Genomic DNA, 56,170 nt, shown 5'->3' on the forward strand with positions numbered 1-56,170 from the left:
ATCTCGGTGATCTCGGCGTCGGTCAGCATCCAGATGCCGCTGCCCTGGCTGATCCGGTGGATCGGCACATCGAGCCGCGAGGACTCCTTGAGGACCACGGCGAGCGCTTCGGGGCCCTCGACGGAGGGCACCTCGGTGCGCCAGCGGCCGCCCCCCGGGAAGGTGTGCGGCGAGGCGTCGGCGGGGGAGAGGGCGGGCGCGCCCAGGCCGAGCGCGGCGAGTGCCTGCTCACCGGGTCGACGGGGCGCCGTAGGGGAAGCGTCGGTCACAGCTGTCCTTCGCGTTCGAGATGTCGGACGTGGTTCGTTTCGGTGGGTGTACGCCGGTACGGAGCGTCAGGAACTCCGTACCGGCGTACCGCTCAGGGGCGGAGAAGGACTTTTCCGACCTCCGGGTCGCCGGAGCCCACCAGCTCGATGGCCCGGGGGAACTCGACGAGCGGCAGTTCGTGCGTGACCAGCGGCAGCGGGTCGAGGAGCCCTGCCCCGAACACCCGGACCGTGTGCGCCCAGGCGTCCGGCGGCGCCCCGAACACGGTGTGCACCTCCAGCTGCCGTACGACGAGATCGGTGGGGTCGAGCCCTTCGGCGCCCGGCGCCGGGATGCCCGTCAGGACCAGGCGTCCGCCGCGCCTGAGCAGGGAGGCGGCGGTGCGCGCGGCGGACGCGGACCCGGCGGTCTCGATCACGACGTCGAAGTCGGCGGGCAGCTCCTGGTCCTTCGTACGGAAGCCGGTGGCGCCGAAGTCCCGGGAGAGCTTCTCGCGGTCCGGGCGGGTGCCCACCACCAGCAGTTCGGCGGGGGAGCCCGCCCTGAGGAACTGCACCGCGAACATCCCGAGCGTGCCCGTGCCGACCACCGCGACCCGCTCGCCGGGCCGGGCGTTCGCCTTGAGGGCGGCCGCCGCGACGCAGGCCGCGGGCTCCAGGAGCGCGGCGGCGGTCAGGTCGGCGTCGTCCGGCAGGACGTGCAGCAGCCGCGCCGGCAGGGTCAGGGTGGCGGCCATCGCGCCCGGCTGGGTGAAGCCCGTCTCCTCGTACCCGGCGGTGCACAGCGTGGTCTCGCCCGCGTGGCAGCGGTCGCAGACCTGGCAGTTGCGGAAGCCCTCGCCGACCACCTTGCGGCCGACCAGGGTCCCCGGCACCCCGGCACCCACCGCCTCGACCGTGCCGGACCACTCGTGGCCGGGGGTGAGCGGGTAACGGACGTACCCCTCGGGCCGGTTGCCCTGGTAGACCTCGCGGTCGCTGCCGCAGATGCCGGACGCGTGGACACGGACCAGGGCCTCGCCGGCGGCCGGGGCCGTCGGCTCGTGCGCGACGATCCGGTACTCGCCCGGCGCCTCGATGACGACCGCGCCGCTCACTTGCTCCCCTTCGGCTTGCGCTGCTCCCAGCCGTCCGCCCACAGGTCGAACCGGGCCTGCTGCTGGGGGAACTCGGCAGCCGCGTCGGTGTCCAGCTCGACGCCGAGGCCGGGCGCGTCGGAGAGGTGGAAGTAGCCGTCGACGACCTGCGGCGCGCCCTTCACCACCTTCTTGATCTCCGCGTCCGCGAAGTCGTTGAAGTGCTCCAGGATCTTGAAGTTCGGGGAGGTGAAGCCGACCTGGAGACTCGCGGCCGTCAGTACCGGGCCGCCGACGTTGTGCGGCGCCACGAGGACGTAGTGGGCCTCGGCGGTCGCGGCCAGCTTGCGGGTCTCCCAGATGCCGCCGATGTGGCCGACGTCGGGCTGGATGATGTCCACCGACTGGCTCTCGAACAGCTCGCGGAACTCGATCCGGTCGTGGATGCGCTCGCCGGTGGCCACCGGGATGTCGACCTTCGCGGCCACCTTCTCCAGCGCCTTCAGGTTCTCCGGCGGCACCGGCTCCTCCAGCCAGGCCGGCTTGAAGGGCGCGAGTTCGCGGGCGAGGCGGACGGCGGTGGCGGGGGAGAAGCGGCCGTGCATCTCCAGCATCAGCTCGGCGTCCGGGCCGATGGCGTCGCGCACGGCCTCGATGAGGGAGACCGAGTAGAGGGTCGCGTCGTGGTCGAGCTCGAAGTGGCCGGTTCCGAAGGGGTCGATCTTCAGTGCCTTGTAGCCGCGCGCGATCACTTCCTGTGCGGCCTTGTGGTACGCCTCCGGGGTGCGCTCGGTGGTGTACCAGCCGTTGGCGTACGCCTTGACCTTGTCGGTGACCTTGCCGCCGAGCAGCTGCCACACCGGCACCCCGAGGGCCTTGCCCTTGATGTCCCAGCAGGCCATCTCGATCACGGCGATGCCCGACATCACGATCTCGCCGGCCCGGCCGTAGTCGCCGTACTTCATACGCCGTACGAGGTCCTCGACGGCGAAAGGATCGGAGCCGAGAATGTGATTGGCCTCGGCCTCCCGCAGATAGCCGATCAGTGCGTCGGTGTGGCCCAGCATCCGGGTCTCGCCGACACCCGTGATCCCCTCGTCGGTGTGCACCTGGACATAGGTCAGGTTGCGCCACGGCGTTCCGACCACATGTGTGCTGATTCCGGTGATGCGCACGGCAGTTGCCCCTTGTAGCTTCGTCAGTGCTGCTGCTTCGGTCTTCGTCGGCTCTGTTCGATATTTCGTCACACGTTCGAAATGCTGGCGTGACAGTAAGGATTCGGCCCCATGAGTGTCAATGGGTCGAACGGAACGGTGGACGGGGGATTTTGGTGGTATGCCGCTGTCGTCACGCCTGCGACGGTGCGAACTTCGTGCGTGACACGCCGGAACACGCGGTTCCGCACATAATTTTCACAGCCGTGACTAGGAACGTGACCCGTACGGAACTTAGTCTTCCCGCGTCATGGACTACTGCGACCCGTGCCGAAGGCACCTCAACGGCGCCCTCGCCTGCCCGGGGTGCGGCACCCCGATCGAAGAGCTGCGCGCGTACGCGGACGAGGCCGGCGCACGCCCGGACGCCGAGGACGCGGACGCGTCGTCGGCCGAGGGTGCCGCGGCGGACGGGGCGCGGCCCGGCCGGGCCGAGAGCCGGCGGGGGACCAAGGGGCGCGGTGGGCGCGGCGACCGCGGGGCACCACGGGCCGGCCGGCGTGACCGCAAGGCCGCCGCACACCGCAGGCGCCGTCGCACGGCACTGCTCGTCGGTGCGGGGCTGCTGCTGGCCGCGGGCGGTCTGAGCCTCGCCGAACTCGGCATCGAGGCGCCGGGCTCCACTCCCAAGGCCACCGCGGCCGGCGGTGCGACGGCCGACGGGTCGTCCTCCTCCGCGGCGACCACGGCCGAGCCGATCGGCGACACCGCGGGCGGTGACGGCACCTCGGCCTCCGGCTCACCGGACGCCTCCGCCTCCCCCTCGGCCTCCGAGTCCGGCAAGGACAAGAAGTCCGGCAAGGACAAGAAGAAGGACGAGGACGAGCAGTCGGTGGCCACGTCCGCCGCGCCCGGCACGGCGACGTCGGCGCCCGCCGCCACGCCCCCGCCGCAGACGAGCACGGCCCCGTCCGCGAACCCCACACCGGCGGACCCGACCCCGGCCCCGTCGACCTCCAAGCCGTGCAACCGCTTCCTGTGGTGGTGCACGTAGGCCTGTCGGCCTAGGGCGTGTGTCGCCGGACTCCCGGCTGCCCCGCGACGCCACGAGGGCCTGCGCCCGGCACACCGGGAGCACGCTCCCCCGAGTTCTCGGCTGCGCTCGAACAGGGGGCCCCAGAACAGGGGGACCCCCAGAACAGGGGACCCCCATGACGCCGCGGTGCCCGCCGTTCGGGCGGACGACGGGAGTCCGACGACAGGCCCTGGTCGGCTAGTCCGTGGCGACCACGTCCGCGCACGAGTCCTCGCCGGGCAGCAGTGGGCGCAGTGCCATCCGGTAGGTCGCCGTGCCGTCCGTCCACGCGCTCGACGTCGCCGTACGGGCCGCCTCCCGCACCCGCTTCAGATCCGTGCCGCGCAGCAGCAGGCACCGCCCGGCCGAGGTCGGCTCGCCCGCTGTGGAGAGGCGGCCCAGGGGCCAGGTCGCGGCCCCGGGGGAGCGGCCCTTGCCGCTCTCGTTGAAGACGGCGGCCATGACCGAGTAGCGGTAGGTCCCGGACGGCTCGGCGAGGGAGTCGAGCCGCTTGTCCAGGGCGCACAGCTCGCGTTGCCGTGTGCAGTCGCGCAGGGCGGGCGCGACCGTCGTGGTGAGCTTCCCGTCGAGCGTGTACGACCGGACGGGCCCGTCCGCGGGCGGGGCGGGGCCGAGGGGGCCGGAGTGCGGGAGGCCCGCGTCGTGCGCGGCGCCGACCACCGTACGGACCTCGGCGGCGGAGAGGTGGGCCACCCGCAGGCCGGGCAGACCGGACCGCTTCGTTGCGGGCGAGGTGACCAGGGTGCCGTCCTCGTACAGCGAGAAGCGGGGGATGTTGGCCGCGGGGGAGACCGGGACGAGGCCGCCGCCGTCCCGCACCTGGAGGACGAGCCCACCGCTCCCGGACGGTTTCTCGCCGGGTGCGGACGTGCCGGTCGCGGGGGAGGCCGCGGGGGAGGGTGACGACGTGCCGCAGGCCGCGGTCCCCAGGAGGAACGCGGCGGCCAGGACGGCGCCGGACAGACGCAGAGAATTGCTCACGTTCCTGTGACGCCCGAGGTCCCGGTCGCGTTCCGCCTCTCCGGCATGATCCGCCGGACGGGCCCTAAGCCTCCAGCATGCGCAGCAGCAGCGCCCGCAGGGACAGCCGCTCCTCGTGGGACAGTCCCGCCAGCGGCTCGCGCGCGAAGTCCAGCGAGTCCCGCAGCCCGCGGGCGACCCGGTGGCCCTCCGCCGTGCAGGCGGCCAGCTTGACCCGGCGGTCCGCGGGGTCCGGGCGGCGCTCCACGAGCCCCCGCGCCTCCAGCCGGTCCACGATCCCCGTGACGTTCGACGGCTCGCACTTCAGCTTTTCGGCCAGGCGCCGCATGGGTAGCGGCTCCAGGGAGAGAAGGCTGACGAGCCGTGCCTGCGCGCCCGTCAGCGCGTGCTCCGCCGCCGCCTCCTCGAACTCCTCGTGGTAGCGCGCCACGACCGTGCCGATCAGGTCGACGACCTCCAGGGTCAGAGCATCGGGGCGGGTCTTCTGGGTGGCCATGGACTCCAGGCTACCCGCTTACTTGACATAGTGAAATATTCAGGAGCATGGTTGTTTCAGGTACTGAAGTATTAGATCGCTCGCGGGAACCCGCACCAACCCCCGCGGAACCCCCGCAGGAACCGCAGTAACCGCAGGAAAGGCGCCCCCATGACCGTCACGCCCCAGCTCCCCGCCGTCAGCCGCGAATGGCACCTGGCAAGCCGCCCGGTCGGCTGGCCCAAGCCCGAGGACTTCGCCCTGGTCGAGGCGGAGGTCCAGCAGCCGGGTGAGGGCCAGGTCCTCGTGCGGAACAAGTTCGTCTCCGTCGACCCGTACATGCGCGGCAGGATGTCGGCGGCCAAGTCGTACGTCGCCCCCTTCGAGCTGAACCAGCCGATGCAGGGCGGCGCGGTCGGCGAGGTCGTCGTCTCCAACGCCGAGGGGATCGAGGCCGGTGACCACGTCCTGCACTTCCTGGGCTGGCGCGAGTACGCCGTCGTCGACGCCAAGCAGGCCGTCAAGGTCGACCCGGAGGCCGCGCCGCTGAGCGCGTACCTCGGTGTCCTGGGCATGACCGGCCTCACCGCGTACGCGGGCCTGCTGCGCACCGCCTCCTTCAAGGAGGGCGACTCGGTGTTCGTGTCGGGCGCCGCCGGTGCCGTCGGCAGCCAGGTCGGCCAGATCGCCAAGCTGAAGGGCGCCTCGCGCGTCATCGGCTCGGCGGGCTCGGACGACAAGGTCAAGCTGCTGGTCGAGGAGTACGGCTTCGACGCCGCGTTCAACTACAAGAGCGGCCCGGTGAACGAGCAGCTGCGCGAGGCCGCCCCCGACGGCGTCGACGTGTACTTCGACAACGTGGGCGGCGACCACCTCGAAGCCGCCATCGGCCAGCTCAACCGGGACGGCCGGATCGCCGTCTGCGGCATGATCTCCGTCTACAACGACACCGAGCCGGCGCCCGGCCCGAAGAACCTCGCCCGCCTCATCCAGACCCGCGGCCGCATCCAGGGCTTCCTCGTCGGCGACCACTACGACCTCCAGTCGCAGTTCGTCCAGGAGGTCGGCGGCTGGATCCGCTCCGGCGAGCTGAAGTACCGCGAGACGGTCGTCGAGGGCATCGAGAACAACCTGGAGGCGTTCCTCGGGGTCCTGCGCGGCGACAACACCGGCAAGATGATCGTCAAGCTCTGAGGCCCGAAGGCCGCTCTCGTCGTACGGGCGCACCGGGTGCGCCCGTACTCGAAAGGCGACCCGCGGCACCGTTCACCGTGACGCCGGCCTGACGGAGTCGTTGCGTATGACGAAGGCCGCACCCTTGGACGTGGGGTGCGGCCTTCGTACAAGGTGTCCGCGGTCGCCTGGAAGCCCAGCGCGAACGCCTTGTGGTCGCGGGCCACCACGTCGTACCCGACGGAGTGGATCTGCCCGAACACCCCGAGGGTGTCCGGCTTCAGGTGTGCGGGCCCGACGGGAACGCGTCGAACACCGCCTGCTGCTCGGGCGGCGGGTCCATCTGCTGTACGGAGTGGAAACGCGGCTCGTGCTCCTCGGGCAGCCCCAGGAAGAAGTCGAGCCCGTACGGGGCGCGCACCCGCTCCTCGTACATCTCCTGGAGCGTGCGGCCGGTGACCCGCCGCACGACCTCGCCCGTCAGCGCGCCGATCACCAGGGCGTGATAGCCGAAGGCCGTACCCGGCCGCCAGAACGGCCGCTGGCCCGCCATCCGCTCGGCGTCACCCGGTCGTCGGCCAGTTCCCCGGCCGTGAACCCGGTGTCGGCGCCGACGATCCCGGCGCGGTGCGCGAGCAGCTCCCGCAGGGTCACCGCCCCCTTGCCCTCGGCCGCGAACTCCGGCCAGTAGGAGGCGACTTCGCGGTCCAGCTCCAGCGTGCCGTCCTGCACGAGCAGCGCGACGACGAGATGGGCGCCGGCCTTCTCGGCTCTCTCGACCCTCTCGACCCTCTCGACCCTCTCGGCTCTCCTGGCTCTCCTGGCTCTCCTGGCTCTCCTGGTCCTTTTGCGTCATCCGCGCTCCTCGCCGATCCCCGGCTCAGGACACCGCCGGCAACGCCCGTTCACCTGCGCGAATTCCGGGAGTTGCCGACGGGGACGCGCGGATGGCCGGCCGTCCGCGTGCCCGGATGCCCGGTTGGTGCCTCCCCGGCGGGCCGGACGGGGCATGCTGGACGCGGCATCGTGCGAGGCGAGGAGACCCCATGTCCCCGATTCCGTCGCTCCCCAGCAGGGATGACGTGGTGCGCATGGCGCGCAGCACCACGGACATCACCGGCCAACTCCTGGACACCGCAGGGAACATCACGAAAATCGCCATCAACACGTTCGACCCGCGCGACGGGTCGGGGGCCGAGGCGCTGCGCGTGCTGCGGCAGACCACGGCGGAGCTGGCCGAGGCGAGCGCGTCGCCGCAGGCCCAGGAGGCGTTCTACCGGATCGTCGACACCCTGACCCGGCTCGGCACCAGCGGCGCGCCACTGGCCGTCCACCCGGTGAGCGAACCGGCACAGGCGCTGCTCGCCGCCCTCGGCGACACTCTGCTGCCGGTCCTGGACGCGGTGGAGCCGGCGGTGCGGGAGGCCTCGGCGGCGCTGGGCGAACTGGTCGACGCGACCTCCCCGCTGCTGCCCGCGGCGGCGGGCGCGGCCGCGGGGACACTGCTCGCGCTGACCCCGCTGATCCGGGCCGCCGCCGACGTCCTGCGCGACTCCTCGCCCGAACTCCGCCGTGTCGCGGACGCGCTCACGGCGGCCCTGACCCCGCTGCTCCCGCTCCAGGTGGCCCTGGCGGAGCGCGCGGCCGCCGCCGGAGCGGGCGTGGTCCGCGCGGCACTCCCGCCGCTGGCCGACTTGACGGAAGCGGCGGCGACGACCGCGAAGGCCGCGCGCCCGCTGCTGATCGCGGGCGAGGAACGCCTGGTCGCCGGCCTGGAACAGATCCAGCCACTCCTCGTGGCGACGGCCTCGCGCACGGGGAGGGCCGCGCGAGCGGTGGCGGTACGCGTGTCGGCGGCGGTGTCCCCGGCGGCGGACCAGGGCGTGGTGGTGGCGGTCACGCCGGTTTAGCCGCAGCGCGTGGTGGTGGCGGTTACGCCGGTTCAGCCGCTGCGCATGGTGTCACCGGCTTAGCCAAAGCGGGACGGCTTGGCTAAAGTTCGCCCCATGCGTGATCTTGGGGCGGGATTCGGCTATCTCCTGAAGGGCCAGCGTTGGGTGGCCCGGCACGGCAAGCAGTACGGTTTCGGGCTGCTGCCCGGCCTGATAACCCTGGTGCTCTACGCCGCCGCCCTCGTCGCCCTGGCCTTCTGGGGCGAGGACTTCGTCGCCTGGGCCACGCCCTTCGCCGACGACTGGTCCAGCCCCTGGCAGGGCCTGTTCCGCGGCTTCCTCACCGTCGTCCTGTTCGCCCTCTCCCTCCTCCTGTCCGTCCTCACCTTCACGGCGGTCACGCTCCTCGTCGGCCAGCCCTTCTACGAGAGCCTCTCCGAGAAGGTCGACCAGGACGTGTCCCCGGACGGCACGGCCCCCGAGTCCGGCCTCCCGCTCTGGCGCGAGCTGTGGATCTCGGCACGGGACAGCCTCCGGATCGTCGTACGGGCCGTGCTGTGGGGCATCCTCCTCTTCGCCCTCGGCTTCATCCCGTTCGTCGGCCAGACCGTCGTCCCCGTGATCGGCTTCTTCGTCACCGGCTTCTTCCTGACGGAGGAGCTGACGGCGGTGGCACTCCAGCGCCGCAGCGTCCAGCTCCGCGAGCGCCTCGCCCTGCTCCGCTCCCGCAAGCTCCTGGTCTGGGGCTTCGGCACCCCCCTGGGCCTGGCCTTCCTGGTCCCCTTCGTCGCCGTGTTCCTGATGCCGGGAGCGGTCGCGGCGCCACCCTGATGGCCCGCGAACTCCTCGGCGAGGACACGGAAAGGGAGAACGAAGGGGACACCGAAGAGGAAGCGGAACCGGGCTCAGCCTCGCGCGCGCTCCGTCGCGACTGAGTCCGTTCCGACCGGGTCCGTTCCGACCGGGTCCGTCGCGACCGAGCCGGCCCCGACCGAGTCCGCCGCGACGGTCAGGATCGACCGCACCTGCCCGATGATGTCCAGCCTGTTCCGGATGAACTCCGGGTCCGTGACCGTCCCGGTCGCCGGGTCCGTGTTGCCCGTGCCGAACTCCAGCACCGGGGTGTGGACATGGCCGCCGGGGAGACTGTCGTGCAGGCCGAGCCGGTCGCGCAGGAGCGTCGCGCGGTAGGCGATCTCGTTGGAGAGGTAGTTCCCGCCGCCCCCGGCGCGGGCCGTGGAGCCCGGGGTCGGCCCGTCGGGGCGCACGACCTCCGCCGTGCCACCCGCCGGGATCTCGGTCACGCTCGTGTTGTCGTACACGGGGAAACGGCCGGTGTCCGCGGCCACGATCGCCCGGTACGGCAGCGTCGTCGTCGTCCACTGCGGCTGCGAGGCCGGGTCGGTGACCGGGACGGTCTCGGTCCTGCCGATGGTGTCGTTGTCCGGGAAGCCGCCCCGCCAGGCCCCGTTGGTCCGCTCGACGTCGAAGCGGCCCACCCGGCCCTGGCTCACCGTCGTGAACAGATCGACCCGGGGCAGCTGCGGCCGCAGCGCCCGCTCCACCGTGCCGTCGGCGAAGTCCTGCCAGCGCACCGGGAAGACGGCGGTCTCGATGCGCGCCGGGCCGTCCGCCGTCTCGATCGTCGTGCCGTCGAGGGCGAGCGCGGTGGCGCCTGACGGGTTGGAGATACGGATGTCACGGTCGAGCGTGAACGGGTCGAAGCCGGTGACCAGGATCCGCTTCACACCCCTGCCGTGCGGGTAGCGGACGGCGTTCTGACCGCGTGAGGACACCTCCAGTCCGGAAAGCAGCCGGGCACGCTGGGTGTCCGACAGGGCGAACTCCGGCTCCCAGAGGCGTACCTCACGTGTCATCCCGAGGCGGGCCCAGTACAGCGGCCGGTCGTCGTCCCGGCTCAGGTCGCCGCCCGCCGGCCCCCGCCCCTGCGCCCGGTCGACGGCCCGCTGCCACAGCCGGGACCCCTGCTGTACGACGATCCGCCGGGCCTGCGCGTACGAGTGCGCCGAGCCGAGCGCCCGCGCGAAGCCCGGTGCCACGGAGTCGAAACCGGAACGCCGCAGGATCTCCTGGGGTACGGCCTTGTCGAGGCGCCGCTCCTCGACGGTCGTCGTGGGAGCCGCGTCCGCGGTCGCGGTCCCCGGGGTCACGAGCCCCGTCAGCAGGGCCAGCAGTGCCAGTGGGGGGATGCCGATCCGAACACGTATGGAGGTCAAGGGAGTTCAGGCCTTCCGTCGCCGTGGGGTGCTGCCGGACGGCGGCAGTATCGCGTGACGGAAGTGGCGTGCGCCATTGCCTGTGACGTACTCGGGCCCCTCGCGGGTGACGAGCGGACGAGCGTGTGGCCACATGTGAAGGGTTCGTACGAGATTCAGCCGAGCCGCCCGATCGGAGTCCGCCGGCCCACCGCGACGATTAACGTCTGATCCGGGACAAGTCTCCCCCCAGAGCAGCCCCGGTCCGGAACCTGACATCCGGACCGGGGCTCGTCCCTCTTCACGACCGGACAGGCCCTAGTCGCGCACCCCGAACCCGTACACCGTCTCCGACCGGAACACCTCGCCCGGGCGCAGCTGGGTCGTCGGGAAGTCCGGGTGGTTCGGGGAGTCGGGGAAGTGCTGGGTCTCCAGGGCGATGCCGTCGCCCGGGGCGAAGGGGACGGACGCGTCGAGGTGGTCCGCGGTGTAGAGCTGGAGGCCCGGTTCCGTGGTCGCCACGGTCAGGACCCGGCCCGAGGAGGGATCGTGCAGTTCCGCGACCGGCTCGGGAGCCCGCGTCACCCCCTTGTCCAGGGCGAAGTTGTGGTCGTACCCCGAGCCCGCCTTCCGCGGCCGCCGGAAGTCGAAGCGCGTGCCGGACACGTCGTCGAACGCGCCGCTGGGGATGAGGTTCCCGTCCACCGGCGTCAGCCGGGACGCGGCGATCCGCAGCGCGTGACCGCCCGCGTTCCCCGAACCCGCCAGGTTCCAGTACGAGTGGTTCGTCAGGTTCACCACCGTCGGCGCGTCCGTGACCGCCTCGTACGCGATCCGCAGCGCGGCGTCCGCGCCGAGGGTGTACGTCACGGAGATCTCCAGACGGCCCGGGAAGCCCTCCTCACCGTCCGGGCTCACCCGGGACAGCCGTACGCCGTGCTCGACCGGCTCCGCCTCCCACACGCGCTTGTCGAAGCCGCGCTCGCCACCGTGCAGGGAGTTGGGCCCGTTGTTCCGCGCCAGCCGGTACTCGCGGCCGTCGAGCGAGAAGCGGCCGCCCGCGATCCGGTTCGCGTACCGCCCGACCAGCGCCCCGAAGTACGGCTCCGGATGCGCCAGATAGCCGTCGAGACCGTCGAAGCCCAGCACCACGTCCGCCGTACGGCCGTCCCGGTCCGGAACCTCGGCCGACTGCACGATCCCGCCGTACGACAGGACCCGCACCCGCACGCCGCCCCGCTCCAGCGTCCACCGACGGACCGCCGCGCCGTCGAGAAGTGTGCCGAAAAGTTCACTCATGTTCGAACTTTAGGACACGGTCGCGGCCTAGGACACGGCACGCCTCGCCGTGATGGTGCGGTACGCGATCGCGGCGAGCTGCGCCTGACCGTTCTTGCTCGGGTGGAACCAGTCCCAGTGGCTCAGCTGCGCCGTGCCGAAGCGGTAGTCGAAGACCGCGCCCCCGTCGAAGCGGCAGCGCCGGTCCTTGGCGCACACGTCCTTCAGGACCGCGTTGTACGCCTCCACCCGGGCCTGCACCTTGTCGCGCCGCTTGGTCGCCGTCGCGTCCACCACGTCCGCGTCGCTCAGCATCGACGGGCAGATGCCCAGCTTCCACACCTGCTTGCCGAGCGCACTGGTGCGGCCCTGGGACCACAGCCGCTTCAGATTCGGCACGCTCGACATGTACACCTGCGTCTTGGGCAGCGCCTGACGCACCGTCGCCATCGCGTCCTCGAGGTCGGCGCGGAAGTCCGCCACGGAGGTCATCGCCGAGGCGGACGCCCGGCACGCGTCATTGGCGCCCACCATCACCGTCACCAGCTCCGGCTTCCTGGCCACCGCCCGCTCCATCTGCTCGGGCAGATCCGCCATACGCGCACCGGTCGCCGCGTAGTTCCAGCTGCGCTCGGCCGCCCCGACCGGCCCCAGCAGCCGCACGGCGAGACTGTCGACGTCGGCGTCACTGCCCGTCGCCCACGACACCTCGGGGCAGTCGGACAGCACCGCGCAGGCGTCGAAACCGCGGGTGATGGAGTCCCCGACAGCGGCGAGGGACGCCGGGCTGCGGTCCCAGACGGGCGTGGGCTTCGGGGACGGACGGCCCTTCGTGCCGGTGCTGTGCGCACCGCTCGCGTCACCGCCGACCGCGTCACAGCCGGCCCCGCCCAGCAGAACCGCCGCCACGGTGGCGAGGACAGCCCATGACCGATGGCCTCGGTTCCGCATCCCTGGTCCCCCTCGTTCAGTTGAACATACTCGGTCAGCCGCACGTCCCCATGGGTGAAACCTCGCTGTTTCGCGGCGCTGGGACCGACGGTACGTCACACTCCTTGCGCCGCCACGCGATAGCCTCGCTTCGTGGCAGCTCCGCCACTGCCGTTCCGCTAAGTTACAAGATGTCCTGCTCTGTGGAGGCCCCGGTGACGACACGTGGAGTTCTGTACGTGCACTCCGCGCCGCGTGCGCTGTGCCCGCACGTCGAGTGGGCCGTCGCGAGCGTGCTCGGTACGCGCGTCAGCCTCGACTGGATCCGGCAGCCCGCCGCCCCCGGCACCTGGAGATCCGAGTTCTCCTGGCAGGGTGAGGCCGGCACGGCCTCCAAGCTGGCCTCGGCGCTGCGCGGCTGGCAGCTGCTGCGCTTCGAGGTCACCGCGGAACCCTGCCCGACCGCCGAGGGCGAGCGCTACAGCTGCACCCCCGACCTGGGCATCTTCCACGCGGTCACCGGCATCCACGGCGACATCCTGATCCCCGAGGACCGGCTGCGCGCCGCCCTGGTCCGCTCCCAGCGCGGCGAGACGGACCTGGAGGCCGAACTCTCCAAGCTCCTCGGCAAGCCCTGGGACGACGAACTGGAGCCCTTCCGGTACGCCGGCGAAGGCGCCCCGGTCCGCTGGCTGCACCAGGTCGTCTGACACCTCGGCGACCCCCGCACGCACGAAGGGCCCCCACCAGCCGGTGGGGGCCCTTCACGCTCGTACGGCCGGAACTCAGACCGTCCGGAACGCCAGCACCACGTTGTGCCCGCCGAAGCCGAACGAGTCGTTCAGCGCGGCGATGCGGCCCTCGACGGGGAGCTTGCGCGCCTCGCCGCGGACGATGTCGGCGTTGGCCTCGGCCTCGGGGTCGAGGTTGTCGACGTTGATGGTCGGCGGCGCCACCCGGTGGTACAGGGCGAGCACCGAGGCGACCGACTCGACACCGCCGGCGCCGCCGAGGAGGTGACCGGTCATCGACTTGGTGGCGGAGACCGCGAAGTGGTCGGCGTCGTCGCCGAACACCTTGCGCAGCGCCTTCAGTTCGGCGACGTCACCGGCCGGCGTCGAGGTGGCGTGCGCGTTGACGTGCACGATCTCGGCGGGGTTCAGGTCGGTGCTGTCGAGCAGGTTCTGCAGGGCGTGCGAGATGCCCCGGCCCTCGGGCTCCGGCTGCACGATGTCGTGGCTGTCGGCGGAGATGCCCTGGCCGACCGCCTCCGCGTACACGCGGGCACCGCGCTTCGCGGCGTGCTCGGCCGACTCCAGCACGATGACGCCGGCGCCCTCGCCGAGGACGAAGCCGTCCCGGGCGACGTCGTAGGGACGCGAGGCGCCCTGCGGGTCGTCGTTGTTCTTGGACATCGCCATCATGTTGCCGAACGCGGCGATGGGCAGCGGGTGGATCGCCGCCTCCGTACCACCGGCGACGACGACGTCGGCGCGCCCGGTGCGGATCATCTCGATCGCGTAGCCGATGGCCTCGGCGCCCGACGCGCAGGCGGAGACCGGGGTGTGCACACCGGCGCGGGCGCCCACGGCGAGGCCCACGTTGGCGGACGGGCCGTTCGGCATCAGCATCGGCACGGTGTGCGGGGAGACACGGCGTACGCCCTTCTCCTTCAGCACGTCGTACTGGTCGAGCAGAGTCGTCACACCACCGATGCCGGAGGCGATCACGGTGCCGAGGCGGTCCGGGTCGACGGCCGGGTCGGCGCCCGCCTTGTCGGTGAAACCGGCATCCGCCCAGGCCTCCTTGGCCGCGATCAGCGCGAACTGCGCCGAGCGGTCGAGGCGGCGGGCCTGCGGACGGGGAATGACCTCGCCGGGCTCCACGGCGATCTGTGCTGCGATGCGGACCGCCTGCTCGGCGGCCCACTCCTGCTCCAGGGGACGGACACCGGAACGTCCGGCGACCAGGCCCTCCCAGGTAGAGGCTACGTCGCCACCCAGCGGTGTGGTTGCGCCGATACCGGTGACGACCACGGTGCGATTGGTCGGGCTCACGGGAATTCTTTCTCCAACGGATACGAGGATTCAGCGGCGCCACCGCCGGGTGGCGGGGCAGTCAGCCCAGGTGATCGGAAGATCAGGCCTGGTGCTTGAGGATGTAGTCGGCGGCGTCACCGACGGTCTTGAGGTTCTTGACGTCCTCGTCGGGGATCTTGACGTCGAAGCGCTCTTCGGCGGCGACGACGACCTCGACCATGGACAGCGAGTCGACGTCCAGGTCGTCGGTGAAGGACTTGTCCAGCTGGACGTCCTCGGTGGGGATCCCGGCGATCTCGTTCACGATCTCGGCGAGACCTTCGACGATCTCTTCCTGAGTGGCGGCCATGAGGCGCTCCTTCGGTGTGTTTCCAGAGGGTGTGGCGGTACTCCGGCCGGAAAAGATCCGGACGGTGTGCCTAGGGGAGGGTAACGACCGTGGCGGCGTAGACGAGCCCCGCCCCGAATCCGATGACGAGCGCGGTGTCGCCGCTCTTCGCCTCGCCGGTCGCCAGAAGCCGCTCCATAGCGAGCGGAATCGAGGCGGCCGAGGTGTTACCGGTGGTGCGCACATCACGGGCGACCGTGACGTGCTCCGGCAGTTTGAGAGTCTTCACCATCGAGTCGATGATCCGCTCGTTCGCCTGGTGCGGGATGAAGACGTCCAGGTCGTCCGAGGTGATTCCGGCCGCGTCCAGCGCCTGCTGAGCGACCTTCGCCATCTCGAACACGGCCCAGCGGAACACCGCCTGGCCCTCCTGCGTGATCGCAGGGAACTTGACATTGCCCTCGCTGTCGAGCGGGAGCGGGGAGACGTCGCCGGTGGGGGTGCCCCCGCTCGAGCGAAGCCGAGAGTGGGGGAGGTAACGGTCCCACGGCACGGTCTGCTTGATCGTGCCGGCCTTGTCGCCCTCGGAGCCCCAGACCGTCGGGCCGATGTGCGGCTCCTCGGAGGGGCCCACCACGACCGCGCCCGCGCCGTCGCCGAACAGGAAGGCCGTCGCGCGGTCCTCCAGGTCGGTCAGGTCGGACAGCCGCTCCACGCCGATGACGAGGACGTACTCCGCGGAGCCCTCGACGACCATGCCCTTGGCGAGGGTCAGTCCGTAGCCGAAGCCCGCGCAGCCCGCCGAGATGTCGAAGGCGGCCGCCTTGTTCGTGCCGAGCTTGTCCGCGATCTCGGTGGCGATGGCCGGGGTCTGGCTGAAGTGCGAGACGGTGGAGACGACGACCGCGCCGATCTGCGAGGCGGTGATCCCGGCGTCGGCGATCGCCTTGCCGGACGCCTCGATCGACATCGCGGCGACGGTCTCCTCGTCGGAGGCCCAGTGCCGGGTCTCGATGCCGGAGCGCGAGCGGATCCACTCGTCGGAGGAGTCGATCTTCTCCAGGATCACGTCGTTGGGCACGACCCGGACCGGACGGTAGCCGCCGACGCCCAGAATGCGCGCGTACGGGGCGCCCTTCCTTGCCTTGATCTTCGACATGCTCAGGCTCCTTCTCGGACGCCCGCCGGTACAGCGGCGGACGTCACCGCCTCGGCGATGAGCTCGCGAGCGGCGTCGAGGTCGTCGGGGGTCTTCAGCGCGAGGGTCTTCACGCCCGGCATCGCGCGCTTGGCGAGGCCGGTCAGGGTGCCGCCGGGGCACACCTCGACGAGCGTCGTCACGCCCAGCTTCTTGAAGGTCTCCATGCACAGGTCCCAACGGACCGGGTTGGCGACCTGGCCGACCAGGCGGGACAGGATCTCGGCGCCGGTGGCGACCTCCTGGCCGTCCTTGTTGGAGACGTACGAGACCACCGGGTCGGCGGGCGTGAGGGCTTCGGCGGCCCGCGCCAGCGCGTCGACCGCGGGCGCCATGTGAGGCGTGTGGAACGCGCCCGCGACCTTCAGCGCGATGACCTTGCGGACGCCCTCGGGCTTCTCCGCCTCCAGGGCGGCGAGCTGCTCCAGGGTGCCGGCGGCCACGATCTGGCCCGCGCCGTTCACGTTCGCCGGGGTGAGACCGAGCTTCTCCAGATGCGGAATCGTCGTCTCGGGGTCCCCGCCGAGCAGGGCCGCCATCCCGGTCGGCGTGAGCGAGGCGGCCTCGGCCATCGCGAGACCCCGCGTGCGGACGAGCGTCAGCGCGGCGGTGTCGTCGATGACGCCCGCGAAGGTGGCGGCGGTGATCTCACCGACGCTGTGACCCGCGACGGCACCGGGCGCGACGTCACCGAGCGCCGAGGCCGAGAGGATCCCCGCCGCGACGAGCAGCGGCTGGGCCACGGACGTGTCGCGGATCGCGTCCGCGTCGGCCTGCGTGCCGTAGTGGGCAAGGTCCAGCCCGATGGCGTCCGACCAGGCGGCGACGCGGTCGGCGGCGCCGGGGAGTTCGAGCCAAGGAGTCAGGAAGCCGGGCGTCTGAGCGCCCTGGCCGGGAGCGACGAGTACGAGCACTCTCACACTCTCTCTTGGGGACGGCCACGGCCGCCCGTGAGGACAGGGACGAAGAACGGCAGGGGGTTTTGTGGAGCCCCGACAAAAACCTACGTCTGGGGATCTCCACCGGCCAAGCGCCCCAGGATGAGCGCGATCCGCAACGTGAACGCGGAGCGTACATCCGAGGGCGACCAACCGGTGACGTCAGTCACACGTCGAAGCCGGTAGCGCACGGTGTTGGGGTGAACGAAGAGCATACGGGCCGCGCCCTCGAGGCTGCTCGCCTGCTCGAGGTAGACACTGAGCGTTTCGAGCAGCGCGGAGCCGGCCTCCTCGAGCGGTCTGTAGATCTCCTCCACCAGCTGCTCGCGCGCGCTCGGGTCTCCGGCGATCGCGCGCTCCGGGAGCAGATCGTCCGCCAGTACCGGGCGCGGGGCGTCCTGCCAGGCGAAACACGCCTTCAGCCCGGCTGCGGCGGCCTGCGCGGACCGGGTCGCGGCGAGCAGGTCGGGCACGACGGGCCCCGCCACCACGGCGCCTGCCGCGTACGGGCCGATCAGCGACTTGGCGACGGCGAGCGGATTGTCGCTGCCGCCGGCGATCACGACGAGCCGGTTGCCGAGGACGCCGGTGAGGACCTGGAGCTTGGCGTGCCGGGCGGCCCGCCGGATCGCCTCCACCGTCAGCTCGCTGTCGCCCTCGGGTGCCGTGCCGAGCACCACGCAGACATGGTCGGGAGAGTTCCAGCCGAGCGCGGCGGCCCGGGACACGGCGCCCTCGTCGGCCTCCCCGGACAGGACGGCGTTCACCACCAGCGACTCGAGCCGCGCGTCCCAGGCGCCCCGTGCCTCCGCGGCCTGGGCGTACACCTGGGCGGTGGCGAAGGCGATCTCGCGGGCGTACACGAGCAGCGCCTCACGCAGCACGGACTCGTCGCCGGGCGCCGCGACCTCGTCGATCGCGGACTCCATGACCTCGATCGTCGTACGCACCATCTCCACGGTCTGGCGCAGGGTGATCGCCCTGGTCAGTTCGCGGGGCGCGGTGCCGAAGACGTCGGTCGAGATGGCCTGCGGGGTGTCCGGGTGCCGGAACCACTCGGTGAAGGCGGCGATACCGGCCTGGGCCACCAGGCCGATCCAGGAACGGTTCTCCGGGGGCATCGCCCGGTACCACGGCAGCGTCTCGTCCATGCGCGTGATGGCCTGCGCGGCGAGGCTTCCGGACGATTTCTCCAGCCGCTTCAGGGTCGCGGCATGGGAGTGGGCGTCGCGTGCTGCGGGCTCGGGACTGCTGGATTGGGGTTCGGGCACGTGGACAAGACTGCCTTATCGGGACGTGACCGTGCGGCGGCGGGTCCCTCGGCCGCGGCCCCGCAGGTCTACCGTGGTGGCTGTGACGGACGTACGGCGCGCCGGCGAGCGCTATCGCGGAGGGGACCCGGCGGCCGGGATCTCCTCCCTCCACGCCTTCTCCTTCGGCCCGCACTACGATCCGGACAATCTCCGCTTCGGCGCGGTGATCGCCTGCAACGAGGAGCGGCTCGCCCCGGGCGCGGGCTTCGACGAACATCCGCACAGCCACACGGAGATCGTCACGTGGGTGGTCGAGGGCGTGCTGACCCACCGCGACTCCACGGGCCACGAGTCGCTGGTCCGCCCCGGCGACGTGCAGCGGCTCAGCTCGGCCGGCGGCGTCCGTCACGTGGAGCGCAACGACGGCCCGGACCCGCTGACCTTCGTCCAGATGTGGCTGGCCCCGCTGGAGCCCGGCGGCGAGGCGTCCTACGAGGTGGTCCACGGCATCGCGGACTCCACCCCGTACGCGGTCCCGGAGGCGGCGGCGATGCTCCACGTGCGCCGGCTGTCGGCGGGGGAACGCACGGCCGTCCCGGACGCGGCGTCCGTGTACGTCCATGTCGTCCGCGGCGAAGTGCGCCTGGACGGCGAGGAGTTGAGGCCGGGTGACGCGGCCCGGATCACGGCCGCGAAGGACCTGGAGGCGGAGGCGGTGACGGCGGCGGAGCTGCTGCTGTGGGAGATGGCCTAGCGGCCGGAGCGTGGGCCGGGGGCGGCCCACGGTTCAGGCCCGGCCGGCCCGGAGCTCGGTCAGTACCGCGTCCGTGAACGGGGTCCACGCCTCGGCGGCCCACGGTCCGAACGCGCGGTCCGTCAGCGCGGCGCACGCGACCCGGGCGACCGGGTCGATCCACAGGAACGTACCCGACTGCCCGAAGTGCCCGAAGGTCCCCGGCGAGGAGGAAGTCCCCGTCCAGTGCGGCGACTTGGCGTCACGGATCTCGAAGCCGAGGCCCCAGTCGTTGGGGTTCTGGTGGCCGTAGCCCGGCAGGACGCCCTTCGTGCCTGGGTACTGCACGGTCATCGCCTCCGCGACCGTACGGGGGTCGAGCAGGCGCGGCGCCTGGACCTCGGCCGCGAAGCGCACCAGGTCGGCGACCGTGGAGACGCCGTCCCTGGCCGGTGAGCCGTCGAGCGAGGTCCGCGTCATGCCCAGCGGCTCGAGGACCGCCTGGCGCAGATACTCCGCGAACGGGATGTCCGTCGCCTTGGCGATGTGGTCGCCGAGCACCTCGAACCCCGCGTTGGAGTACAGCCGCCGCTCCCCGGGCGCCGACGTCACCCGGTGCTCGTCGAAGGCGAGACCGGAGGTGTGCGCGAGCAGATGGCGGACCGTCGAGCCGGGGGGCCCGGCCGGCTCGTCCAGCTCCACCGCCCCCTCCTCGTACGCGACGAGCACCGCGTACGCGGCGAGCGGCTTGGTGACCGAGGCCAGCGGGAAGCGGTGGTCGACCGGCCCGTGCGCGGCGAGCACGGTACCGTCCGCCCGGACGACGGCCGCGGCGGCGGTGGAAACGGGCCAGTTCTCGATCAGCGCCAGGCTCTGCAGGGACATGGGTACGAGCCTAAGTGGCGGACAGGGGCGGCCGCATCGAGGGGTCGGGCTCGCCACCCATGATCCGCACGGTCCTCGGCCGGGCCGCGGGCAGTCTCCGCCTTTTCCACGGATTCGCTTGCTTAGAGTGCACTCCAAGGTTTTAGCGTTGAGGTCATGACGGTGATGGAGAGCACGGCCGAGGCAGCGGGGACCGGCACCACGACCGATGTCTGTGCCGCGCCGCCCCAGCGGCACCGCCGCCCCGACGGCCAGGACAGCTACACGATCAGCGAGGTCGTCGCCTTCACCGGCCTGACGGCGCACACCCTGCGCTGGTACGAGCGGATCGGCCTGATGCCCCACATCGACCGCTCGCACACCGGCCAGCGCCGCTACAGCAACCGCGACCTCGACTGGCTCGCCTTCGTCGGCAAGCTCCGGCTCACCGGCATGCCGGTCGCCGACATGGTGCGGTACGCGGAAATGGTGCGCGAGGGAGACGGCACCTACACCCAGCGCTACGAGATCCTCGAATCGACGCGCCGGGACGTCCTGGCCCGGATCGCCGAACTCCAGGACACGCTCGCGGTACTCGACCACAAGATCAGTTTCTACGCGGACGCAGGGCGCGCCCTGACGTCGGAGAGGTCCCGATGACGGACAGCAGGATCGCCACGGCCCAGCTCGGAACCGACGGCCCCACGGTCGGTGTGCAGGGCCTTGGCTGCATGGGCATGAGCTTCGCGTACGGCCCCGCGGACGCCGGGGAGTCGCGGGCCACCCTGGAGCGGGCCCTGGAGCTCGGTGTCACGTTCTACGACACCGCGGACGCGTACGGCGCCGGTGAGAACGAGAAGTTCCTGTCCCCGTTCTTCAAGGCGCACCGCGACGAGGTCGTCATCGCGACGAAGTTCGCCCTGTCGATCCCGCCGGGCGAGCCGACGAAGCGGGTCATACGCAACGACCGGCCGTACATCCGCCAGGCCGTCGAGGCGAGCCTGAAGCGCCTGGACGTCGATGTGATCGACCTCTATTACATGCACCGCCGCGATGTGAACGTCCCGATCGAGGAGACCGTCGGGGCCATGGCCGAGCTGGTGCGCGAGGGCAAGGTCAAGCACCTGGGGCTGAGCGAGGTCACCGGCGGCGAGCTGCGGACCGCGCAGGCCGTGCACCCGATCGCCGCGGTGCAGTCGGAGTGGTCGCTGTTCAGCCGCGACATCGAGGCCGGCGTGGTCCCGGCCGCCCGGGAGCTCGGCGTGGCCCTGGTGCCGTACTCACCGCTCGGCCGCGGTTTCCTCACCGGGTCCTTCGCGAACGCGGAGAAGGACCTGACCGCGGACGACTTCCGGCGTCTTCAGCCCCGCTTCACGGGCGACAACGCGGCGGCGAACGCGGCGCTGCTGGAGCCGGTACGCGCGGTCGCGAAGGCCCATGACGCCTCGCTCGGACAGATCGCCCTGGCCTGGGTGCAGCAGCAGGGGGCGGTGCACGGTCTGCCGGTCGTACCGATCCCGGGCACGAGCAAGCGCGCCCGGGTCGAGGAGAACGCGACGGCGACCCGGATCGTGCTCACGGAGGAGGAGCTGGGGCTCCTGGAGCCGATCGCCGCCAAGGTGGCGGGCGACCGCTACGCGGACATGACGTTCACGTCGGCGGGCCGGGAGTAGCGGAACGGGCCCCGGCAGGAGCGGTCTCCCCGCTCGCCGGCGGCCCGCTACAACTCCGCCAGCAACTCCGCCTTCTTCGTGGCGAACTCGCTGTCCGTGACCAGCCCGGCGCGGTGTAATTCACCGAGGTGACGAATGCGCTCGGCGATGTCGGCCGGATCGCGCCGCGGCACCGAGGCGAGCGCCGGCGCCCCGCCTCCGGCGGAGCGCACCGCCGCCAGCACCGCCGCGGCGAACGGCAGCGACTCGTGGACGGGCCCGTACCCGAGCCCGAACACGACCGCGGCCGGGTCCTGGTCGGGCTGCCCCGGCTGATCCGGCTTCGCCCCGGCCGGCTCGCGGGGCAGCAGCCGCAGATGGCCCTCGAACACCTCGGGGGAGCGCCACTCGACCCCGCTGAGGCCGGTGACCGGGAAGTTCTGGTCGCCGGCCTTCCACTTCGCCGACGAGGCCCCCGTCCACGACCAGCGGAACGACACCCGCTTACCGTCGAAGGACGCCTTCCCGTCGTACGCCTTGAACTGGAGCGGAGCCTCGGGCGGCGCCACCAGATACCGCTCGGCGGGGGTGTCGTCGTCGGCGAGCCGCGCGCGCAGTTCGTCGGCGTAGTACTCGGCGAGGGTCTCGCGCTCGGCGGGCAGCACCAGCCGGTAGGGGTCACAGGTGTCCTTCAGCTGACCGGCGGCCGCCTCCATCAAGGGGTCGGCGCCCGCGCGCGGCACGGCGTGCAGGACGACCGTCCCCCGCTTCCCCGGCGTCAGTGTGACCCCCGCGATCGCCTCCAGCGGGACACGACGTTCACCGAGCGCCTGGAACAGCTTCGGCGAACGGATTCCCCGTTCGAAGCGGATGAGCACGGAGTCGGACTCGAACTCCCAGGCGGCATGAAATCCGGCCAGTACGTCACCCATGCGGCTCATCGTATGCGGCACGCGCGCCTCCGTCGCCTCCCCGGCAAACCGCAATTCCTGTTTCCTCTACGCGCGTCAGGCCGTCGCCCCGCCGGACAAACCAGCCCGGCAGACGTCATCATCGTCGGCGCAGCGCACCGAGTGATACGCGCCAACGCCGATCTCGGCGAAGTTGCGCAGGCTGTCGGTGCCCGGCTCGAAATAGCCGCCGTGTCCCTTCGCGGTCGTCGCGGACAGCAGCCGTGCCCCGAACGCCCGGGACACCGGGTCGGCGCCGTGGCCGAGGCCGCCGACCTCGAGGTGCGGCACGTCCTGGATCCAGTCGTCGGAGTCCCGCATCGCCCACACCCGGGCCGAGGTGCCCAGCCCCGAGACCTTCTCGGCACGCATGCCGGGGCTGCCCGCGACCGCGATGTCCGACACCCGCGACGGCAGCGAGCGCGCGGCGATCCCGCACAGCACGGAGCCGTAGCTGTGGCAGTACAGCGCGACCGGCGAGCGGCCGGGCAGGGCCCGCACCAGCGCGTCCAGCCGCACCGCCCCGTCCGCGGCGCGCATGGCCGTGGCCGAGTCGATGCCGAGCCCGCTGGGCGAGGTGTAGTCGGCCCAGGCGATCACGGCCGTACGCGTCGTCGGGCTCGCGGCCCGCTCGGCCCTGTACAGCGAGCGCGCCATGCCGACCGGCGCCGAGTACTTGCGGAACGTGCGCTGGAACGTGAGCAGATCGGTGTCGACGCCGGGGACGACGACCGAGATCCGCTGCGCCTTGTCCAGCTTTCCGTAGACCTCGGCGATCCGGCCCGAGCCCTCGGGATCGAAGGCGAGGATCTGCCGCTTCTTGCCCATGAGCGCTTCGAAGCGGTGCATACGGCTGCCCGCGTCCTGCTGGCCGACCGTCGAGAGCCGGTTGTCGTGCATGCGGCCGCGTTCGACCTTGCGCTGCTGGCCGAGGGCGATGTGGTTCGCCCGGTAGCGCAGCTTGACCGGCGCTCCGTTCATGTTGCCGACCGCGAGCGGATAGCGGTGGGCGAGCCGGGACCGCTGGGAGGCGTCGAGGGAGGCGAAGAAGCGGGCGATGCGGCCCGGCGCCGAGTTCGCGTCCGGCAGGTGGCGCCCGCCGATGCTGCCGTGCTGCCACGCGGAGCGCGATGCCTGGAGGGGGGTGTCCCGCCGGTGGCTGTGCACCGCGGTCCAGCCGGTGGTCGCCAGCATCACGAAGACCACGGCCAGCGCGAGCAGTGCGCGCCAGACGTTCAGTGGGGGGGAGGCGTCGAAGGAAGTCACTGGGAGGACACACTAGGAGAACGAGAGGGTCTCGCGGTAACTGAGTGAGGCGGATCACGTTTCCCGTACGGGAATTGGGACAGGGTCGCCTCAGCAGGGATCGGCGCGGCACGCCGCGTGTGTGCCGTTGAAGCCCGGTGGGTCTCCGAGTGCGGCCCCGGCGTGCGCGCGGACTCACTCCACGGGCAGTGGATCATCCGCCGGGCGCGGGGGTGCCTGCGTGCCCCACTTCTCCGCCAGTACGGGCCCCACCGCGTCGAGGTGTGCGACGGTCTGCTCGCGGATCGCCTTCACGCTGAGGTTCCCGCCCGCACCCCACAGCCGTCCGGTCACCCGGATCACCCCGCCGAAGACGGCCACCGCGACGCGTGGCCGCGGATCGGCGTCCACGTCGAGCCCCTCGCGCCCGGCGATGATGCGGGCCAGCTCCTCCTCCAGTTCGGCGGAGTGCCGCAGATGGACGGCGAGCAGCGCGGGCGTCGACTCGATCAACTGGTAGGTACGCATGTGGAGTTCGACCGGGACGACCTGCTCGATGGCCTCGCCGATGGTCTCCCAGCTCTCCAGCACCGCCCGGCGCAGCGCCTCCAGCGGGGCCTCGTGCGGCGGGCGTTCGCGCACCGCGGCGACGAAGTGCGACTCGGCGATCCGCTGGGTGAGGAAGGCGGCCTCCTCCTTGCCGGCGAAGTAGCGGAAGAAGGTGCGCTGCGAGACGTCCACGGCCTCGGCGATCTCGTCGACGGTCGTCCGCTCGTACCCCTGGGCGAGGAACAGCTCCAGGGCGGCCCGCAGCAGCGCGTCCCGGGTGCGCCGCTTCTTGCGCTCACGCAGCCCCGGCCGTGCCGCCGTGTCCATCGTTCCTCTTCTCCGAACTGGTCTTCCCTGCTCAGCCTATCCGCGGACGGCGTGACAGTTACCGACTTGTGATGTGGTTTGTCAACTGTCAGTGGCTGTCACTAGCCTCCGGTCCATGACTAGTCAGACCACCATCGACACGACGGGGCCGGGGGACAAGGCGCCGCTCGCTCCGTCGGACAAGGCGCCGGCCAAGGGGCTGCGCGGCCATCCGTGGTACACCCTCATAACCGTGGCCGTCGGAGTCATGATGGTGGCCCTCGACGGCACCATCGTGGCCATCGCCAACCCGACGATCAAGGCGGACCTGGGCGCCAGCTTCGCCGACGTCCAGTGGATCACCAACGGCTACTTCCTCGCGCTCGCGGTCACGCTGATCACCGCGGGCAAGATCGGTGACCGGTTCGGCCACCGGCAGACCTTCCTCATCGGCGTGGTCGGCTTCGCCGCGGCCTCGGGGGCCATCGGGCTGTCCGACAGCATCGCCCTGGTGATCACCTTCCGGGTGTTCCAGGGTCTGTTCGGCGCGCTGCTCATGCCGGCCGCGCTCGGCCTGCTGCGGGCCACCTTCCCGGCCGAGAAGCTGAACATGGCGATCGGCATCTGGGGCATGGTCATCGGCGCCTCGACCGCGGGCGGCCCGATCCTCGGCGGCGTGCTGGTCCAGCACGTCAGCTGGCAGTCCGTCTTCTTCATCAACGTGCCGGTCGGCGCGCTCGCGCTCGTCCTCGGTCTGCTGATCCTGCTGGACCACCGCGCCGAGAACGCCCCGCGCTCCTTCGACATCCTCGGCATCGCCCTGCTGTCCGGCGCCATGTTCTGTCTCGTCTGGGCGCTCATCAAGGCCCCGACCTGGGGCTGGGGCGACGGCAAGACCTGGGCGTTCCTGATCGCGTCCCTGGTCGGCTTCGCGCTGTTCGGGTTCTGGGAGACGCGGGTCCGCGAGCCGCTGATCCCGCTCGCCCTCTTCCGCTCGGTGCCGCTGTCGGCGGGCGTCGTCCTCATGGTCCTGATGGCGATCGCCTTCATGGGCGGGCTCTTCTTCGTGACCTTCTACCTGCAGAACGTGCACGGCATGAGCCCGGTCGACGCGGGTCTGCACCTGCTGCCGCTCACCGGCATGATGATCGTCGGCTCGCCGGTCGCGGGCATGCTCATCACCAAGACCGGCCCGCGCATCCCGCTGGCCGGCGGCATGGCGCTCACCGCGATCGCCATGTACGGCATGTCGACGCTGGAGACGGACACGAGCGGCGCGGTCATGTCGCTCTGGTTCGCCCTCCTCGGCCTCGGCCTCGCTCCTGTCATGGTCGGCGCCACCGAGGTCATCGTCGGCAACGCCCCGATGGAGCTCTCGGGTGTCGCGGGCGGTCTCCAGCAGGCCGCGATGCAGATCGGCGGCAGCCTGGGCACGGCCGTCCTCGGCGCCGTGATGGCCTCCAAGGTCGACAACGACCTCGCGGGCAACTGGGCGGACGCGAAGCTGCCGCCGCTCACCGGTGCGCAGCTGGACCAGGCCTCGGAGGCGGTCCAGGTCGGAGTGGCACCGGTGCCCAAGGGGACGCCCGCCGCGATAGCCGAGCAGATCACGGGCGTCGCCCACGACACCTTCATCTCGGGGATGAGTCTCGCGTCCCTGGTCGCCTCGGGGGTCGCCGCCGTGGCGATCCTGGTCGCGATGCTCACGAAGCGCGGCGAGAACGCGGACGCCGCGGGCGCGGGGGCCGGGCACATCTGATGCTGTGACAGGCGCGTTCCCGGTGCTGTTTCGCCTATCAGGGTGAAGTGGCTAAAGATCCCTCCCGTTCGGTACGCGCCGCAGGTCACAGTTAGTCAAGTCCTCCGTACGGCATGGTCGTAGGCGGGAGGGCGGCCGGCTGCGGCGCGCTGCCGGAGGGGGGCAGCGCGCACGCAGGTCTGTCGCGACAGAACGGGGGTACCCGCACATCGAACCCAACCGGCCGAAAGGTCCAGGGAGTTGATGATGGCGGGCTTCGGACACGGAACGCGCAGGTACCCCCGTTCACGCGGCCGGACGTGGTCGCGGACCGGGCCGGATCGCGCAACCCTCGGAATCGTGGGCCTCGTCTGCGCGATCGCCGGGTTCTTCGTGCTGGGGATCATCCTCGGCCCGGTGGCGATCGTCTGCGGCTGGCTCGGCATGGGCCGAAGCTGGGCGGGAGCCCGCCCACTCCCGGCACTGATCGCGTTGGTCCTGGGCGCGATAGACACGCTGCTGGCGGTCATCTGGCTGATCGGGATGGCCAGTCCGGGCAACGGACTTCTCTAGGCCCTGCTCCAAGGCCCTACTCCGGGACCCTGCTCCAGGGCCCTGCTCCGGTCCCGTTCCGGACCCGTCGGCGGAGGCGAGCGCATCACCCACCCCGCGGGCGGCACCGGCTAACGCGGCTGCTTCTCGGCCGCCCCGCTGAGTGCCGCCACCTCCGCCCGAAGGGCCCGCACCTCCTCCGTCAGCGCCTCGATCGCCGCCGTCTGCCGCCGCTCCTCCACGTCGTCCTTCTCGAACCGAGAGATGAACCACGTGGCGATATTGGCGGTGACGACACCGAGCAGGGCGATGCCGGAGAGCATCAGCCCGACCGCGATCATGCGCCCCAGACCGGTCGTCGGAGCATGATCTCCGTACCCGACGGTCGTCATCGTCGTGAACGACCACCACACCGCGTCGCCCAGCGTGCGGATGTTCCCGTTCGGCGAATCCCGCTCCACCGAGAGCACCGCGAGCGAGCCGAACATCAGCAGCCCGATCACCGAGCCCGCGACATACGTCGTCAGCCGGATCTGCGAGGCCATCCGCGCCCGCCGCCCCAGCAGCATCAGCGTGGAGACGAGCCGCAGCAGCCGCAGCGGCTGGAGGATCGGCAGCACCACCGCGCACAGGTCGAGCCAGTGCGTACGGACGAACTCCCGGCGCTCCGCGGTGATCGCCAGCCGTACGAGGTAGTCGGCGGCGAAAGAGCCCCACACCACCCACTCCACCGCCGTGCACACGCCGGTCAGCGAACGGCTCGCGTCGCTGTCCACGATCGGCACGGCATACGCGACGGCGAACGCCACCGCGAGCGCCAGCAGGGGCCGCTGGGTGTGCTGCTCCCAGCGGGCCTGCGCCGATTGTTCCTTCATGCCCGCATCGTAGGTGCCCAGGGCTCCCCGCAAGGGTCGCGGGGAGCCGGCTGCCCAGCCCCCCCGCGACCCGCGGACATCCACCGGTCCCGGCGCGGAGCGTCTACGCGTCGCCGCCCGCCGCGCCCGGGTCGGCCGCCGCCACGTCGAGCAGCTGGTAGCGGTCGATCGCCTGCTTCAGCACCGACCGGTCGACCTTGCCCTCGCGCGCCAGCTCGGTCAGCACCCCGACCACGATCGACTGCGCGTCGATGTGGAAGAAGCGCCGTGCCGCCCCACGGGTGTCCGCGAAGCCGAAGCCGTCCGCGCCCAGGGACTGGTACGTCCCCGGCACCCACCGCGAGATCTGGTCGGGCACCGACCGCATCCAGTCGGACACCGCCACGAACGGACCCTCGGCGGCGCTCAGCTTCTGCGTCACGTAGGGGACGCGCTGCTCCTCCTCGGGGTGCAGCAGATTGTGCCGCTCCACCTCGACGGCCTCGCGCCGCAGCTCGTTCCAGGAGGTCGCCGACCAGACGTCCGCCTTGACGTTCCACTCCTCGGCGAGGATCCGCTGCGCCTCGACGGCCCACGGGACGGCGACGCCGGACGCGATGATCTGCGCCGGGATCGAGCCCGCCGTGCCTTCGCTGAAGCGGTGGATGCCCTTGAGGATGCCCTCGACGTCCACGTTCTCCGGCTCGGCGGGGTGCTGGATCGGCTCGTTGTAGACGGTGAGGTAGTAGAAGACGTCCTCGCCGTGCGGGTACTCCTCGGACGAGCCGTACATCCGGCGCAGGCCGTCCTGCACGATGTGCGCGATCTCGAAGCCGAACGCGGGGTCGTACGCGACGCAGCCCGGGTTGGTCGAGGCGAGCAGCTGGGAGTGGCCGTCCGCGTGCTGGAGACCCTCACCGGTCAGGGTCGTGCGCCCGGCGGTCGCGCCCAGCACGAAACCGCGCGCCATCTGGTCGGCCATCTGCCAGAACTGGTCGCCGGTGCGCTGGAAACCGAACATCGAGTAGAAGACGTACACCGGGATCAGCGGTTCGCCGTGCGTCGCGTACGCCGAACCCGCGGCGATCAGCGAGGCCGTACAGCCCGCCTCCGAGATGCCGTCGTGCAGCATCTGGCCGGTCGGCGACTCCTTGTACGCGAGCAGCAGGTCGCGGTCCACGGCCTCGTACTGCTGGCCGAGCGGGTTGTAGATCTTCGCGCTCGGGAAGAACGAGTCCATGCCGAAGGTGCGGTACTCATCGGGCGCGATCAGCACGAACCGCTTGCCGATCTCCTTGTCCCGCATGAGGTCCTTGAGCAGCCGTACGAACGCCATGGTCGTGGCGATCGACTGCTGACCGGAGCCCTTCTTCACACCCGCGTACGTCTTGTCGTCCGGCAGGGCCAGCGGCTGCGACCGCACGACGCGCGTCGGGACGTACCCGCCGAGCCCCTTGCGGCGGTCGTGCATGTACTGGAGCTCCTCCGAGTCGCGGCCCGGGTGGTAGTACGGCGGCGGGCCGGACTCCAGCTGCTTGTCGGAGATCGGCAGGTGCAGGCGGTCGCGGAAGCCCTTGAGGTCGGCGACCGTCAGCTTCTTCATCTGGTGCGTGGCGTTGCGGCCCTCGAAGTTCGGGCCGAGGGTCCAGCCCTTGACCGTCTGCGCCAGGATCACCGTCGGCTGGCCCTTGTGCGCCTTGGCCGCCGAGAACGCCGCGAAGATCTTCTTGTGGTCGTGACCGCCGCGCCCCAGGTGCAGGATCTGGTCGTCGGTCATGTGCTCGACCATCGCCCGCAGCCGGTGGTCGTCACCGAAGAAGTGCCGACGGATGTAGTCGCCGGTCTCGGTGGCGTACGTCTGGAACTGGCCGTCCGGCGTGGTGTTCAGCCGGTTGACCAGCACGCCGTCGCGGTCCTGGGCGAGCAGCGGGTCCCAGGTGCGGTCCCAGACCAGCTTGATCACGTTCCAGCCGGCGCCCCGGAACTGCGACTCCAGCTCCTGGATGATCTTGCCGTTGCCGCGCACCGGGCCGTCGAGGCGCTGGAGGTTGCAGTTGACGACGAAGGTCAGGTTGTCGAGGCCCTCGCGCGCCGCGATCGACAGCTGGCCGAGCGACTCCGGCTCGTCCATCTCGCCGTCACCGAGGAACGCCCAGACGTGCGACTTGGAGGTGTCCGCGATGCCGCGCGCCTCCATGTAGCGGTTCATCCGCGCCTGGAAGATCGCGCCGAGCGGGCCGAGGCCCATGGAGACGGTCGGGAACTCCCAGAAGTCCGGCATCAGCCGCGGGTGCGGGTACGAGGACAGCCCGTACGGCGCCTTCGACTTCTCCTGCCGGAAGGCGTCGAGCTGCCGCTCGTCCAGCCGGTCCAGGAGGAACGCGCGGGCGTAGATGCCCGGCGAGGCATGGCCCTGGAAGAAGATCTGGTCGCCGCCGTCGCCCTCGTCCTTGCCGCGGAAGAAGTGGTTGAAGCCCACGTCGTAGAGCGAGGCGGAGGAGGCGAAGGTGGCGATGTGGCCGCCGACCCCGATGCCCGGCCGCTGGGCGCGCGAGACCATGACCGCGGCGTTCCAGCGGGTCGCGTTCAGGATCCTGCGCTCGATCTCCTCGTTGCCGGGGAAGAACGGCTCGTCCTTGGTGGCGATGGTGTTGACGTAGTCCGTGCTGCGCATCTCGGGCACGGCCACGCGCTTCTCGCGGGCTCGCTCGATCAGGCGCAGCATCAGATAGCGGGCCCGCTCCCGGCCCCGCTCGTCGACGGCGGCGTCGAGGGAGTCGAGCCACTCCTGGGTCTCTTCGGGATCGAAGTCAGGAACCTGACTCGGAAGGCCGCCAATGATGATCGGGTTGCGATCGGATCCGGAAGCCACGCTGTTCCTTCACTGTCAGAGGGCTGTCTTCAGGCCGGTTTTCCATGGGCCTGCACCGTTCCCCATCGTGTACCTCGGGAACCCGATCGTCATCTCTACCGAGGGGTAATCGAGACGTCCGTACAGACCGGCGGGTCGGGGCCGACCAAATTGCAACGATACGCTCAGTCCATGGCGCCTCCCGTAAAGTCATTCGACTCTCGCAAGCGTCAATGGTTCCAGAATCCACAAATGGGGCAGAAAGGTGTGGTGTGCGTCACCACCGGCCGTGATTTCATGCCTGGAGTTGCGCCGACACCGCCAGGATCGTCACCGTTTCGGCGGTCTGGACGGCCGGGTACTTGCGCGATCCGCCCCGCCCGTGTGGACTACGGCCAATGCCTCGCGTACGCGCGTGGCTGAAGACATCTACCAAGACATGATCAGGAGGCAACCCGTGAGCGCGACCGCGGACCACGCGGAGGAGCGGACGAACCCTGCCGCAAGGCTGGGGTTCCAGCCCGAGCAGGTGGTCCAGGAGATCGGCTTCGACGACGACGTCGACCAGGAGCTCCGCGAGGCCATTGAAGAAGTCATCGGCAGCGAGCTCGTGGACGAGGAGTACGACGACGTCGCAGATGCCGTGGTGCTGTGGTTCCGCGACGAGGACGGCGACCTGACCGACGCCCTGGTGGACGCCACCACGTACGTCGAAGAGGGCGGCACCATTCTGCTGCTGACGCCGAAGACGGGCCGTGACGGCTACGTCGAGCCGAGCGACATCTCTGAAGCCGCGACGACTGCGGGCCTGTCCCAGACGAAGAGCGTCAGTGTGGGCAAGGACTGGAGCGGCAGCCGGCTGGCGACGCCCAAGGCGGCCAAGTCGAAGCGGTGACGCTCCGCTAGGAGCACTGGGTATCTCGTAACCGGGGGCCTGGGGGCAATGCCCCCAGGCCCCCGTTCGGCCTGAACGGCCTCGTCCCGTCCGCCCGTCCGGGTGTCATCCGTCCGTCTGTGTGCCGTGCTTGCTGCGTAGGGTGGTCTCACCCGAACAGCCTCACGAAGGGACGCAGGAAAAAATGGCGATCCAGGTCGGCGACAAGGCCCCTGACTTCGAGCTCAAGGACAACCACGGCGCCACCGTGCGGCTGTCCGACTTCCGTGGTGAGAAGAACGTGGTGCTGCTCTTCTACCCGTTCGCCTTCACCGGCGTGTGCACCGGCGAGCTGTGCGCGCTGCGCGACGAACTGCCGAAGTTCGTCAACGACGACGTGCAGCTGCTCGCGGTGTCCAACGACTCCATCCACACCCTGCGCGTCTTCGCCGAGCAGGAGGGCCTCGAGTACCCGCTGCTGTCCGACTTCTGGCCGCACGGCAACACCTCGCGCGCCTACGGCGTCTTCGACGAGGACAAGGGGTGCGCCGTGCGCGGCACCTTCATCATCGACAAGGAGGGCGTCGTGCGCTGGACCGTCGTCAACGGTCTGCCGGACGCGCGCGACCTCAACGAGTACGTGAAGGCGCTCGACACCCTGTGATTCATCGGTTCCAGGGCCTGCGTGGCCCGGGAACCCGTCACTAGGATCGATTCGTTGATCCGATACCAACGCATACGGGGCTCCCCGCCCCTGGACACCATTGGGAGGACTAGTGGGAGTCAGCCTCAGCAAGGGCGGCAACGTATCGCTGACCAAGGAGGCGCCCGGCCTGACCGCGGTCATCGTGGGCCTGGGATGGGACGTCCGTACCACCACGGGTACCGACTTCGACCTCGACGCCAGCGCGCTGCTGACGAACGTGGAGGGCAAGGTCGCCAACGACCAGAACTTCGTGTTCTTCAACAACCTCAAGAGCCCCGACGGCTCGGTCGAGCACACCGGCGACAACATCACCGGTGAGGGCGAGGGCGACGACGAGCAGATCAAGGTCGACCTCGCGACGGTCCCGGCCGACGTCGACAAGATCGTCTTCCCGGTGTCGATCTATGACGCCGAGAACCGCCAGCAGTCCTTCGGCCAGGTGCGCAACGCGTTCATCCGCGTGGTGAACCAGGCAGGTGGCGCGGAAATCGCCCGCTACGACCTGAGCGAGGACGCCTCGACGGAGACCGCCATGGTCTTCGGCGAGCTGTACCGCAACGGCCCGGAGTGGAAGTTCCGCGCCATCGGCCAGGGGTACGCCTCGGGCCTGCGCGGCATCGCCCAGGACTTCGGCGTCAACGTCTGACGTCGACGCCTGACGTCACCATCCGAGCCGGGCGGTCTTCGGCTCCTCCGTCCGGCGCCGCACCCTCGTGAGTGCGGCGCCGGACGCGCTTGACCACTGCACGTACGACCTTGGGGAGGACCAGCATCATGGGCGTCACGCTCGCCAAGGGAGGCAATGTCTCCCTGTCCAAGGCCGCGCCGAACCTCACGCAGGTGATGATCGGCCTCGGCTGGGACGCGCGCTCCACCACCGGAGCCCCCTTCGACCTCGACGCCAGCGCGCTGCTGTGCCGTGAGGGCCGGGTGCTGGGCGACGAGTGGTTCGTCTTCTACAACCAGCTCAAGAGCCCGGACGGCTCGGTGGAGCACACCGGCGACAACCTCACGGGTGAGGGCGAGGGCGACGACGAGTCGATCCTGGTCGACCTCTCCACGGTGCCGGCCCAGGTCGACAAGATCGTCTTCCCTGTCTCGATCCACGAGGCGGACAACCGCGGACAGACCTTCGGACAGGTCAGCAACGCGTTCATCCGCGTGGTCAACCAGGCCGACGGCCAGGAGCTGGCCCGCTACGACCTGAGCGAGGACGCCTCGACGGAGACCGCAATGATCTTCGGCGAGGTCTACCGATACGGAGGCGAATGGAAGTTCCGCGCGGTGGGACAGGGGTACGCATCCGGACTGCGGGGCATCGTTCAAGACTTCGGGGTCAGCGTCTCCTAGGCCCGCCTGTGTCCGCCGAAGGGGCAGCCCTCTAGACTTCGGTCAACGTTAGGTAAAGCCGAGTACGGCGCGGGGGAGACCCGTACATACACGATTGGGTAGCCAGTGCTTCTGAAAACCTTCGGCTGGTCGTTTGCGGTCACCGCGCTCGGCTTGGTCGCAGCGGTGATCTACGGGGGGTGGACCGCCTTCGGCATCGTGGCGATCCTGTCTATCCTCGAGATCTCGCTGTCCTTCGACAACGCGGTGGTCAACGCCGGAATCCTGAAGAAGATGAGTGCCTTCTGGCAGAAGATCTTCCTCACGGTCGGTGTGCTGATCGCCGTCTTCGGTATGCGGCTGGTGTTCCCCGTCGTGATCGTGGCGGTGACCGCCAAGAAGAGCCCGATCGAGGCGGTCAACCTCGCGCTCACCGACAAGGACCAGTACCAGCAGCTGGTGACCGACGCCCACCCGGCGATCGCCGCCTTCGGTGGCATGTTCCTGTTGATGATCTTCCTCGACTTCATCTTCGAGGAGCGCGACATCCAGTGGCTGCGCTGGATCGAGCGCCCGCTCGCCAAGCTCGGCAAGGTCGACATGCTGTCGGTCTGCATCGCGCTGGTCGTGCTGCTGGTCTCCTCCATGACGTTCGCGGTCCACGCCCACCAGCACGGCGGCGCGCACGTCGACAAGGCGCAGACGGTGCTGATCTCCGGCATCGCCGGCCTGATCACGTACATGGTCGTCGGCGGACTCTCCGGCTACTTCGAGGACAAACTCGAGGAAGAGGAGGAGCGGGAGCACGAGGAAGAGGAGGAGGCGGCGCGGACCGGCAAGAAGAAGCCGGCCGTCGTCCTCGCCGGCCAGGCCGCGTTCTTCATGTTCCTCTACCTGGAAGTGCTGGACGCCTCCTTCTCCTTCGACGGCGTGATCGGCGCCTTCGCCATCACCAACGACATCGTCCTGATGGCGCTCGGCCTCGGCATCGGCGCCATGTACGTCCGGTCGCTCACGGTCTACCTGGTCCGCCAGGGCACCCTCGACGACTACGTCTACCTGGAGCACGGCGCGCACTACGCCATCGGCGCCCTCGCCGTGATCCTCCTCGTCACCATCCAGTACGAGATCCACGAGGTCATCACCGGTCTCGTCGGCGTCATCCTGATCGCCTGGTCCTTCTGGTCCTCCGTGCGCCGCAACAAGGCCCTTGCGGAAGCCGAGGGAAAAGCGACGGCCTCGGACAAGACTGAGGTCTCGTCCGGGGTGTGACACCTCCTTCTAAAGGCTCGGTTCGCCTCAGGGGCGCCGTCAGGGCGCCGTCACGCGGGTGTGAACCGGGCCGGGGTAAGGGAACGCTCTGAGCGGGGCGGCTGTCGAGGACGAGTCCTCACGGCCGCCCCGCGGCATTCTTGGTTCATATGTGGGGGCGGGCATGAGCTTCTGGGACGACCTGTGGCGTGGGCGCTCGACCGAGTTCGACTCGGGCAGCGCCGCGACCAACGCGATCGAGCTGACAAAGCGCCACCAGCGGGTCTCGCTCACCAAGCAGGGCGCGGCCACCGGCAATCTGCGCATCAACCTGTCCTGGCGGATGCGCACGTCCGACATCGGCGGCCCCGAGCGCGGCAGCCTGCTGCGCCACCCGTTCAGGCTGTTCACCCCCGAGGTCGTCCAGGCGCACACCCAGAGCATGGTCAACGTCGACCTCGACCTCGGCTGCATGTACGAGCTGGCCGACGGCACCAAGGGCGTGGTGCAGCCACTGGGCGGCTTCTTCGGCGAACTCAACGACCCGCCGTACATCAAGCTCAGCGGCGACGACCGCTTCGGCTCGGGGTCGGGCGAGACGATCTTCGTCAACCTCGACCACCGCGACGACATCAAACGGCTGCTGATCTTCGTCTACATCTACGACCAGACGCCGGCGTTCGACCGGACGCACGCGATCGTCACACTCTTCCCGAGCAACGGCCCACGCATCGAGATAGGCCTCGACGAACGCCATCCGCAGGCCCGCTCCTGCGCGGTCGTGCTGATCGAGAACGTCAAGAGCGAACTGACCGTGCGACGCGAGGTGAAGTTCGTGTACGGCTTCCAGGCCGAACTCGACCGCCTCTACGGCTGGGGACTCCAGTGGGGGCGCGGCTACAAGTCGGCCGACCGCTGACCCGCCCCGCTCACCGGCCCGCCCCGCTCACCGGCCGATGAACTGCGGCCCCTGCGGCGGCAGCCGGAAGTCCGGGTCGGGCGCGGCGCCCACCGCCTGCGGGTAGCCGTACGCGGGCGGTACCGCGGCCGCCGTCTGCGGCTGCGGGTAGCCGTAGGCGGGCTGGGTCGTGGGTGCTGCGGCGGCCGGCTGCGGGTAGCCGTACGCCGGCTGCGCGGGCGGCTGCTGCGTGGGCTCCGGCGGATAGCCGTACGTGGACTGCTGAGGCATCGGCGCGGGCTGCTCGGGCGGCAGCGGCACGGAGGCCTCGGGTGCCGCGGACACCGGCCCGGACCAGGCGGAGGGGGCCGCTCCGGCCGTGGCCGCGGGAGCGGATTTTGGGCCCGAGGGTGCGGATCCGGCCGTGGGGTCCGACTCGTCCACCGAGATCCCGAAATCGGTCGCGAGGCCCTGCAAACCGTTCAGGTAGCCCTCGCCGAGCGCCCGGAACTTCCAGCCCTCGCCGCGCCTGTACAGTTCACCGCAGATCAGCGCGGTTTCCTGGCCCGTCTGCGGCTTGATGTCGAAGTACGCCAGCGGTTCGCCGTCCGGGGCGGCGGCGTCGTACAGCAGGACGCGCAGCGACCGGACGCGGTCGAAGGTGACGTCGTCGGCCGAAGCCACCAGGAGAATCTGTCCGACAGCGGACTCGACACCCGTCAGATCGGTCTGGATCGTGTCGGTCAGGGCCTCGGCTTCCCGCTTCTTGCCGAGCAGCCTGACCTGTCCCGAGGGATGACGGGGCTGGTTGTAGAAGACGAAGTCCTCGTCGGATCGCACACGTCCGTCGGGGCCGAGGAGCAGCGCCGAGGCGTCCACCTCCGGGACACCCTGTCCCGGGGTCCAGCGCAGCACCGCCCGTACCGCCGTAGCGTCCAGCGGGATGTTCGACCCCTTCAGCATCGCGTGCGTCATGCGGTCATCCTGCCCTGTCGCTCCTGGTCACGACAACGTGGGGGTCGCGTTTCAATGGCAGCAACCGTTGCGTGAGTGACACGGTCGAGTTACCTGAACTTCATGCCCGGTGGGAACTCATGACATGGATCAGTACGTACTATTACCGGCCACATCTTGTCTGGGCCGTCCAGCCGCCACGGGGGAGTTTTATGCGTCATTTCGGGCACATCGCCCCTGAGGAGCGACAGCGCCTCTTCTACCGGGAGCCGGCCGTCTTCAGCGCCGATTCCCCCGCCCGCGTGCTCGCGGCGGCCCTGGGGGCCACCCTCTACAGCCCGGCGACCCGGCCGCAGCTGGCCGACGACGTCGTCAAGCAGGCCGGCCGCGGGGTGGTCTCCATGGTGTTGTGCCTGGAGGATTCCATCGACGACGCGGACGTCGTGGACGCCGAGGAGAACCTGGTCCGGCAGTTCACCGACCTCGCCGGACGCTCGGACGTACCGCTTCCGCTGCTCTTCGTCCGGGTCAGGACCCCCGAGCAGATCCCGGACCTCGTGCGGCGGCTCGGCCCGGCCGTTCGGGTGCTGTCCGGATTCGTACTGCCGAAGTTCACCGAGGAGCGGGGCGTTCCGTTCCTGGAGGCGCTCACCGCGGCCGAGACCGCGAGCGGGCGGCGCCTGTTCGCCATGCCGGTGCTCGAATCGCCCGATCTGCTGCACCTCGAGTCGCGCCGGGAGACCCTGGCCGGGATCTTCCGCACGGTCGACAAGTTCCGCGAAAGGGTCCTCGCGCTGCGCCTGGGCGTCACCGACTTCTGCTCCTCGTACGGGCTGCGCCGGGCGCCCGACATGACCGCGTACGACGTCCAGATCGTCGCCTCCGTGATCGCCGACGTGGTCAATGTCCTCGGGCGGGCCGACGGCACCGGGTTCACGGTGACCGGCCCGGTCTGGGAGTACTTCCGGCTCCAGGAGCGGATGTTCAAGCCCCAGCTGCGCCGCAGCCCCTTCACCCCGGAGGCCGAGCAGCTGCGCGACACGCTCATCGAGCACGACATGGACGGCCTGCTGCGGGAGATCGCCCTCGACCGGGCCAACGGCCTGCTCGGCAAGACCTGCATCCACCCCTCGCACGTGCTGCCCGTGCACGCGCTCTCCGTCGTCAGCCACGAGGAGTTCAGCGACGCCCAGGACATCCTGCGGCCCGAGCGGGGCGGCGGGGGCGTGCTGCGCTCCGCGTACACGAACAAGATGAACGAGGTGAAGCCGCATCGCGCCTGGGCCGAGCGGACCCTCCAGCGCGCCGAGGTTTTCGGGGTGGCCAACGAGGACATCGGCTTCGTGGAGCTGCTGGCCGCGGGACTGCCCGACTGAACCGAACCGGCCGTACGCCGACAGGGCGCCGTGCCGACGCCACAGATACGCCGTGCGGGCGCCACACAGACGCCGCGCCGACGTCGTGGAGATGCCGTACAGGCGCCGTGCGGCGCCGTACAGACAAGGAATCGATGAACAACGTGGTCTGGTCCGGGACGTGGGTCGCCGAGCGGCTCGGTGTCGAGCTCGTCGGCGACGAGAAGCTGAGCGACCTGCTGGGGCTCGCGCTGCGGCGCAACCCCAAGCGGGCGCATCTGCTCGTCTCGAACGTGCTCGGCAAGCACGTACCGCAGTCGCCGTCCGTGGTGTACGGGTACGGCGTCGCCCTCGGGCGCCGGGTGCGGGAGCTCCTTGGCGCCGACGAGGCCCGTACGGCGGTCGTCCTCGGCTACGCGGAGACGGCCACCGGGCTCGGCCATTCGGTCGCGGACGGGGTGGGCCTCGCGCCCTACCTCCACTCGACCCGCCGCTCCGTCGCCGGCGTCGCGCGGGCGGGCGGCTTCGAGGAGTCCCACTCCCACGCGACCTCCCACCTGCTGCTGCCCGAGGACCCGGCGCTGCTGGCGGGCGACGGCCCGCTGGTCCTGGTCGACGACGAGTTCTCCACCGGCAACACGGTCCTCAACACCATCCGCGACCTGCACGAGCGCTATCCGCGCGGCCGGTACGTCGTCGTCGCCCTCGTGGACATGCGCTCCCCGGCCGACCTCGGGCGCCTGGACGAGTTCGCGCGCGAGATCGGTGCCCGGGTGGACCTGATCACGGCCGCCTCGGGGACGGTGAAGCTGCCCGAGGGCGTGCTGGAGAAGGGGCAGGAGCTGGTCGCCCGGCACGAGAGGGCCGTACCGGCGGAGCCCGCCCCGCGCGACCTCGGGCCGGTCACCCGGGTCGCTCTCGGCTGGCCCCGGGACCTCCCCGACGGCGGCCGGCACGGCTTCACACCCGAGCACCGCGCCCGCCTGGACAGGGCCCTGCCCGCCATGGCGGCGCGGCTCGCCGAGGCGATACCCGGCGAGGCCCGCCGCATACTCGTTCTCGGGTTCGAGGAACTGATGTACGCGCCGCTGCGGCTGGCCCACGAGCTGGAACAGGCCGTCCGCGGCGAGGTGCGGTACTCCACGACCACCCGCTCACCCGTGCTCGCGGTGGACGACCCCGGCTACGCGATACGCAGCCGCATCGTCTTCCCCGCCCACGACCATCCGGACGACGGACCCGGCGAGCGCTACGCGTACAACGTCGCCGGGGCCGGCTTCGACGCCGTCGTCGCCGTCGTCGACTCGGCCGCCGACACCCCCGCGCTGCACGCCCCCGACGGACTGCTGGCCCAGCTCGCCGCGCACACCCCGAGCGTGCTGCTGGCCGTCGTCCCCTCGTACGTTCCCGGACCATCGCACGGACCCGAAAGGCCCCCCATGCTCCCCGAGCCTCTCCGTGGCCCCGCCTTCTCCTCGTACGCGCCGGACGAGGTCGGCTGGCTGCTCCAGGACCTCTCGGATGTGACGCTGGAAGCGCCGACCGAGGAGCGCGAGGAGGCGATCCAGCGCGGCGGCGCCCACTACGCGGAGTCGCTGCCGGTGGAGTACCAGCCGAGCGAGCAGTACCAGGCGCTGTTCCAGGCCGCGCTCGACGACTCGGCCACCCGTATCGCCGAGGCGGTCGGCGCCGTCACGGAGATCGTGCTCGCCGAGCGGTCGCCCCGTCCCGTTCTGGTCTCTCTCGCCCGCGCCGGTACCCCCGTCGGGGTCCTGATGCGCCGCTGGGCCCAGCACCGGCACGGGCTCGACCTGCCGCACTACGCCGTCTCCATCGTCCGCGGCCGCGGCATCGACGCCAACGCGCTGCGCTGGCTGGCCGACCGGCACGACCCGGCCGACGTCGTCTTCGTCGACGGCTGGACCGGCAAGGGCGCGATCACCCGCGAACTCGCCGACGCCATACGGGAGTTCGAGGAATCCGACGGCATCTCGGGCTTCGACCCGGAGATCGCGGTCCTCGCCGACCCGGGCTCCTGCGTACGCACGTACGGCACCCGCGAGGACTTCCTCATCCCCTCCGCCTGCCTCAACTCGACCGTCTCCGGCCTGATTTCGCGCACGGTGCTGCGCGCCGACCTGGTCGGCCCGCACGACTTCCACGGCGCGAAGTTCTACCGCGAACTCGCCGGTGCCGATGTGTCCGTGGACTTCCTCGACGCCGTCTCGGCCCGCTTCGCCGAGGCCGAGGACACGGTCGACGCCCGCGTCAAGGAACTGCTCTCCGCCGACCGCGCCCCGACCTGGGAGGGCTGGGCGGCGGTCGAGCGGATCAGCGAGGAGTACGAGATCCACGACGTGAACCTCGTCAAGCCGGGCGTCGGCGAGACCACGCGCGTACTGCTGCGCCGCGTCCCCTGGAAGATCCTCGCCCGCGCCGGAGCGGGCGCCGACCTCGACCACGTCCGGCTGCTCGCCGAGCAGCGCGGGGTGCCCGTCGAGGAGGTCGCCGAACTCCCGTACACCTGCGTGGGGTTGATCCACCCCAAGTACACGCGGGGCGCCACAGGTGCCGACGGCAAGGCGGTGACGGTCTGATGGCCCGGCCCACGGTGCTCGTCGCCAGCGACCTCGACCGCACGCTGATCTACTCGGCCGCCGCACTCGCGCTGACCATGCCGGACGCGCGGGCGCCCCGGCTGCTCTGCGTCGAGGTGCACGAGAACAAGCCGCTGTCCTACATGACCGAGACCGCGGCCGGGCTGCTCACCGAGCTCGGCGACGCGGCGGTGTTCGTGCCGACCACGACCCGTACCCGTAAGCAGTACCAGCGGATCAACCTGCCGGGCCCCGTCCCGAAGTACGCGATCTGCACCAACGGCGGGCAGTTGCTGGTCGACGGCGTGCCGGACCCGGACTGGCACGATGTGGTCACCGGGCGGCTCGCCGACGAGTGCGCGCCGCTGGACGAGGTGCAGGCCCACCTGGCCGAGACCGCCGACCCGGTGTGGCTGCGCAAGCAGCGCGTCGCCGAGGACCTCTTCGTCTATCTCGTCGTCGAGCGCGAGCTGCTGCCCGAGGCGTGGGTGAAGGAACTCGCGGTGTGGGCGGAGAACCGCGGCTGGACGGTCTCCCTCCAGGGCCGCAAGCTCTACGCCGTGCCGAAGCCGCTGACCAAGAGCGCGGCGATGCGCGAGGTCGCCCGCCGCACCGGCGCCGGACTCACGCTCGCGGCCGGGGACTCCCTGCTGGACGCCGACCTGCTGCTGGCCGCGGACCGCGGCTGGCGGCCGGGGCACGGCGAACTGGCCGACGCGGAGTGGGCTGCGCCGGCGGTCGCGGCTCTGTCGGAGCGGGGTGTGCTGGCGGGGGAGCGGATTCTGCGGGAGTTCTTGCGGGGGGTGCGGGAGGGGTAGGGCGGGTCCTTGTCGACGGCGGTTGGTCAACGACTGTTGGCCAACCGCTGACCGCTGCCTACGCCCGTAGGCCACCCCCGTCGCTCACCCGCAGCAGCCCCCGCCGCAGCAACCGCCACCGCCTCCGCCCGCCCGCGGTGCCGGAGACGGGGCCGGGGCCGAGCCGCCCACCGCGACCGTCGACAGGAGTTTCACCGTGTCGTCGTGGCCGGCCGGGCAGGCCGCGGGGGCGGCGGACTCCGCCATCGGGCGGCTCAGTTCGAACGTGTCGCCGCAGGTCCGGCAGCGGTACTCGTAGCGAGGCATGCGCACAGGTTAACCGGCGTCGCCCGGCGGCCGCAGCGCCCCGGACGCCTTCGCCCGCCGCCGCACCTCGGCCTCCCGCAGCGTCGCCAGCTGCCGCACGTCGTGCGCCCGCCGCAGCGACTCCACCGACGACGTCCGCATCCGCTGCTCCCGCTCCACCTGTTCGGGGTGGCGGGCCCGCCAGTACGGGTTGTCGTGCGGCAGGGCCGAGCCGACCCGCCCGTACATCCCGAAGAACATCAGCAGGACGCCCACCACAAAGCTGAACAGCACGTTCTGGATGTGGAACGCGAGGAAGTTGAAGCCGGTGTCGAGGAGCGCGAGGTTCACGAAGCCGCTGAGGATGAACAGGATGCCGAGCACCATGTTGAGCGTAGACGCGACGTTCCCGCCGATCACCATTCCGACGAACAGCAGCAGCCCGACGCAGATCGACAGCGCGCTCAGTGCGCCGTTGGTGTTCAGGCCCGCGACCGTGTCTCCGTGGGTGTTGAAGAAGCCGATCCGGTTGATCAGGCCGAGGACGCCGAAGGCGAGGAGCACGAGCCCCATCAGCCCCGCGCCGACCCGGTAGAACTTGCTGAGGCCGTGGTCGACCGGCAGATGCTCGTCGAGGTTGATCCTTCTGGTCCGTCGCGACCGTCGCGACCGTTGTGATCCCCGGCGCAGTCCGTGGGTGTGGGTGGCCATGTCCGCCTCCTCTCACCGCAGGGCGGAGGCCGTACGGCACCCCTTCAGGATCCGCCCGCGGTGGCCGCGAAGCCAACACCGGGCGCACGCACGCCGCCCCCTTCACGGACCCTCCTCGCGGACCCCCTTCACGGTCCGCCCGTGCCCCGCTCCTCGCGGATCTGGGACACCACCCGCGCGACCGACTGCCGCACCGCCTCCAGCTCGGTCAGGAAGTGCCAGTAGTCGGGGTGGCGCCCCTCCAGCGTGCCGATGGCGCGGTCGAGCCGGGCGACGGAGTCGTCGAGGGGGCGGGCATGCCGCGGGTCGGGCGTGTTGCGGCCCGCCATGGCCAGCCGCTGCGCGTCGCGGATCGCGAAGCGCGTACGGTCGATCTCCTGCTGCGGGTCCTTCGCGACGGCGTTGAGCCGCCGCAGCCGGTCCCCGGCCGCCGACACCGCCTCGTCCGTGTTGTTCAGCAGTGCCCGCACGGTGGACAGCAGCGAGGTCGCGTCCGGCCAGCGCTGGGCGTCCCGCGCGGCCTGAGCCTCTTTCAGCTTCAGCTCGGCCTGCCGTACGTTCTCCGCGGTGTGTTCCGGCACGTGCTGGAGGTCCTGCCAGCACGCGGCCGAGAACCGGCGCCGCAGCTCGCTCAGCATCGGATCCACCTGCCCGGCGCGCGTGGTCAGCGCCTGGGCGCGGGTCCGCAGGGACACCAGCCGGTGGTCGATCTCGGCGGCCCGCTCCGGCAGCCGCTCCGCCTCCGCGCGTACCGCCTCCGCGTTCCGGGCGACCCGCTCGGCGCGCTCCAGGGTCCCCGGCACACCGTGCTGTCCGGCGCCCTGGTTGAGCTTGGTCAGCTCCGGGGCGAGGGCGGCGAGACGGGCGGCGAGGTCGTCGGCCTTCAGCCCCGACTCCCGTACGGCGTCCAGCGCGTTGCTCGCGGCGAGCAGGGCCTGGCGGGCGCGTTCGACGGCCGGGGCGAGCCGGGCCAGCTGGGTCTCGGCCTTGCCGAGCAGCGGCCCGAGCCCCTGCTCGAAACGATCCAGCTCCTGCTTGACCCGGCCCAGCTCGTCGCGAGCGGCGGTCAGCTCGGCGCGGGCGCGCGAGGCGGTGGCGGCCTCCAGGTCGACCCGGTCGAGATCGTGTGCGTCGACGGCCTCGATGTACTGGTGGCTGGCCTCGTCGATCCGCCGCCCGAGCGTCTCGAAGTCGGAGACCGCGCGGCGCGCGGCGGGGGAGTCGTCGACGGCGGTGATGGTCTCTATCGAGATGCGCAGGTCACGCTGGGCGGTGTCGAGCTCGTAGAACGCGGCCGCGGCGGCGTCCTTCGCGGCCTGGGCCTCGGCCCGCTGCCCCTCGGCCCGCCCGCCGAACCACCGCCGGGTCCCGCCGCCGGCGAAGGCCGCGGGCAGGGCGAGAGCGGCGACGAGGGGGAGGGCGACGAGGGTGAGCACGTCGCGGACGGCGCCGGACGAGATCCGTCGGGAGCGACCGCCGGGCCCGAGCGGCCCGCCTGGTCGGTGTGCGCGTGGCGCAAACGGCGTGTACGGCTGTGAAGGTGTCGCCGTCACATCCCTCTCCCGTGCTGTCATCCGCCCTACCCGGTGTCATTCTCCCACCGGTTGAGGACGAACACACGGGCCGGTCGGTTCGCGGTCGAGACCGAGACCCGTTGTCCGGCTATCGGGTTGTCCGGCTATCCGGTTGCCCGGTTCGCCGGGGGCCTCAACCTGCCGTCCGTACCGTGACCGCTCCATCCTTCGTGTGTGCGTCGACCACATGGGAGCTGGTCTCGTCCCTGGGCACGGACACATGCACGCTTCCGTCGTCGCTGCCGGTTGTCACGCGGTACGCGGCGTGCGGCAGCGTGATGCTGATCGAGCCGTCCTGGCTCCTGGACTTCACCAGGTCGGGCACCACGCCCAGTTCGAGGTGGATCGAACCGTCCTGGCTGTCGGCCTCCACCCGGTGCGAACCGACGCCGGCCGCGCTGATCGAACCGTCGGCGGTGTGCAGCGTGAGCGGCCCCGTGGAGTCGGTCACCCGCACCGAACCGTCCGACGTACTGACGCGGAGCGCCTCCTTGAAGCCCCGCGCGCGCACGCTCCCGTCGCCGTCCTCGACGGTGACGGCGACCCCGCGCGGCACCTCGATCCGGTGCTTCGCGGCGCAGTCCGCGACCATCCCCGAGCACTTCATCCGCAGCACGAGCCGGTTGCCCTTCATGGTCCACGTCACCCTGGGATCCCTGCCGACCATCACGCTGCCGCGGAACCACCGGGTGACCTCGACCTTGTCGACGTCGGCCGAGACGACTTCGAGCGCCGAGTCGTCGGAGTCGACGGTGAGTGTGCGCCCGGGGAGGGCGAAGGACCGGTGCTCCGGATCCTTGTCCTCCGTCGCGTCGGCCCCACAGGCGGCGGCCGTGGCGACCAGCACGGCGACGACACCGGTGACGGCGAGTGCCCGGGTACGCCGGATACGTGCGGTACCTCGGGCAGGACGGGTGCGCACTGTGCCAGCCATGAAGATCTCCCCCTGAAAACCGGACCGTCCGGTGCGCTACGACCGTACGAACCCGCGGCCTCCGAGGGGATCCGGGCCGCTCCCGGATCCGAGGTGGGGAAAACCCCCGGTGTCCGCGCCCGGGTTTCGCGCGGCGTCCCCGCCCGGGTGTTCCGCGCGGTGCTTCCCGCAGCGTTTCCCGGTATCCCGGCCGCGCTCCGGCGGTACGGGTTTCGATACGGGTTTGCAGGGCATGCCCCCGGGCAATGTAGGCTGTCGACTCGTCCTGGGCGCGTAGCTCAGGGGTAGAGCGCCGCCCTTACAAGGCGGATGTCGGCGGTTCGAAACCGTCCGCGCCCACCAGTCTCAGGACACGACTAAGGCCCAGGTCAACCGGTGTGAATCCGGGGACCTGGGCCTTGATCTTTCTCGGCGACTTTTCGGCGCCGTGCCACTTACGTGCCAGATGGGCCGCGCGGGGGCCGCTTCACCTTCCTGATCTGACCGTCGACGTAGTCGGCGATCTGGTGGTCACGGCCGTTGACGAGGTGCTGGTAGATCAGCGCGGCCCGCACGGAGGAGTGGCCCATGCGGTGCATCAGCTCGCGGGTGGTGGCGCCGCCGGTGGCAGCGAGCGTGTTCCCGGTGTGCCGGAGATCGTGGAAATGGACGTCACCGAGACCGGTCGCGTCGAGCGCTCGGAGCCAGATCCGCCGGAAGTTGTTGCGCCGCAGGACACCACCACGGGCACCGACGAAGACGAGCCCGGTTCGGCCGGCACTCGCGTACTCGGCCAGGTGTTCCGCGGTCTTCGCGATCCGTCTCCCGGACGCCTTGGACGGCAACGGCCCGCACGTGTGGAGCCACGACGGCAAGCGCCTCATCCCAGCGGGATAGAACTTTCCCTACTTCATCAAGGCCCGCGCACGGCGCGGGCGCGCGCCGCCTCTGCGGCGCGGCCTGCCTCCTGTCTGCGCCCCGGCTGGCCGCGCCCGGCGGCGCGCTGGCGAACTGCGGGCATGAAGTGGGAGACACCCTCTGTGGCTGGGGCGGTCGGCTCCACGACTTTAGCCAGCCACTTTGGGGCGAGCCTCGAAGATCATGGCCCCAACGTCGTGCTTTAACGGGCAGGTCCACAGACTGCCCGACTCGCCGGAAGCTTACGGGGCCATGATCACTCGCCCCAAAGCAGCTCCCGGCCAAAGTCGCTACGCCGACCTACACGATCACCCTCGGACGTCCGTCACGACCCAACTCCCCCGGCCGGGCCGTCCGTCGGAACGCGATAGGAAGCACCTCCTCCAGGTGCAGCCTCAGCATCAGGCTCGTAGCGATTGTGAGGAACGCCCGTGCAACTCGGTGAATCATCAATCATCCGCATCGACGACGCCCATACGGTTCACGGGTTGAGGGGTGCAAAAGGCGCATCACGTGGCAATCATCCGTAGGACTCCGTCGCCTCGACACCGGGATGGGGTGGGGAGGAACTCTCCGGAAATCACTGATGTGGCAAGTCCGCGGAGCCGCCATCGCTGACGTAGAGACCTCTGACTCCATGAAGCTCAGAAGATCCTCAACAAACCACTGAAAGCATTTACTTCAGCTTCACAGCTCCATACTGTCCGTACATCGACAGTGACAAGGCGAAGGCGGCCAAAGCGCATGGGGAGGATGCCTCGCTGTCAAGCACTGTCAGCTTTCACGACCAAACAATGGGGGACCAAGTTGTCCACGCTCAAACAGCGGACGAAGCTCTTCTCGATCGCTGGCACATTCATTGCGGCATCTGCCATGGTAACTGCAATCGCACCCTCCGCCCAGGCTGCGACACCGACGGACGAGCAGATCCGGATCGCACTCCAGCACCACGCCGACGGCACTCAGACGCCGGCGGATGTCGCAGTTATCAAGTCGGTCCCGGCCCTGGCTGCCTCAGTCCCGGACCCCACTGCGCCGGAGGAGATCACCACGACGGAGGCCGTCATCAACGCCAACGGTCAAGCCGTCTCCCCCGCCAATGGGGCCCCTATGACTCCTGAGCAGCTGGCCGAGGTCATGCCCCCCTCGACCGCGACGCCCAGTGACCCGTCTACTGAGGTAACGACGCCGGCCGAGACCGAGGTCGCCCCGCAGGGCAGCGCGGTCGCCCCCGGCATCACTGGGGGCACGTGGAAGGTGACCCACATCACGCATACTCACCGCGCCTACAGTCATACCGTTATATTCAAGTACCACACATACGCCAGCTTCAACTACGGCGGCGGTAAGGTTCGTGGTTGGCGCGATCGTTCCGACGACATCACCAACACCAGTGTTGACGTGGAGATCGCACCCAAGCGCATCGTGAACACGAAGTCATATACCCCCGCGTCGTCCGCCACGTCGCAGATGAAGCGCGAAATTAAGCTATGCGTATTCAAGTATGGCTGTTACGCAATTCTTCACCCTTGGGCCAAGGTCCAGGTGTTTGGTACCGGCAAGACGAAGATTGCCGGCAGCGGCGTATAGAGGAGAAAACATGAAGTCGCTCATCGGCCCTATCGTCGTTATCCTGGCCATCTTCTTCGGCATCCTGTTCCTCCTGGGATCCCAATTCGGTGCCATTGAAATAACGGTGTGGTTCGCCGCTCTAGTCGCCGCACTTACTTTTACAGTCCGCCGCCAGCGGCGGGTTGCGAGGCGGGAGCAGAACATCCACGGGTAGTCGACGCGACACATGGAACACCGCGCCCGGCTTGCCACCCAAGGCAAGCGAAGCGCGACTTTGATGGCTCCAAGGTGGCTTTGGTCGACCGCGGTCCATTTGCTGGCCCCGCAGTGGCCGATCGGTACGAGGTCATACGACCGTACGACCGGCGGCAGGAGCGGCAGGCGAAGAGCCTGTTTCCTGCCGCATCCTGCACGAGCCGCGCCGAATCGCCGAGGCCGGTGTCGGCGCGCACGTGGCGACGCAGGGAAGGCGAACGCCCCGGCTGGCCGTCGGAGGAGACCGCGATCGTCATCCATGACGCGCTCGGCCGCGGGCCCGAAGATCTGGGGTTCACCACGCCGCCGGGGTGGATCCGTCCCGAGCGCCATGAAGAGGGCGAAGTGAAACGCCGTGCCTTCGTGTCCGTCACCGCCGCCGCCCTGGTGACAGGCCCCGTGGCGCCGCACCATGTCGACCCCGCGCTCATCACGTACTTCCAGCAACAGTTGAAGGGCCACTACCGGGCGGACATGTTGCTCGGACCGCACGACCTGATCGTGCGGACATCGTGGTGCCCGCCGCTCACTGCGAGATCGTCTACGAGATCCCGATCAACCGTCCATAGCGGCCTGCCGGACCCGCGGACGCAGATCTGCGGGTGTCGCGACTACCTTCGGCGTCGGAGGTACCAACCCGCCACCAGCACGATGAGGATGGCAACGACGAAGGCCCACACGGTCGTTGCGCCGTGGTACGAGCGGTAGGCAATCAGAGCAAGCATGTTCAGGCGGATACCCCGGGCGTGTGGCTTCAGCCGACACACGTCGTCCGTCCTTCTGCCGAATGCGTGTCGAAGGCGCCGTACGTCCGCAGTCGTCAGCCGAAGAACGCGAGGTCAGAGGGCATGCGCCGGTGATCCCGCCCAGCGCCTTCCAAGCGCTCCGGCGTAACTGACCCGGGTAACGAAGCCGCCGACCACGTCCGCCCTCACAAGGCGGATGCCGGCGGTTCGAAACCGTCCGCGTCCACCAGTCTCAGGCAGTCTCAGGCGGTCTCAGGACGTGAACAAGGCCCAGGTCGCCGGTGTGAATCCGGGGGCCCGGGCCTTGGTCTTTTCGCTGGGGCTTGCTAGCGGGCGTGCTTCAGTTTCATCCGGGCGTCGACCTTCTTCTCCGGTGCGATCTCCGCCCAGAAGCGGTGGCAGGTCACGAAGACCGCGAGTTCCCGTTCGCGCTGCCGGAGCTTCTCCACCTCGGCCTGTTCGTCCTCGGTCCAGTCCGGCGAGGCGGGGCGCTCCACCTTGCGCCAGCCGTTGGTGTCGCTGAATCCGTCCAGCTGTTCCACCGACCAGGGAAGTCGCTTCAGCAGGGCCAGAAGCTCGGCCCGGACCTGGTGCAACTCCTCCTGACCGGCGCGGAGGTCACTCGGGAAGTCATAGGTCTCAGCCACCCGGTAATGGTACGCCTGTTCGATTTTTGGATGCGAGCTCCTTTGCCCACTTCACACGAACGGGTGTCGGGGGCCGGGTGCGCGGGTGCCGGGAGGGGGCGCGGCTCAGCGCACCCCGTCTCCCACCTCCCGGATCAGCCGTGCCGCCACCGGTACCGCCACCCCGTGCTGCTCCGCCGCCCGCAGCAACGCCCCGCCGATCGCGTCCAGTTCCAGCGGGCGGCCCGCCTCCGCGTCGCGCTGCATCGACGACCTGGTCTCCGGCGGGAAGGCGTCGTAGCGGGCCAGGGCCGCCGCCGCGTCGGCCGGGGATCCGCATGCCCGGCTCACCGCCGTGATCTCCTCGGTCAACGCCACCAACTCCTCGCGGTGGTGCGTGCGGACCTCGCCGAGGGGCACCCCGTACCGGGTCGTGAGCAGGGCGAACGGCGTCAGGAACGACATCTTCGCCCACAGCGTGGCCGCCTCGTCGTTCCCGTCGGCCGACACGCGCACCCGCAGCCCCGCCGACTCCAGGGCCCCGGCCAGCCGGTCCAAGCGCTCACGGGGCACGCTCGCGCCGGTCAGATCGACCTCGGCGAACGGACTGCTGTGCTCGATCACCCCGGGCGCCACGCGCGTCGACTCGACACGGATGACGGCCGGCGCCACGTGCTCGCCGCCGTAGCGGGCGCGCAGCGCGGCCGGATGCTCGACGCCGTTCAGCAGCGGTACGACCAGGCCGGCCTCGGCACCGTCTCCCAGCGCCTTCGCCGGTACGCGCTCCAGGGCGGCCTCCAGCGCCGTGTGCTTCACCGCGACCAGCACCGCGTCGACCGGCTCGCGCAGTTCCGTGTCCGCCTCGACCCGTGCCGTGAACTCGCCGAACTGCCGGCTGCGCACCTGGATGCCGTGCTCGCGCAGCGCCCGCGCGGTGTCGTCGCCGGCCAGGCAGATCACGCGGTGCCCGGAGCGTGCCAGCAGCGCGGCGAGCAGCCCCCCGACACCGCCCGGGCCCAGTACCGCCACCGTGAGTTCGCTGTTCGTCATGATTCCCCCATCTTCTCGCCGGGGCCTCCGCACGGAGGCCCCGGCGATGATCACCACGGGTCGGGACGCCAGTCAATCCTCAGTCGATCCAGTCAATCCTCGGAGAAGCCCATCCCGTACTTCGGGAGACGCCGGTGCCTCGTCCGTCAGAGCCGTACCGAACCGCCCGGCTCCAGCAGGTGCAGCCGCTCCGTCAGCCCCGCCTGAGCGAACGCCTTCGTGAGCGTGGCACCGTCCTGGGTGAAGTGGCCCCAGTGCTCGAAGTGGAGCGGCACGACATGGCGGGCGCCGAGGATCTCCGCGGCCCGCGCGGCCGCCTCACTGGTGAGGGTCAGCGGCGCGTCCGGCACCAGCGGGGTGCGGGCGGCGCCCGCGAAGAGCACGGCCACGTCGAACGGGCCGAGCCGGCCGGCGATCGCCCGGACCACGTCGAGGGAGGCGTTGTCGCCGCTGACGTACACCGTGGGCAGCCCTTCGCCGGACAGGACGAAACCGGTGACCTCGCCCACGATCGGCTCGGAGCCCTCGGGGCCGTGCAGCGCGGGCACGGCGGTCACGCGCAGCACACCGCCGTCGGGGCGGGGCAGCTCGATGTGCTCCCATGAGGGCAGGGCGCGTACGGGCGCGCCGATGCGCTCGTACGCCGAGGCGGTGGACAGCGTCAGGGGGCCTCGGTGAGGTACGCACGGCCCGCGCCGTCGAGGTTGTCGGGGTGCTGGTCGTGCGAGAGGAGGACGGCGTCGACCGGGGCGAGGTCCGTCGGCGGCAGCGCGGGGCCCGCCGTCTTCACCAGCTTCCGCGAGCCGACGGGGTACTCGCCGGGGGCGTCGAACGTCGGGTCCGTCAACAGGCGTACGCCGCCGAGTTCGACAACGGCCGTGGGGCCGCCGACATAGAGGATCTCCACTGTGGTCATGCTCTGCACAATCCGGTGCGAGAGCGCGGGTATTCCCGTGCGGTTCGCGCGAGACTGGACGCATGTGCCGCAGTATCAAGACGCTCCGTCCGCCCGTACTCCCCGAAGAGGCCACCGAGGAGGAGATCCGGGCCGCCGCGCTCCAGTACGTGCGCAAGGTGTCCGGCTTCCGCGCGCCCGCCGCGCACAACCGTGAGGTGTTCGAGCACGCGGTGGAGGCGATCGCCGTGGCCACCGCCGACCTGCTCGGGGGCCTGGAGGTACGGGGTGGCGCCCGTACTCCCGCCGCTACTCCTGCAACGCCGGGCGGCGCATGAAGTACGCCGCGCCCGCGCCCGCCCCGAACAGCGCTGCCACGGACACGCCCGTCGCGAGCCAGGTGGCACCCAGCCACTGCCCGCCGAAATAGCCCAGGGCGACGCTGTACACGGCCCAGCTGACACTCGCCAGGACCGACCAGGGCAGGAACTCGCGGACACGGCGGTGGGCGGCGCCCGCGCCCAGGGAGACGACCGAGCGTCCCGCGGGGGCGAAGCGGGCCAGCACCACCAGGGTGCCGCCGCCCCGCGAGAGCGCCGCGCCGAGACGTTCCTGCGCGCTGCTCAGACGGCGGGAGCGGGCGATGGCGCGGTCCAGGCGGTCGCCGCCGCGCCAGGCCAGGCGGTACGCGACCAGGTCGCCGGCCACCGACGCGGTGACCGCGCAGAGGGTGAGCGCCAGGATGTCGGGCGCGTCGTGCGGCACCGCCTTCGTGGCCGAGCCCGCCGCTGCCGCCGTCGCCGCCGTGATGACCAGGACGCCGCTCGGCAGGACCGGCAGGAAGACGTCGAGGAGGACCGATGCGGCCACGACGGCGTAGATCCAAGGGCTGCCGGTCAGCGACCCCACACTTTCAAGCACCGAAGAACTCCCCCGTCTACTCCCCCGTGGACCCGACCGTGCCGCTACGTCGCGGGGGAGCGGCAGGGCGGCTTGTGACAGCCATACAGCGTACGCGGGGGGTGTGACAGGAGATCCACGGGGGGCGCATGCGTCGTTCACGCACGCTTCACCGAACGGCGCCCACATCTTCGTAGGAAGGTGTGGGCGCCGTCGGGCTGTGGACCGGATGCGCGGCTGCGTGGGTGCCGCCGGATCGGTTGTGCAAGTGCGGGTGCGTGCGGGTGCCGGTGTCCGGTCAGGCGGCGACGGGCTCCGAGGCCGGCTTGCTCTCCTCGGCCGCGGCCGAGCGGCCGGCGAGGAGCCGGTCGAGGCCGAAGGCGCCGGAGCCGGTGAAGACCAGCAGCAGGAACGACCAGGAGAACAGGGCCGACAGTTCGCCGCCGTTCTGGATCGGCCACAGGGCCGCGGACTGGTGGACGTCGAAGTACGCGTACGCCATCGAGCCCGACGAGATGAACGCGGCGGCACGGGTGCCGAGGCCGAGCGCCACCAGGGAGCCGCCGACCAGCTGGATGACGGCCGCGTACCAGCCGGGCCAGGTGCCGGCGGGGATGGTGCCGCCGTTGCTGCCCATGGCGCCGCCGAGGACGCCGAAGAGCGAGGCGGCTCCGTGGCAGGCGAAGAGCAGGCCGACGACGATGCGGAACAGGCCGATGGCGAAGGGCTGGGCGCTGTTGAGGCGTCCGGTCATGTGGGGGAACTCCTTCGGTCTGGTTTCGGTCCGCGAACGGACCGGTCTTGGGGACGGAAACCGAGCGAGGCACCCACGTTAGGCGTACCTAATCAATGCTTGCAAGTTCAACATTCAGCCATGGGTCCGGTTCCGTTTCCGGTCCCGCCACGGACGCAGCCGCACGTAGAACCGCTCGCGCCATCGCATCGGCGTCCGAAAGCGTGACCGAATCCACACCTGGACGGGCCCCCGCCGCGGTCACCCAGTGGACGCCTTCCGTCGGCACCCCGAACGCGAACCGCCTTGCGTGCACGGCGCCTTGACGATCAATCAGACGATAGGGGCGCGGTGTTACGTCGAGGCCCCCGGTTTCGTAACCATCGACGGTGTGGGGGCGGCAGCGGCCCGTCTTCAGCAGTCCGGCCAGCAGTTCGTCGGCGGTGCGCCGCAGGTCCGGTTCCGGCAGGCGGGCCTCGACGAGTGTGATGGCCCGCACGGCCGAGCCGGGGACGTCGGGGGAGCGGGCCACCCACGCCCCGTCCTCGGCGCGCACCTCCAGGCGGGGGCCCAGTACGTCCAGGACGCCCGCCTCGATCAGGGCGGTCATCTCCTCGATGCGGCGGCGGGGCGGGCCGATGGAGAGGAAGGCGTTCAGCGGGGTGTACCAGCGGTCCAGGTGGTCCCGGCGCGAGGCGCCCGACAGGCCGCCGTGGTCCACGATCAGCCGGAGCTCGTTGCGCAGGTCGCGCAGCACGTCGAGGGCCGCCTTGAGGGGTCCTTCGACATTGCCGAGCGCGGCCTGCTCGGCGTCCTCGCGCAACCGGGCGAGCAGCCAACTCCGCCATGCGGCGGGGCCGTCGAAGGTGTGGCCCGTATACGGACGGGAGATGCGGTCCCAGGACCAGCGGTCGGCGCCCCGGACGCCGAACTCGTCGAGGACCGCGCTCTCCTCGGGGCTGCCGAGGGCGGCGGCGAGGAAACGGTCCCGGAAGGCCGGGCGGTCCGGAGGGGAGGCCGGGTGCTCCGGAAGGCGGTCGCGGCGGTTCAACAGACACTCGTAGTAGACCGTTTCGACCTCCTTCGCCACCAGCGGCCATATCTCGGCCAGGAAGTCCGGGGCCTCGCCGGAGTCCGCGCGTTTGCGAAAGCGGGCCATCACCTCGTCGGTGAGGAGGAGTGGGCGGTGGCGGCCGTAGGGGCCCTTCGCGTTGTCGCCGCGGGCCTGATACGGAATGCCGCGCCGGGAGCCGGCGTAGAGCTTCGGTTCGCGGCCGGAGGGCCGGTAGACCAGCCCTCGCGCCGTCCGCTCGTACCGGCCGCCGCGGGCCGTCGTCAGCAGGGCCATGTGGTCGAAGAAGTTGAGGCCGAGGCCGCGCAGCAGGACCGGTTCGCCGGGGGCGAGAGGGGAGAGGTCGACGTCGGCCGGGTTGGCGGGCGGGATGTGGCGCAGTCCGTGCCGGGCCGCCTGCGCGGCGAGACGCCGCGCCGCCGGGTCGGCGACCGTGGGCAGGTGGCCCTGCGCCAGGACCACCGCCGCGAGGCCCTCCAGGGTGCGGCCCGTGGCGAGCGTGAGCGTCTGGCGGCCGTCGGGGGCGTCGTCGAGGCGCACCGCCCGGGCCGGATGCACCTCGACCCGCACGGCGGGCGGCGCGCCGCGCACCGCCTCGGCGAACACCCACTCCAGATAGCGGCCGTACTGGGCGCGGGTCGGATAGTCGTCGGGCCCCAGCTCCTCGCCGACACCGACACCGGCACCGATGCCGCCGCCACTCGCCCACTCGTACAGGCTCGGTCCCGGGCGGATCGGCCCCGCGCACTCCACGCTCTCGTCGGTGAACAGGGTGACCTGGCAGGCGACCGTGTTCATCAGCAGCTCAGGGGACTGCGCGGTACGCCAGACGCGGCCGGGGCCCGGTGGCGCGGGGTCGACCACGTGGACCGTCAGGCGCACGCCGGGCGCGAGGAGCTCCGGTGCGGAGGCGCAGAGGCGTTCCAGGACGCTCGTTCCGCGCGGTCCCGCGCCGACGAGGGCGACGGAGACCGGCACGGATGACACGGTCGCTGAAGACAAAAGGGTGACTCCCGGGCGAGTGGGGCGCAAGGCAGCAGACCGCCCACTGGAAGCGGACGGTCCGCCTCATCATGCCGTCGTGCTCAGCGGGAGCCGAGCCTCGGACCTGGATGACCGTGCCGGTGTGGGATGCGTCACGAGCATCACGGGCAACAGCTGCGGAAAATGGGTGGGTTGTGTGATGAGTCCGGTGAAATTGTGCGCCGTTCATTCGGTGAGTACGGACTCCGTGACCGCGTCCAGGCGGGCGCCCCCGTTCCGGTCGGCCCGCGCCTGTTCGAGCCGCAGTGATGCCGAACGGCCGCGCAGGGTCAGCATCATGAGCTGATTGCCGAACCAGGGGCCGCCCGTCTTGCGCCAACCGAGGGCGGTGTGCTCCCAGCGGCCGTGGCGGACCAGACGGCGCCCCAGGATCCGGCCGAGGCCGCTCCAGCCGAAGCGGAAGCCGAGTCTGATGGACAGCGGGACGGAGTTGTGCACGGGGGAGCAGGTCAGCTGGAGCACACGGGCGTCGGGCCCCGGCCCGGGCCAGGTGGGCTCGGCGACGTACGCGTGATGGACGTCGCCCGACAGTACGCACACGGTCGCCGGTGCGTCCGCCCCCGCTCCCACCTCGGCGATCACCGCCGCCAGCGCCTCGAACGACTCAGGGAAGGCCGCCCAGTGCTCCAGGTCGGCCCGTCTGCGCAGGCGTTCGCCGAAGCGGGTCCAGCGTGCGCCCCGGTTTCCACGGCACAGCGCGGCGTTCCACGTCTCGGCGTCGTGCACGAGGTGGGGGAGCAGCCAGGGCAGGGAGGTGCCGATGAGGAGGTGGTCGTACGAGCCGGGATCCGCGCACGCCTGCTCCCGCAGCCACCGGGCCTCTCCGGGGTCGAGCATCGAGCGGTTCTGTTCGTCGAGGACCCGGGCCGCCCGGGTGTCCAGCATCAGCACGCGTACGCGGCCGAAGTCGCGGCGGTAGCTCCAGCGGACCGAGGCGGGGTCGGCGTCGGCCTGGGCGGAGTAGGCGCGCAGTACGTCCGTGCCGTCCGGGGTGGCGCGGACGGCGGCGTACAGGGGGTCGTCGGCCAGTTCCGCCGGGGAGAGATTGCCCAGGTGCTGGTAGACCCAGTACGACATGAGGCCGCCCATCAGGCGCTCGCGCCACCACGGGGTCGCGCGCATCTCGGCGAGCCAGGCGGCGCTGGTGTTCCAGTCGTCGACGATGTCGTGGTCGTCGAAGATCATGCAGCTGGGGACGGTGGACAGCAGCCAGCGGATCTCGGGGTCGAGCCACGATTCGTCGTAGAGGTGGGTGTACTCCTCGTAGTCCGCGACCTGCTTCCAGGGGGGCTCGGCGAGGTCCCGGCGGGCGGCGAGCCAGTGCTGCGTGGCCTGGGAGGTCTCGTCCGCGTACACCTGGTCGCCGAGCAGCAGGAGCACATCCGGGCGTTCGCCCTCGGGTGCGGCGGCGATGCGGGTGGCCAGTGTGTCCAGGGCGTCGGGGCCGACGGTGTCCTTCTCGTCCTCGGCCGGCGCGGCCCAGCGGCAGGAGCCGAAGGCGACA

53 protein-coding genes, 2 tRNA genes and 4 pseudogenes (2 of these 59 cut by a window edge) are annotated in these 56,170 nt (G+C 70.7%); 26 read left to right on the top strand and 33 right to left on the bottom strand.

Features of this window, described 5'->3' with window-relative positions:
* From GTY58_RS30105 to GTY58_RS30115, 3 genes are all read right to left on the bottom strand, one after another.
* Positions 1-269: the 5' end (the start) of a hypothetical protein gene (locus tag GTY58_RS30105; protein ID WP_010987172.1), read on the bottom strand. It extends 700 nt beyond the left edge of the window; the window shows 269 of its 969 coding nt (coding positions 1-269); it begins with the start codon at positions 267-269; its stop codon lies off the left edge, out of view.
* Positions 270-361: 92 nt separating this feature from the next.
* On the bottom strand, positions 362-1,366 hold the full coding sequence (locus GTY58_RS30110) for an alcohol dehydrogenase catalytic domain-containing protein (RefSeq protein WP_010987173.1): 1,005 nt from the start codon (positions 1,364-1,366) through the stop codon (positions 362-364).
* Positions 1,363-2,520 (bottom strand): mandelate racemase/muconate lactonizing enzyme family protein, encoded by a 1,158-nt coding sequence (locus GTY58_RS30115; protein ID WP_010987174.1) that lies wholly within the window; start codon positions 2,518-2,520, stop codon positions 1,363-1,365. The genes GTY58_RS30110 and GTY58_RS30115 overlap by 4 nt, the downstream gene beginning before the upstream one ends.
* A gap of 289 nt (positions 2,521-2,809) precedes the next feature.
* Between GTY58_RS30115 and GTY58_RS39855 the strand changes: the two genes are divergently transcribed.
* Complete coding sequence (locus GTY58_RS39855) at positions 2,810-3,553, top strand: hypothetical protein (RefSeq protein ID WP_010987175.1); 744 nt, start codon at positions 2,810-2,812, stop codon at positions 3,551-3,553.
* Positions 3,554-3,772: 219 nt separating this feature from the next.
* Here the strand turns inward: GTY58_RS39855 and GTY58_RS30125 are convergent, their stop codons facing one another.
* The gene (locus tag GTY58_RS30125) at positions 3,773-4,576 is read right to left on the bottom strand and encodes a hypothetical protein (protein WP_010987176.1); all 804 of its coding nucleotides are present in this window, start codon (positions 4,574-4,576) and stop codon (positions 3,773-3,775) included.
* Between the two features lie 64 nt (positions 4,577-4,640).
* Positions 4,641-5,072: a MarR family transcriptional regulator gene (locus GTY58_RS30130; RefSeq protein ID WP_010987177.1), complete on the bottom strand. Its 432-nt coding sequence runs from the start codon at positions 5,070-5,072 to the stop codon at positions 4,641-4,643.
* A gap of 150 nt (positions 5,073-5,222) precedes the next feature.
* On the opposite strand from GTY58_RS30130, the gene GTY58_RS30135 reads away from it, so the two are divergent.
* Positions 5,223-6,245 carry an NADP-dependent oxidoreductase gene (locus GTY58_RS30135; protein WP_010987178.1) on the top strand — a complete coding sequence of 341 codons (1,023 nt, stop codon included), beginning with the start codon at positions 5,223-5,225 and terminating at the stop codon, positions 6,243-6,245.
* 155 nt (positions 6,246-6,400) lie between these two features.
* Here GTY58_RS30135 and GTY58_RS30140 read toward each other — a convergent pair.
* Positions 6,401-6,980 (bottom strand): annotated as a pseudogene (locus GTY58_RS30140) (serine hydrolase domain-containing protein); the annotation flags it as partial.
* A 290-nt stretch (positions 6,981-7,270) separates the two neighbouring features.
* On the opposite strand from GTY58_RS30140, the gene GTY58_RS30145 reads away from it, so the two are divergent.
* On the top strand, positions 7,271-8,134 hold the full coding sequence (locus GTY58_RS30145; RefSeq protein ID WP_037645529.1) for a hypothetical protein: 864 nt from the start codon (positions 7,271-7,273) through the stop codon (positions 8,132-8,134).
* Positions 8,135-8,230: 96 nt separating this feature from the next.
* Positions 8,231-9,051: pseudogene (locus GTY58_RS30150) on the top strand (EI24 domain-containing protein).
* On the opposite strand, the gene GTY58_RS30155 reads toward GTY58_RS30150, so the two are convergent.
* The 3 genes from GTY58_RS30155 to GTY58_RS30165 form a co-directional block, all read right to left on the bottom strand.
* Positions 9,022-10,353, bottom strand: a complete 1,332-nt coding sequence (locus GTY58_RS30155) for a hypothetical protein (RefSeq protein ID WP_010987183.1) — start codon at positions 10,351-10,353, stop codon at positions 9,022-9,024. The pseudogene GTY58_RS30150 and the gene GTY58_RS30155 overlap by 30 nt on opposite strands.
* 297 nt (positions 10,354-10,650) lie before the next feature.
* Positions 10,651-11,631 carry an aldose epimerase family protein gene (locus GTY58_RS30160; protein ID WP_010987184.1) on the bottom strand — a complete coding sequence of 327 codons (981 nt, stop codon included), beginning with the start codon at positions 11,629-11,631 and terminating at the stop codon, positions 10,651-10,653.
* Positions 11,632-11,658: 27 nt separating this feature from the next.
* A complete protein-coding gene (locus GTY58_RS30165) occupies positions 11,659-12,561 on the bottom strand; it encodes an SGNH/GDSL hydrolase family protein (protein ID WP_010987185.1) in 903 nt (300 codons plus the stop codon).
* 194 nt (positions 12,562-12,755) lie between these two features.
* On the opposite strand from GTY58_RS30165, the gene GTY58_RS30170 reads away from it, so the two are divergent.
* Positions 12,756-13,250, top strand: a complete 495-nt coding sequence (locus GTY58_RS30170) for a DUF3145 domain-containing protein (protein ID WP_010987186.1) — start codon at positions 12,756-12,758, stop codon at positions 13,248-13,250.
* A 75-nt stretch (positions 13,251-13,325) separates the two neighbouring features.
* On the opposite strand, the gene fabF is transcribed toward GTY58_RS30170, so the two are convergent.
* The 5 genes from fabF to GTY58_RS30195 all read right to left on the bottom strand — a co-directional run bounded on the left by fabF (position 13,326) and on the right by GTY58_RS30195 (position 18,314).
* Complete coding sequence (gene fabF / locus GTY58_RS30175) at positions 13,326-14,597, bottom strand: beta-ketoacyl-ACP synthase II (protein ID WP_010987187.1); 1,272 nt, start codon at positions 14,595-14,597, stop codon at positions 13,326-13,328.
* A gap of 82 nt (positions 14,598-14,679) precedes the next feature.
* Positions 14,680-14,928 carry an acyl carrier protein gene (locus GTY58_RS30180; RefSeq protein WP_010987188.1) on the bottom strand — a complete coding sequence of 83 codons (249 nt, stop codon included), beginning with the start codon at positions 14,926-14,928 and terminating at the stop codon, positions 14,680-14,682.
* Between the two features lie 70 nt (positions 14,929-14,998).
* Positions 14,999-16,066, bottom strand: a complete 1,068-nt coding sequence (locus GTY58_RS30185; RefSeq protein ID WP_010987189.1) for a ketoacyl-ACP synthase III — start codon at positions 16,064-16,066, stop codon at positions 14,999-15,001.
* Positions 16,067-16,068: 2 nt separating this feature from the next.
* A complete protein-coding gene (locus tag GTY58_RS30190; protein ID WP_010987190.1) occupies positions 16,069-17,019 on the bottom strand; it encodes an ACP S-malonyltransferase in 951 nt (316 codons plus the stop codon).
* 89 nt (positions 17,020-17,108) lie between these two features.
* A complete protein-coding gene (locus tag GTY58_RS30195) occupies positions 17,109-18,314 on the bottom strand; it encodes a helix-turn-helix domain-containing protein (RefSeq protein WP_010987191.1) in 1,206 nt (401 codons plus the stop codon).
* Positions 18,315-18,396: 82 nt separating this feature from the next.
* Here GTY58_RS30195 and GTY58_RS30200 point away from each other — a divergent pair, with 82 nt between their 5' ends.
* Positions 18,397-19,050 (top strand): pirin family protein, encoded by a 654-nt coding sequence (locus tag GTY58_RS30200; protein WP_010987192.1) that lies wholly within the window; start codon positions 18,397-18,399, stop codon positions 19,048-19,050.
* 33 nt (positions 19,051-19,083) lie between these two features.
* On the opposite strand, the gene GTY58_RS30205 is transcribed toward GTY58_RS30200, so the two are convergent.
* Positions 19,084-19,914, bottom strand: coding sequence for a serine hydrolase domain-containing protein (locus tag GTY58_RS30205; RefSeq protein ID WP_010987193.1), 831 nt, complete (start codon positions 19,912-19,914; stop codon positions 19,084-19,086).
* A 156-nt stretch (positions 19,915-20,070) separates the two neighbouring features.
* Between GTY58_RS30205 and GTY58_RS30210 the strand changes: the two genes are divergently transcribed.
* Both GTY58_RS30210 and GTY58_RS30215 read left to right on the top strand, forming a co-directional pair.
* Entirely contained in the window at positions 20,071-20,553 is a 483-nt protein-coding gene (locus GTY58_RS30210; protein WP_010987194.1) for a MerR family transcriptional regulator, read from the top strand.
* The gene (locus tag GTY58_RS30215; protein ID WP_010987195.1) at positions 20,550-21,566 is read left to right on the top strand and encodes an aldo/keto reductase; all 1,017 of its coding nucleotides are present in this window, start codon (positions 20,550-20,552) and stop codon (positions 21,564-21,566) included. Before GTY58_RS30210 ends, GTY58_RS30215 begins: the two co-directional genes overlap by 4 nt.
* A gap of 47 nt (positions 21,567-21,613) precedes the next feature.
* On the opposite strand, the gene GTY58_RS30220 is transcribed toward GTY58_RS30215, so the two are convergent.
* The 3 genes from GTY58_RS30220 to GTY58_RS30230 form a co-directional block, all read right to left on the bottom strand.
* A complete protein-coding gene (locus GTY58_RS30220; protein ID WP_010987196.1) occupies positions 21,614-22,477 on the bottom strand; it encodes a DUF4429 domain-containing protein in 864 nt (287 codons plus the stop codon).
* A gap of 75 nt (positions 22,478-22,552) precedes the next feature.
* The gene (locus tag GTY58_RS30225; protein ID WP_010987197.1) at positions 22,553-23,761 is read right to left on the bottom strand and encodes an alpha/beta hydrolase; all 1,209 of its coding nucleotides are present in this window, start codon (positions 23,759-23,761) and stop codon (positions 22,553-22,555) included.
* A 174-nt stretch (positions 23,762-23,935) separates the two neighbouring features.
* On the bottom strand, positions 23,936-24,616 hold the full coding sequence (locus tag GTY58_RS30230; protein ID WP_010987198.1) for a TetR family transcriptional regulator: 681 nt from the start codon (positions 24,614-24,616) through the stop codon (positions 23,936-23,938).
* Positions 24,617-24,731: 115 nt separating this feature from the next.
* Here GTY58_RS30230 and GTY58_RS30235 point away from each other — a divergent pair, with 115 nt between their 5' ends.
* Together GTY58_RS30235 and GTY58_RS30240 are read left to right on the top strand one after the other, a co-directional pair.
* On the top strand, positions 24,732-26,354 hold the full coding sequence (locus GTY58_RS30235) for an MFS transporter (RefSeq protein ID WP_010987199.1): 1,623 nt from the start codon (positions 24,732-24,734) through the stop codon (positions 26,352-26,354).
* Between the two features lie 243 nt (positions 26,355-26,597).
* Positions 26,598-26,906 (top strand): hypothetical protein, encoded by a 309-nt coding sequence (locus tag GTY58_RS30240; RefSeq protein ID WP_037645534.1) that lies wholly within the window; start codon positions 26,598-26,600, stop codon positions 26,904-26,906.
* 110 nt (positions 26,907-27,016) lie between these two features.
* On the opposite strand, the gene GTY58_RS30245 is transcribed toward GTY58_RS30240, so the two are convergent.
* Together GTY58_RS30245 and aceE are read right to left on the bottom strand one after the other, a co-directional pair.
* Positions 27,017-27,760, bottom strand: a complete 744-nt coding sequence (locus tag GTY58_RS30245; protein WP_037645539.1) for a potassium channel family protein — start codon at positions 27,758-27,760, stop codon at positions 27,017-27,019.
* 103 nt (positions 27,761-27,863) lie between these two features.
* Positions 27,864-30,611: a pyruvate dehydrogenase (acetyl-transferring), homodimeric type gene (gene aceE, locus GTY58_RS30250; RefSeq protein WP_010987202.1), complete on the bottom strand. Its 2,748-nt coding sequence runs from the start codon at positions 30,609-30,611 to the stop codon at positions 27,864-27,866.
* A 436-nt stretch (positions 30,612-31,047) separates the two neighbouring features.
* Between aceE and GTY58_RS30255 the strand changes: the two genes are divergently transcribed.
* The 6 genes from GTY58_RS30255 (at position 31,048) to GTY58_RS30280 (ending at position 35,669) form a co-directional block, all read left to right on the top strand.
* The gene (locus GTY58_RS30255; RefSeq protein WP_037645542.1) at positions 31,048-31,485 is read left to right on the top strand and encodes a DUF3052 domain-containing protein; all 438 of its coding nucleotides are present in this window, start codon (positions 31,048-31,050) and stop codon (positions 31,483-31,485) included.
* Positions 31,486-31,669: 184 nt separating this feature from the next.
* Positions 31,670-32,128: a peroxiredoxin gene (locus tag GTY58_RS30260; protein ID WP_010987204.1), complete on the top strand. Its 459-nt coding sequence runs from the start codon at positions 31,670-31,672 to the stop codon at positions 32,126-32,128.
* A 112-nt stretch (positions 32,129-32,240) separates the two neighbouring features.
* Complete coding sequence (locus tag GTY58_RS30265; RefSeq protein WP_010987205.1) at positions 32,241-32,816, top strand: TerD family protein; 576 nt, start codon at positions 32,241-32,243, stop codon at positions 32,814-32,816.
* A 128-nt stretch (positions 32,817-32,944) separates the two neighbouring features.
* Positions 32,945-33,520, top strand: a complete 576-nt coding sequence (locus tag GTY58_RS30270) for a TerD family protein (RefSeq protein WP_010987206.1) — start codon at positions 32,945-32,947, stop codon at positions 33,518-33,520.
* Between the two features lie 105 nt (positions 33,521-33,625).
* Complete coding sequence (locus GTY58_RS30275) at positions 33,626-34,771, top strand: DUF475 domain-containing protein (protein ID WP_010987207.1); 1,146 nt, start codon at positions 33,626-33,628, stop codon at positions 34,769-34,771.
* Between the two features lie 163 nt (positions 34,772-34,934).
* Positions 34,935-35,669 carry a hypothetical protein gene (locus GTY58_RS30280; RefSeq protein ID WP_010987208.1) on the top strand — a complete coding sequence of 245 codons (735 nt, stop codon included), beginning with the start codon at positions 34,935-34,937 and terminating at the stop codon, positions 35,667-35,669.
* Positions 35,670-35,696: 27 nt separating this feature from the next.
* On the opposite strand, the gene GTY58_RS30285 is transcribed toward GTY58_RS30280, so the two are convergent.
* Positions 35,697-36,623 (bottom strand): TerD family protein, encoded by a 927-nt coding sequence (locus tag GTY58_RS30285; RefSeq protein WP_010987209.1) that lies wholly within the window; start codon positions 36,621-36,623, stop codon positions 35,697-35,699.
* A 191-nt stretch (positions 36,624-36,814) separates the two neighbouring features.
* Here GTY58_RS30285 and GTY58_RS30290 point away from each other — a divergent pair, with 191 nt between their 5' ends.
* From GTY58_RS30290 to GTY58_RS30300, 3 genes are all read left to right on the top strand, one after another.
* Positions 36,815-37,978, top strand: a complete 1,164-nt coding sequence (locus GTY58_RS30290) for an HpcH/HpaI aldolase/citrate lyase family protein (protein WP_010987210.1) — start codon at positions 36,815-36,817, stop codon at positions 37,976-37,978.
* A 134-nt stretch (positions 37,979-38,112) separates the two neighbouring features.
* The gene (locus GTY58_RS30295) at positions 38,113-40,554 is read left to right on the top strand and encodes a phosphoribosyltransferase (RefSeq protein ID WP_037645545.1); all 2,442 of its coding nucleotides are present in this window, start codon (positions 38,113-38,115) and stop codon (positions 40,552-40,554) included.
* Positions 40,554-41,372 (top strand): hypothetical protein, encoded by an 819-nt coding sequence (locus GTY58_RS30300; protein ID WP_010987212.1) that lies wholly within the window; start codon positions 40,554-40,556, stop codon positions 41,370-41,372. The genes GTY58_RS30295 and GTY58_RS30300 overlap by 1 nt, the downstream gene beginning before the upstream one ends.
* Before the next feature lie 84 nt (positions 41,373-41,456).
* Here the strand turns inward: GTY58_RS30300 and GTY58_RS30305 are convergent, their stop codons facing one another.
* From GTY58_RS30305 to GTY58_RS30320, 4 genes are all read right to left on the bottom strand, one after another.
* Positions 41,457-41,678, bottom strand: coding sequence for a zinc ribbon domain-containing protein (locus GTY58_RS30305; RefSeq protein ID WP_037645546.1), 222 nt, complete (start codon positions 41,676-41,678; stop codon positions 41,457-41,459).
* Between the two features lie 9 nt (positions 41,679-41,687).
* On the bottom strand, positions 41,688-42,368 hold the full coding sequence (locus tag GTY58_RS30310) for a DUF4383 domain-containing protein (RefSeq protein WP_010987214.1): 681 nt from the start codon (positions 42,366-42,368) through the stop codon (positions 41,688-41,690).
* Between the two features lie 128 nt (positions 42,369-42,496).
* On the bottom strand, positions 42,497-43,921 hold the full coding sequence (locus tag GTY58_RS30315; RefSeq protein ID WP_010987215.1) for a hypothetical protein: 1,425 nt from the start codon (positions 43,919-43,921) through the stop codon (positions 42,497-42,499).
* A gap of 154 nt (positions 43,922-44,075) precedes the next feature.
* Positions 44,076-44,876, bottom strand: a complete 801-nt coding sequence (locus GTY58_RS30320; protein WP_010987216.1) for a DUF4097 family beta strand repeat-containing protein — start codon at positions 44,874-44,876, stop codon at positions 44,076-44,078.
* Between the two features lie 267 nt (positions 44,877-45,143).
* Between GTY58_RS30320 and GTY58_RS30325 the strand changes: the two genes are divergently transcribed.
* Positions 45,144-45,218, top strand: a tRNA-Val gene (locus GTY58_RS30325).
* 92 nt (positions 45,219-45,310) lie between these two features.
* Here GTY58_RS30325 and GTY58_RS30330 read toward each other — a convergent pair.
* On the bottom strand, positions 45,311-45,673 hold the full coding sequence (locus GTY58_RS30330; protein ID WP_306292879.1) for a tyrosine-type recombinase/integrase: 363 nt from the start codon (positions 45,671-45,673) through the stop codon (positions 45,311-45,313).
* Between GTY58_RS30330 and GTY58_RS40985 the strand changes: the two are divergent.
* The 5 genes and pseudogenes from GTY58_RS40985 to GTY58_RS30350 form a co-directional block, all read left to right on the top strand.
* Positions 45,645-45,752, top strand: a pseudogene (locus GTY58_RS40985) (NUDIX hydrolase); the annotation flags it as partial. The gene GTY58_RS30330 and the pseudogene GTY58_RS40985 sit on opposite strands and share 29 nt — an antisense overlap.
* Positions 45,753-46,580: 828 nt before the next feature.
* The gene (locus GTY58_RS30335) at positions 46,581-47,363 is read left to right on the top strand and encodes a hypothetical protein (RefSeq protein WP_037645547.1); all 783 of its coding nucleotides are present in this window, start codon (positions 46,581-46,583) and stop codon (positions 47,361-47,363) included.
* Positions 47,364-47,373: 10 nt separating this feature from the next.
* The gene (locus GTY58_RS30340; RefSeq protein ID WP_037645548.1) at positions 47,374-47,559 is read left to right on the top strand and encodes a hypothetical protein; all 186 of its coding nucleotides are present in this window, start codon (positions 47,374-47,376) and stop codon (positions 47,557-47,559) included.
* A gap of 74 nt (positions 47,560-47,633) precedes the next feature.
* Positions 47,634-48,308: a hypothetical protein gene (locus tag GTY58_RS40990; protein WP_237528914.1), complete on the top strand. Its 675-nt coding sequence runs from the start codon at positions 47,634-47,636 to the stop codon at positions 48,306-48,308.
* Positions 48,309-48,501: 193 nt separating this feature from the next.
* Positions 48,502-48,575: transfer RNA gene (locus GTY58_RS30350), tRNA-Val, on the top strand.
* A 97-nt stretch (positions 48,576-48,672) separates the two neighbouring features.
* Here the strand turns inward: GTY58_RS30350 and GTY58_RS30355 are convergent.
* From GTY58_RS30355 to GTY58_RS30365, 3 genes and pseudogenes are all read right to left on the bottom strand, one after another.
* Entirely contained in the window at positions 48,673-48,993 is a 321-nt protein-coding gene (locus GTY58_RS30355) for a hypothetical protein (RefSeq protein ID WP_010987220.1), read from the bottom strand.
* 105 nt (positions 48,994-49,098) lie between these two features.
* Positions 49,099-50,022 carry a 2-dehydropantoate 2-reductase gene (locus GTY58_RS30360; protein WP_037645553.1) on the bottom strand — a complete coding sequence of 308 codons (924 nt, stop codon included), beginning with the start codon at positions 50,020-50,022 and terminating at the stop codon, positions 49,099-49,101.
* A 146-nt stretch (positions 50,023-50,168) separates the two neighbouring features.
* Positions 50,169-50,938, bottom strand: a pseudogene (locus tag GTY58_RS30365) (MBL fold metallo-hydrolase).
* A 62-nt stretch (positions 50,939-51,000) separates the two neighbouring features.
* Between GTY58_RS30365 and GTY58_RS30370 the strand changes: the two are divergent.
* Positions 51,001-51,255: a DUF2277 domain-containing protein gene (locus GTY58_RS30370; RefSeq protein WP_010987224.1), complete on the top strand. Its 255-nt coding sequence runs from the start codon at positions 51,001-51,003 to the stop codon at positions 51,253-51,255.
* Here the strand turns inward: GTY58_RS30370 and GTY58_RS30375 are convergent.
* The 4 genes from GTY58_RS30375 to GTY58_RS30390 all read right to left on the bottom strand — a co-directional run.
* Entirely contained in the window at positions 51,227-51,838 is a 612-nt protein-coding gene (locus tag GTY58_RS30375) for a VTT domain-containing protein (protein ID WP_010987225.1), read from the bottom strand. The genes GTY58_RS30370 and GTY58_RS30375 overlap by 29 nt on opposite strands.
* A 277-nt stretch (positions 51,839-52,115) precedes the next feature.
* Positions 52,116-52,571: a DoxX family protein gene (locus GTY58_RS30380; protein ID WP_010987226.1), complete on the bottom strand. Its 456-nt coding sequence runs from the start codon at positions 52,569-52,571 to the stop codon at positions 52,116-52,118.
* Positions 52,572-52,659: 88 nt separating this feature from the next.
* Positions 52,660-54,600, bottom strand: a complete 1,941-nt coding sequence (locus tag GTY58_RS30385; RefSeq protein ID WP_242432304.1) for an FAD/NAD(P)-binding protein — start codon at positions 54,598-54,600, stop codon at positions 52,660-52,662.
* Between the two features lie 231 nt (positions 54,601-54,831).
* Positions 54,832-56,170 carry the 3' portion of an alkaline phosphatase D family protein gene (locus tag GTY58_RS30390; protein ID WP_010987228.1) on the bottom strand. 296 nt of this gene lie beyond the right edge of the window, so the window shows 1,339 of its 1,635 coding nt (coding positions 297-1,635); its start codon lies beyond the right edge, outside the window; the stop codon is at positions 54,832-54,834.

The sequence above is a fragment of the Streptomyces sp. SID5469 genome (assembly GCF_009862865.1).
Classification (GTDB): domain Bacteria; phylum Actinomycetota; class Actinomycetes; order Streptomycetales; family Streptomycetaceae; genus Streptomyces; species Streptomyces avermitilis.

Excerpts from the sequence above, each read along its gene's own strand:
- GTY58_RS30270 (WP_010987206.1), top strand. The coding sequence starts at position 32,945 with ATGGGCGTCACGCTCGCCAAGGGAGGCAATGTCTCCCTGTCCAAGGCC.
- GTY58_RS30380 (WP_010987226.1), bottom strand. The coding sequence starts at position 52,571 with ATGACCGGACGCCTCAACAGCGCCCAGCCCTTCGCCATCGGCCTGTTC.
- GTY58_RS30245 (WP_037645539.1), bottom strand. The coding sequence starts at position 27,760 with ATGAAGGAACAATCGGCGCAGGCCCGCTGGGAGCAGCACACCCAGCGG.
- GTY58_RS30235 (WP_010987199.1), top strand. The coding sequence starts at position 24,732 with ATGACTAGTCAGACCACCATCGACACGACGGGGCCGGGGGACAAGGCG.
- GTY58_RS30310 (WP_010987214.1), bottom strand. The coding sequence starts at position 42,368 with ATGGCCACCCACACCCACGGACTGCGCCGGGGATCACAACGGTCGCGA.
- GTY58_RS30290 (WP_010987210.1), top strand. The coding sequence starts at position 36,815 with ATGCGTCATTTCGGGCACATCGCCCCTGAGGAGCGACAGCGCCTCTTC.
- GTY58_RS30240 (WP_037645534.1), top strand. The coding sequence starts at position 26,598 with ATGATGGCGGGCTTCGGACACGGAACGCGCAGGTACCCCCGTTCACGC.
- GTY58_RS39855 (WP_010987175.1), top strand. The coding sequence starts at position 2,810 with ATGGACTACTGCGACCCGTGCCGAAGGCACCTCAACGGCGCCCTCGCC.
- GTY58_RS30165 (WP_010987185.1), bottom strand. The coding sequence starts at position 12,561 with ATGCGGAACCGAGGCCATCGGTCATGGGCTGTCCTCGCCACCGTGGCG.
- GTY58_RS30145 (WP_037645529.1), top strand. The coding sequence starts at position 7,271 with ATGTCCCCGATTCCGTCGCTCCCCAGCAGGGATGACGTGGTGCGCATG.
- GTY58_RS30300 (WP_010987212.1), top strand. The coding sequence starts at position 40,554 with ATGGCCCGGCCCACGGTGCTCGTCGCCAGCGACCTCGACCGCACGCTG.
- GTY58_RS30305 (WP_037645546.1), bottom strand. The coding sequence starts at position 41,678 with ATGCCTCGCTACGAGTACCGCTGCCGGACCTGCGGCGACACGTTCGAA.
- GTY58_RS30135 (WP_010987178.1), top strand. The coding sequence starts at position 5,223 with ATGACCGTCACGCCCCAGCTCCCCGCCGTCAGCCGCGAATGGCACCTG.
- GTY58_RS30260 (WP_010987204.1), top strand. The coding sequence starts at position 31,670 with ATGGCGATCCAGGTCGGCGACAAGGCCCCTGACTTCGAGCTCAAGGAC.
- GTY58_RS30205 (WP_010987193.1), bottom strand. The coding sequence starts at position 19,914 with ATGTCCCTGCAGAGCCTGGCGCTGATCGAGAACTGGCCCGTTTCCACC.
- GTY58_RS30370 (WP_010987224.1), top strand. The coding sequence starts at position 51,001 with ATGTGCCGCAGTATCAAGACGCTCCGTCCGCCCGTACTCCCCGAAGAG.
- GTY58_RS30130 (WP_010987177.1), bottom strand. The coding sequence starts at position 5,072 with ATGGCCACCCAGAAGACCCGCCCCGATGCTCTGACCCTGGAGGTCGTC.
- GTY58_RS30215 (WP_010987195.1), top strand. The coding sequence starts at position 20,550 with ATGACGGACAGCAGGATCGCCACGGCCCAGCTCGGAACCGACGGCCCC.
- GTY58_RS30210 (WP_010987194.1), top strand. The coding sequence starts at position 20,071 with ATGACGGTGATGGAGAGCACGGCCGAGGCAGCGGGGACCGGCACCACG.
- GTY58_RS30180 (WP_010987188.1), bottom strand. The coding sequence starts at position 14,928 with ATGGCCGCCACTCAGGAAGAGATCGTCGAAGGTCTCGCCGAGATCGTG.
- GTY58_RS30280 (WP_010987208.1), top strand. The coding sequence starts at position 34,935 with ATGAGCTTCTGGGACGACCTGTGGCGTGGGCGCTCGACCGAGTTCGAC.
- GTY58_RS30220 (WP_010987196.1), bottom strand. The coding sequence starts at position 22,477 with ATGGGTGACGTACTGGCCGGATTTCATGCCGCCTGGGAGTTCGAGTCC.
- GTY58_RS30295 (WP_037645545.1), top strand. The coding sequence starts at position 38,113 with ATGAACAACGTGGTCTGGTCCGGGACGTGGGTCGCCGAGCGGCTCGGT.
- GTY58_RS30185 (WP_010987189.1), bottom strand. The coding sequence starts at position 16,066 with ATGTCGAAGATCAAGGCAAGGAAGGGCGCCCCGTACGCGCGCATTCTG.
- GTY58_RS30360 (WP_037645553.1), bottom strand. The coding sequence starts at position 50,022 with ATGACGAACAGCGAACTCACGGTGGCGGTACTGGGCCCGGGCGGTGTC.
- GTY58_RS30340 (WP_037645548.1), top strand. The coding sequence starts at position 47,374 with ATGAAGTCGCTCATCGGCCCTATCGTCGTTATCCTGGCCATCTTCTTC.
- GTY58_RS30160 (WP_010987184.1), bottom strand. The coding sequence starts at position 11,631 with ATGAGTGAACTTTTCGGCACACTTCTCGACGGCGCGGCGGTCCGTCGG.
- GTY58_RS30230 (WP_010987198.1), bottom strand. The coding sequence starts at position 24,616 with ATGGACACGGCGGCACGGCCGGGGCTGCGTGAGCGCAAGAAGCGGCGC.
- GTY58_RS30285 (WP_010987209.1), bottom strand. The coding sequence starts at position 36,623 with ATGACGCACGCGATGCTGAAGGGGTCGAACATCCCGCTGGACGCTACG.
- GTY58_RS30320 (WP_010987216.1), bottom strand. The coding sequence starts at position 44,876 with ATGGCTGGCACAGTGCGCACCCGTCCTGCCCGAGGTACCGCACGTATC.